This is a genomic window from Alkalibacter saccharofermentans DSM 14828, assembly GCF_900128885.1.
In the GTDB taxonomy this organism is placed as follows: Bacteria; Bacillota; Clostridia; order Eubacteriales; family Alkalibacteraceae; genus Alkalibacter; species Alkalibacter saccharofermentans.
Map to the genome: position 1 here is coordinate 1 of NZ_FQTU01000017.1, position 50,538 is coordinate 50,538.

The window sequence follows — 50,538 nt, forward strand, 5'->3', positions numbered from 1 at the left end:
AAGGTCCCCGGTAGACGACCGGGTTGATAGGCCAGAGGTGTAAGTGCAGAAATGCATTCAGCTGACTGGTACTAATAGACCGAGGACTTGACCAATAGGTTTAGAATGATTGAAACAATACTTTGCTTATGTAGTTTATGCAGTTTTCAAATCTCATTTGAGATTTAATTATTCCGCGGCAATGGCGGAGGGGCTACACCTGTTCCCATACCGAACACAGTAGTTAAGTCCTCCTGCGCAGATGGTACTTGGATGGAGACGTCCTGGGAGAGTATGTCGCTGCGGGATAATTCTTTAAAAGAAAAGGGATAGATCTTAAACCTGTTAATAGGTAATAGATCTATCCCTTTTGTCTTTGACTAAAACTGAGAAGCTGTATGAGCTTATGTTACCAAAGAAGATTTTTTAATTTTCTTATTTCCAACTAGCCAGTGAAACATGTTATAATAGTGTGATAGGAAGTTGTGTGTGCTATGGAAAAGGTTAAGAAAAGACCTTCTCATGAATAAAGGCAAAAGGTGGCTTGGATGAATAGCGTAATGAGAAAAGATAATATATTAAAACTATTAAAAGAAAGTGAAACTCCGATTTCAGGAGCGGATCTTGCAGAAAAACTTGGCGTAAGCCGGCAAATAATAGTACAGGATATAGCACTTATAAGAGCTGAAGGAAGCCAGATAATAGCCACATCAAAGGGATACATGTATCCTAAATATTTAAAAAATGCAATACACAAGACAATTGCTGTCAAACATAGTTCAGAAATGATGGGAGAAGAACTCTATATAATAGTAGATTATGGTGGTAAAGTCCTTGATATAACCGTTGAACATCCAGTTTACGGTGAAATCAAGGCTAATTTGATGCTCTCTACAAAAGAGGACATAGACACATTTGTAGAAGAGTTTGCAAAATCAAAGGCAGAGCCTTTGTCTGTGGTTACAAATGGAGTTCACCTCCATACCATAGAAGTTCCAAGCAATAAAATTTACGAGCTTATTAAACTGGCATTAAAGGAAAAAGGATTCTTGCTTGAAGACTGAGAAGGGAATGATAAGTATCAACAAAAGCAATAAGGTATTATCAATCGTAATAATAGCATTAGGCATCATAGGAGCTCTTTTTGCGCTCTCATCAAGGTTTTATATTGACTATCTGTGGTTTACTGAAACAGGTTATACACAGGTGTTTTTCAAGGAAATTGTCACAAAAGCACAGCTTTCAGTACCTATGTTTGCGATATTAATAGTCATACTTTATTTTTATTTTGAGTTTCTAAAAAAAGTTGCCTCAAAAGGCAAAATTATCCCAATAACTAAAAAGAGACTAGACTTTATTCCACTGGGGGTTTCAGGGGCTCTAGCTTTTGTAATAACGTCACTAGCTACAAATGCATTATGGTATAAGCTTCTTGAGTTCATAAATTCTGAGCCCTTTAATGTGGATGATCCCATATTTGGAAAAGATGTTTCTTTTTATGTATTCAAGCTTCCATTTATGGAAAGTCTTCACGCGGTTTTATCCAGTGTTTTGTTTTTAGTCTTCATATCAACTATAATTTTTACAGCTGGTTATTATCTGTCGAAAAGCACGTCTCAGATTGACGTTGGAGAAGTGAACAAGCCTGATATCAAGGATTTTTTCATTCAGTTGGGTATGATTATGACAAAACAAATAGGCGTGTTCGTTGGGTTGTTTTTTCTATTGGCTGCATTTGGATACTACTTAAACTCCATAGGGCTATTGTTTTCTCCGTCAGCAATTTCCTTTGGAGCAGGGTACACCGATTCAGTGGTCAGATTGAGATTGTACCAAATCCTGATGTACATGTCCATAATCGGAGCAGTAGTCTCATTTGCATCAGGGTTTAAAAGAAAGCTAAAACCCCTTCTAATCGCACCTGTGTTGATATTTGCAGTATCTTTTTTAGGAGGTATCGTTGGGCTTGTTGTAGAAAATTATATCGTAGTTCCAAACCAGTTCGGAAGAGAAGAGCCATACTTAAAAAGGCATATTGAATACACGAGGAAAGCTTATGATATAGATAATGTCAAAGTTCAGGAATTTTCAGCGAAGCAGGAAATTACTATAGAAGATATCGAAGAAAATGAATTAACTATTAAAAATATACCTATAAACGACTATAGGCCTACCCTTGACATGTACAATTCAATTCAGGGATTCAGGATATACTATGAATTTAACGATGTGGATATTGACAGATATATCATAAATGACGAATATACGCAGGTCTTTATATCTGCCAGAGAGATGAACAACGACAAACTAGAAGAAAATGCAAAGACCTGGATAAATCAGCACCTAAAATATACTCATGGATTTGGTGTGGCCATTTCACCTGTGAATAGGGTTAACGAGGTAGGACAGCCGGACCTGGCCGTCAAGGACATACCACCCCAGTCGAGCGCCCCGGAAATTCAAGTTGAAGAACCCAGGATATATTTTGGAGAAAGCACCAATACTTATGCGATAACCAATGCTAAAACAGCGGAATTTGATTACCCTGAAGGAAGCGACAATAAAGAGAACTTCTATGAGGGAACAGCGGGGATAAATTTGAGTTTTATCAATCGGTTGGCATTTGCAGTACAGGAAAGGGATTTAAAAATACTCCTGTCATCAGAAATTACATCACAAAGCAAAATGTTGATAAGAAGAAACATAGTTGAAAGAATAAGTGAGATAGCTCCATTTTTAAGCTACGATGAAGATCCGTACATAGTAGTGTCTGAAGGCAGGCTATATTGGATTATGGATGCCTTTACTGTCAGCAATAGATATCCCTACGCGCAGCCATTTGATAGTAATAACACCTTCAATTATATCAGGAATTCGGTTAAAGTCGTGGTCGATGCATATAACGGAGATGTGGTTTTCTATCAGGTTGAAGATAACGATCCTATTGCTAATGTTTATAAGAATATCTACCCGGGTATATTCAGGCCGATAGATGAGATGCCACAGGATCTTCGAAGTCATGTAAGGTACTCACAGGATATGTTTGATATTCAGGCAGATATCTATAGGACGTATCATATGCAAAACACTAGAGTTTTCTACAACAAAGAAGACCAGTGGGAACTTCCAAGACAGATATACGGATCTGAGAAGGAAGTAGAAAACATTGAGAGCACATATTTAATAATGAAGCTTCCTGAAAGGGAAGAAGAATTTACACTCATGGTTCCATTTACAGCAAGACAAAAGGACAATATGGTTGCTTGGATGGCCGCTATGAACGACGGCGATAGCTATGGAGAAATAATGGTTTATACCTTCCCAAAACAAAGCCTTGTCTACGGGCCTATGCAAATTGAACAAAGAATTGACCAAGACACGATAATTTCACCCCAACTTACCCTCCTGGGGCAACAGGGGTCACAGGTTATTCGGGGGAATATGATGGCAATTCCGGTGGAAGAGGCCATCCTGTATGTTGAACCTGTTTATATCAGAGCTAGAGAAAGTGAACGAAGTCTTCCGGAGGTCAAAAAGATAATCGTTTCTTACAATAATAGGATCATAATGGCTGATAGCCTTCAAGAAGGACTAACTCAGATTTTCGGGGAGTCCGCAGATGAGAATGACGATGAGGATGAAATTCCGGGCACCATCATACCGGGAGATCTGAACAGCCTCATAATAGAGGCGAATAACTTGTTTGAAAGGGCTCAGCAGGCTCAAAAGGAAGGCAATTGGGCTGAGTACGGAGCACTCATCAATCAACTGGAAGACGTGCTAAATCAGCTTAATATCATACAGGAATCAATCAGACAGCCTCAGGAGTGATAGTGACATAACTAAAATTACTATTGAAGGGAGAACTCTATGTTAGATATAAAAAGAATCAGGGACCATAAGGAAGAAGTAAACGAACTTCTAAAAAGAAAAGGTGATTATGATATCACAGAGCTCTTGAAGCTTGACGACAAGAGAAGAAAGATAATAACAGAGGTAGAGGAGAAAAAAGCGGAACAAAACCGGGTTTCAAAGCTGATACCTCAGTATAAAAAGGAAAAAAAGAACGTAACAGAGATCTTAACTGAAATGAAGCATCTTTCAGAAGAGATAAAATTGATGGACGAGAAACTTAAAGGCTTGGAAGAAATGATAAAAAGAACTCTATTGGAGCTTCCAAACCTGCCAAACCCGGATGTTAAAATCGGCAAGGATGACAGTGAAAATGAAGAGATAAAAAAATGGGGAACTCCTAGGGAATTTAAGTTTGAGGCAAAACCTCATTGGGATATCGGCACGGAGCTTAAGCTTTTAGACTTTGAAAGAGCTGCAAAAATAACCGGTGCAAGGTTCAGCATGTTCACAGGAGTTGGTGCCAGGCTGGAAAGAGCAATAATAAATTTCATGCTTTCAGTGCATACTGAAGACGGAGAATACACGGAAGTGTCGACGCCGTTTATGGTCAACCGAGACTCTATGACCGGTACAGGTCAGCTTCCAAAGTTCGAAGATGACGCGTTCAGAGTCATCGAAGACAGAGATCTGTTTTTGATTCCTACAGCAGAAGTTCCGGTAACAAATCTTCACAGGGATGAAATACTTGAAGAATCCCAGCTTCCAATCTATTACACAGCATATTCACCATGCTTCAGAAAAGAAGCAGGTTCAGCAGGCAGAGACACGAGAGGGCTTATTAGAAATCATCAGTTTGATAAGGTAGAGGTAGTCAAGTTTTCCCATCCAGATACTTCCTATGAAGAACATGAAAAGCTGACGTCCGACGCTGAAAGCATTCTACAGCTGCTAAAACTTCCTTACAGGGTAGTGGAACTATGTACTGGAGATATGACCTTTTCATCTGCTAAGACCTATGATATCGAGGTATGGATGCCTAGCTACGGCAGATATGTGGAAATAAGCTCATGCTCAAATTTTGAAGATTACCAGGCACGAAGGGCTAACATAAGGTTTAGAGATGCCCAAACTGGGAAAACTCGTTTTGTGCATACTTTAAACGGCTCAGGATTGGCTGTGGGGAGAACCTTTGCGGCAATACTTGAAAACTACCAAAATGAAGACGGGAGCGTTACCATTCCGGAAGCACTAACAGGCTTCATGGGTGGCATGGAAGTTATAAAATAGTAAAATCTGGTCCCGCTTGAAAGAAATTTTATGCGGGACCAATAATAAGCAAGGATTTTTTAAAATCCTAGTTGACAACAGTTCGCTACGTTGGTATAATAACAATTGTCTCATTCCGAGAGGTACCGAAGTGGTCATAACGGGGCGGTCTTGAAAACCGTTAGGGTGAAAGCCCACGTGGGTTCGAATCCCACCCTCTCGGCCATTTTTTTATTTTTAAACAAAAAGCTATAGCTATGGAGAAGTACTCAAGTGGCTAAAGAGGTGCCCCTGCTAAGGGTATAGGCCGGGTAACCGGTGCGAGGGTTCAAATCCCTCCTTCTCCGCCATACAAAACAAAAAAACCTGCGTTCAGCGGGTTTGTTTTTTTGTGCAGAGAATCAAGGGATTTGAACCCCAAGGGGGCGAGCAGCTAAAATCAAGGTGGTAAATCCACGTTGATAGCTGCGAACTCCGAGATATTTGTTAAAATATCGAAGGAAGCATGATGAATGCGAAGCGTTCAGAGGCATCCCTCCTTCTCCGCCATTAGAATCCCAAAAATCAGCATCAAAACCATTTGGGTTTATGATTAGCCTGATTTTTTCTGCATCATACACGTAGACCTTCGCAACGATCTGCTGTATGATTTTTTTCTGACCATTTTTAGATAAGTTGCTAAGATCGGCTTTTGAACTAAATTCTTCAATCAACTGATCAAGGGTCTTTTGTCTTGGATCAGGGATGCTGTTTAACTCAATCAGCTTAAATTCCAAAATGAGAATGGATAAAATCTAAAGAGTAATTTCTAGTCTTTTAATTTCCTACCACAATTAGGACAAAAGTTATACTTTGCATAATTTTCAGAGCATTTATTATTACTTTGGATTTCTTCCAAAAATCCTGAACTTACTATGCCGGTAGGTAAAGCCACTAAGCCGATGCCTAATACTGCAATAAGCCCACTAACCAATTTACCTGCTACTGTAATAGGATAAACATCACCGTAGCCTACTGTTGTCAAGGTTGCAATGCCCCACCAGAATGAAGCGATGATGTTTGGGAATTGTTCAGGTTGGACTGGGTTTTCTAAATAATACATCAGCGATGATGCTGCAACAAGCAATATGGTCATAACGAACAAAGTTACAATTAAATCCTCTTTTTTATTTTTAAGTACGCGGCCAAGAAGTTGGAGGGACTTTGTATATCTAGATAGTTTGAAGATTCTAAATATACGCACTAAACGCAGTATCCTTAAAAACCTTAAATCCAGCACAATCATTAATGGCAGATAAAAAGGTAGAATTGCAAGTAAGTCAATCATGGCCATAAAAGAAAATATATATTTTAATAAACCTCTTGATAAACTAAGACCAGGATATTTGCATTTAACGGTTGCCATGCGCATTAAATATTCAATTGAAAATATTATTACTGAAATCATCTCGAACCATTGGAACAACCTGCCATGATTTTGATATAGGCTCTCAAAGGATTCAAGTATAACGGCTAATACATTTAAAATTATTAATGTAACAATAAAGGTGCTAAATATTCGGCTTGCTTTTAGTTCGTTTGCATCAATTAATCGATAAAATATTTCAAGCATAGTTATCTTCCTGAAACGCAGAGATATGTTTCTTTACAGTGTGTTGATCTACATTTGCATGATGATAAACATTCGCATTAATTGCGTATTTCTCGGAGCTTCTAACTAAATCTATAAATCTATTTGCCAATTCAGGATCGAACTGTTTACCTAAATTGTTTTCAATCTCCTTTATAACGGCTGAAAGCTCCATACCTTTTCGATAAGGCCTATTTGACATCATGGCATCAAATGCATCTGCAAGAGAGAGCATCCTTGAATAATAAGGGATGTCATCGCCGGTTAACCCATCAGGGTATCCTTTACCATCAAAATGTTCATGATGCGCTCTTATGATCAGAGCGTACTCGCAAAAATCAGGTAGGCTCTTAAGTATGTTATATCCAAGTGCAGTATGTTTTTTGATTATTTCAAACTCTTCATATGTCAGTTTGGTTGTCTTGTTTAATAATTCAGCCGGTAGGTCTATTTTACCTATATCATGCAGCAGAGATATTATCTTAAGTCTATCAACCTCAAAGATATCAAGTCCCAACGCTTCTCCAAATTCAGTCATAAGATTCATCACCCTTGTAGAATGACCATAGGTGTAATGATCCTTTGAATCAATAATACTAAGGACCATTTTTATTGCCAGCTCTTTTTCGAGACTGGTGCCGGTAATATTTCCTATGTTGTCAAACAGATTTTTATAAATATTCGTGCTCGCATTTTCGTAAAGTTTATTTCCAGATACTATTTTTTCTGCTTGAGAATACAGCAGATTAAAGGAATCCACCGTATGGGGATAATGTGCGACACCTGATGATACTTGCAGGTGATCTATCTGAATTCTGTTTTTATGGTCATAAAAGTAGAATTCGTCTATCTTTTTATGTATTTTCTTTTCAAGTCGAATGATATCATCAAAAGCAACTTTAGGAACCATGATGGCAAACTTGCTTCCAGATGCTCTGCAAAAGATGCTTTCCTTTGAGAGGATTTTATTTATTGAATCAGCAATGCGTTTTAAAACAGCGTCCCCGGCTTGATAACCGTATGTTTTATTTATTTCACCAATCGGGAAAATATCAAAAACCAAAATTCCTATAGGGGATTTGCCGGATGCCGCAGATAGCTCATGCAAGTATTTAAACATATATTTATTATTGTGCAACCCAGTGGTCATATCTATAAAAGCCAATGTTTCCATGTCTAAACGTTTCTGGTTTAAATTTTCTACTAGAATGCCAACAATGATTGAGGCTATGATGATGCTTATTTGTGTAAACATAAGGCCAAAATACATTATATGAGGATCTTCAAGGATTCTAAAAAAAGAAGCAGCTACGCCTGCCAAGTTGAAAAGTATCGATATAAACATCCCTCTGTAACCATCGACCAAGGGTAAGCAAAGAGTTAGGACTAATAATGCCGAACCCTTTAAAACGGTAATAATATCATATACAGGTCGATTTGATATTGAATAGATCAATAAAAAAATGCTAATGACAATTAAAATAGTATTCTTTTCATAAGGTTTTTTTAGATGTATCATTTTATTCCTCAAATCTAATAATTTATTAGTTATTATGTTAAATGGCTATGGCTTTGAAAACCACTTCTTTTGGAAGCGATACAAACTTTATAGATTAACATATAAAGGCAAAAAACAGTTGATATAATCCTAAGCATAAGTTTATAGAAAAAGTGAAAGTTACAAAACATGTGAGCTTTGGTGTTGATATATGAATTATAAACAATTTAAAATGCTATGTCCATTAATCATACTATAAATATGGCAGGGATAGTCGTGGGATCTAATAATGCGTTGTTAATGTAAGTTGAAACCAAGGGAATAGGAGTTTTTCTCAGCAGGTTCGTGACTATTGAATATTTCCTCAAAGTCAGACTCGAAATCCAAAAAGGTTTTTACAATATCTGGATCAAAATGTTGACCGGAGCCATCTGAAATCACAACTATTGCTTCCTGATGAGTATAAGCATCCTTGTATGTCCTGACGGATCTTAAGGCATCGTAAACATCTACAATAGCCATGATGCGTGCGGATAACGGGATATCTTCACCAGATAAGCCATGAGGATAACCTGAACCATCCCATTTTTCATGATGATGCAGAACTATGTGAATTCCTAAATTTAAAAAGATGTTATTTGGAAATTTTTCTTGCAACTCAAAAAGAGCTTTGGCACCCAGTGTAGTGTGGGATTTCATTAGTTCAAACTCGTCTTTAGTAAGCTTGCCCGGCTTTAAAAGGATGTTGTCAGGGATACATACTTTTCCAATATCATGAAGTGGACTTGATTGATGGATATTGTATATATAATAGTCATTTATATAGGAATCGTATTTAGGGAGATTTCGTAGCTTTGAGGCCAAAAACCTGCATGAAGCTGCGACCCTCTCGATGTGAACGCCGGTTTCATCGTCTCTAAATTCAGTCAATTTAACCAGAGCATAGATGGTAGCTGTATTTGATTCAATCAAATCGTTGTTTTGCTTCAGGATTTTTTCGAAATGTTTTTTTGAAATATCAGAATGGTATCCTATAGCTCCTGCCACGGTTATGTAGATAAATGAACGTAAAAGCCAATTGGCAGGTTCTTGATTTATATTGAGTAAAACGTCCAGGGGCATGAACGGACCTATGAGCAATGAGCTGAATAATGCGTGGAAAAAACCTTTGCGCTTACCGTTTGTTGAAGAACATATGGCAATTGAGATATACATAAAGTTTGCGTATACTTTTGTTGTGCCTCCGGTCAGATATACAAAGATTGCAATAATAATTGATAAAAGATATGTCAGGTACAAGTAATGTTTTTTGTCCACAGCATGAAGCTTCATAGCGAGGCGGTTAATCATATCCATACTAAGCACTTCCTTTTAATAAGAATGCGATCTTTCCCTTTTAATAGGGAAAGATAAATTGAGACTAACAGTTAAATATTTTTTAATATATTAAATTATAATACAACAGCACTTTGTATATCAAGGTTTTATTTCCATTGTTGAAACTTAAATGTAAAATTAATTTTCAAGCTAGTGTATAATAGAGTGTTTCAGGGTATATAGATTGTGACAAATTGATTTAAATAACTGTATTAGCGAAAAGAGAGTTTAAAATGAGACATATGTGGCAACAATTTAGTGCATTCGTACCATTTTTTTTGATAGCTGTTGGGGCAATTGTTGTATTATCTTTTATGAAAATAAAAAAAGGAGACGAAAGGACAAAAATCATATTTGCAGATGCCTTGTTGCTTTTAACCGTAGCCGGGATATTTTTGGTTACCTTGGTTCCTTTGGGATACAGATCGGGTGCTGAGCGAATGATAAGCCTGGTCCCGTTATCGGAGATTTACGACATGCTTTTTCAAAGGGAATCCATTGAAGTTTTCATATGGAATGTAGGGATTAATTTGATGCTTTTCGTTCCCTTTGGGTTCTTTCTTTCTCTGAGAACGGATTACAAATACAGAGAAGTATCTCCGCTAAGAGTAGCGGCCATCGGTTTGATGCTATCTTTTTTCATAGAAACATTTCAGTTTGTTTTTCCCATGGGGAGAATGGCAGATATTGACGATTTGATAGTCAATACATTGGGAGCGTATTTAGGGTATGTGTTATGGCGCAAGCTTTCTATGATAAGGTGAAGTGTTGCAAATAACAAAACGACATAAATTATACTAGGTTTTGTGACGCATATTACACTAAATGTGGATCGACTTTAACGCTGGATATACTTTTTTTCTCGCGTTATTTTTTTATCCTATCTCAACTGAAGGGGAGGAGCACATGGTTCGGTTTTGGTTGTTGTAAAGGGCGGTGATTTAAATGGAAACAAATAACAATTTAAAGATGCATTTTGTATTTCTAATGCAGCTTTTGGAATTGGTCTTGGTTGTGATTCTTACTATAGCTTCTTTTATGATTGCAGGCAGACTGACATACAATACTTGGTTTCCCTTTGGAGCATACTACGGTTTGATATTTTTTACTTTGGCAACAGCAGTGGAAATTATGCTTTTGGCACATTACAAGTACTTTCATTTTTTGGATATGTCTTTTTCGGGAGTGATGGGAAAGGCAGCGGGAGTTGTGCTTCTCTTGAATTATATACTGATAATAATGCTCTATTTTACAGGTTCTGTTAGGATGTCTGTTTATTATTTCATCGTGGCAGCGGCTGTACAGGTAGTTTCATTGGTGTGGATTAAGACGCTTTCGACAATCCTTAAAAGAAATGCGCTCAAAGGCAAGATATCCTTGATAATAGGAAACCCTAAGGATAAGGATGATCTTCTTAGAGTTTTAAAGGGTCAAAGCATAAACAGGTTGACGTTTGTTCCGGAAAATCATGAATGCGTCAAGACCTGCATAGACAAGGCGGACAATATTTATCTGATGACTCCCGTGGCGAATGAATTCAAGCGGGAGATAATAGCTTACTGCGAAATCAAGAATAAAAGATTGTTGATAGTACCTGAGATACATGAGATAGCAATGAGGGATTCAGAAATGACCCAAATTGGGGATGTTCCCTTGTTTACCATCGAGGGGTTTAGACTAAGCGAAGCTCAGGCAATAGTCAAGCGAATGATAGATATTGTTCTGGCGGTAGTAGGAATATTGCTGACCACCCCCATATTGTTTATAGCAGCATTTTTTATAAAGCTAGAGGATGGAGGGCCGGTGTTTTTCACCCAGGTAAGAAGCGGATTAAAGCAAAAGCAATTTGAAATGATGAAGCTCAGGAGCATGGTAGTAGATGCAGAGAAGCATACGGGAGCAGTTCTTGCAGCAGAAAACGACCCTCGAATTACTCGAGTAGGAAGAATAATAAGGGCGACGCGAATCGACGAGATACCTCAGTTTTTCAACGTGTTGGAAGGAAGCATGAGCATAGTAGGGCCAAGACCTGAAAGACCGGTATTTGTAGAAGCGTTCATCAAGGAGTTTCCTGAGTATGTGCATAGATACGAAGTAAAACCAGGTATTACCGGGTTGGCGCAGGTAATGTCAAACTATGCTACATCGGTTGAAAACAAGCTCAAATTCGACCTGGTATACATTAAAAGATATTCTCCGGGGTTTGATTTTAATATTTTGCTCAAAACCATAAAAGTCGTATTCACAAAGGAACAGTCAGCAGGGGTAAAGGCAGAAGAGCCGGGTAGTGACAACGTGGTGGATATTGAAGAAATGGTAGACTATATAGATAAAAAAAGCTTTAATAAAACCTTCAATATGAAAAAGGCGATGTTTATGTTTGTAAGCTGTGCCGCGGTGGTAGCTATGAGCATTTTATTTAGATATACATCACTGGTGGTTGCTGCTGCAGAGGCGATTGCATATGAAAATCAATATGTCACTCAAACGAGAGATGGGTTTTATATAATTGAAGACTACCAAGTACCGGCAGCAGTGGTGGAGGATAGAGGGTTCTTAACATTGAGTTTTGAATCGGCTTCAAACATGGATATTCATCTAACAAAAAGACTTCAGGGAGTATACATATTGATCACCAAGATACCACCTGAGGATATCATTCAGATAGACGAGTTTTCAAAGGATGGGCTGACTTTAAATGAGATAAGCAGGATCAAATCTATTTTGGAAGCACATTGCAATGAAAAAGAGTTGGAATTATTTAAAAGCTTTATCGACGCATTAGATTGAAATTGCATTTGGAATTAGGAGGGACAGACATGTTGCCACAATGCTCGGTAGTTATTCCCGTTTACAACAGGGAAGACTACATAACACAAACGGTAGAATCGGTTTTAGAGCAAAGCTTCTCGAATTTTGAGATTCTTTTGATAGATGATTGTTCTACGGATGGCAGTTACAATCTATTGAAGGAGCTTGAAAGAAAAGATAATAGAATAAAGGTCTTTAAAAATGAAGTGAATTTAGGGGTAGCCGAAACCAGAAATAAAGGGGTATCCTTATCGAGAGGCAGGTACATCGCTTTACTCGACAGTGATGATATCTGGCTCAAAGACAAACTCAAAAAACAGTTGGACCACATAAATGACAAAGGATGCAGTCTCTCTTACTGTTCCTACGGATTTATCGACAGAAACGGAAATGATATAGGAGGGGTTTTTCAGGTGCCGCCGTATATCGACCTTAGCGGTCTATTAAAAAGAAATGTAATCAGCTGCTCAACGGTACTTGCGGAGAGGGAGCTTTTTGAGAGATATCCCTTCAACAAGGATTATTACCATGAAGACCTTGTAGAATGGATAAACATGCTAAAAGAATGCAAGATATCCTACGGATATACAGGGAAGCTTGCGAAGATAAGGATAATGAAGGGTAGCAAGTCAGGTGACAAAGCAAACGCCGCTAAACAGAGGTGGCTGATTTACAGGGATCATATGGAAATGGGGCTTTTGGCTTCTTCGTTTTATTTTTTCAACTATGCCTTGTTCAGCGCAATAAAATACAGAAGCATCAGAAAGGACCTGAGATAGGCATGACAAAAAAACTGCTTATTGTAAATAACAACTTCGATACGGGAGGAGTACAAAGATCCTTGGCTAATCTGTTGGATTTGATCCATGAGGAATACGATATAACTCTATTCGTATTCAGCGCGACAGGAGATTACAGCAAGCTGATACCGAATGATGTGGAAGTATTAGAGGCAAATCCCATTTTAAATCTCCTAGGGATATCACAAAAGCAGGCGAAAACCAAAGGGATGGCACTTTATCTTTTAAGGGGTGCCCTTGCTTTTTATACAAAATTAATTAACTGCCATTTGCCGATTTTCTTAATGGTGTCAACACAGAAGAAATTAAAGGATTTCGACGTGGCAATATCATTTTTACACAATGACACCGGAAAGCTCCTTTATGGAGGGTGCAATGATTTTGTAACCCGAAGGGTCGAGTCAAAGAAGAAAGTGGCGTTTTTGCACTGCGATTTTTCAGAATACGGTGGGAACACGAGACATAATAGAAAGTCCTACAGAAATTTTGACAAGGTAGCCGCTGTATCGGAAGGGTGTAAAAAAAGCTTCGTAAAAGCTGTATCGGATATGGAAGACAGGACATATTGCGTATACAACTGCCACAATTATACTGAATACGAAAAGATGGCAAAAAAAGACCCGGTAAATTATCCAGGGGATATTCTAAATATAGTGACGGCGGCGAGAATTGACGATGGAAAAGGAATAATCAGAACAGTCAAAGTATTAAAAGAGATCAAATATGAAGGGTACAGGTTTTGTTGGCACGTGCTTGGCGATGGAAATAAAAAAATCCAAGTGGAAGAGCTGGTAAGCTCCCTGGGACTTGAAAACGAAGTTATATTGCATGGGAATCAAAAAAATCCTTACCGGTATATAAAAAACGCAGATTTATTTCTTTTGCCTTCATATCACGAGGCAGCGCCCATGGTATTTGGAGAGTCTAAGTCGCTAGGGGTTCCGGTAATCACCACCGAGACAACCTCTGCCCGAGATATGATCCTTGAAGACAGGGAAGGAACTGTATGTGAAAACAGCAGCGAAGGGATATACAGGGCACTAAAAGCGGTTTTGGATGATCCGTCTAAGTTAAACAGATGGAAATTGTACCTGAGCAACAAATCCTATGACAACAATTTAGCCCTGGAGCAGTTTCGCAAGCTGATGGAGTGACTTATAATGAGAGGTTGATGGAGGATGGATTGGCCGGATAATAAAAAATTTGCTTTTACGATAATAGATGATACGGACAAGGCAACTATGGAAAATATAAAGCCAATATACGATTTCCTATACGAAAAAGGCATGATCACTACAAAAACTGTCTGGACACATCCATCTGATGACGAATTCAAGGCAGATACATTGGTTGAGGATGGCTATAGAATGTTCATAAAGGAGATAGCGGATAAAGGCTTTGAGATTGGCTTTCATGGAGCCGGATCAGGGGATTTCAACAGGGACGATATCTTGAGTTCCTTTAATATGATTAAAGAGCTGGTGGGCTACTATCCAAAAGTCCATATGAACCATGCTTTTAATAAGAACAATATCTACTGGAACGACAAGAGATTTACCTATCCCGTAGGCCTTTTATACAGGGGCGGCAAAAAGCTTTTTAAAATGGAGAGTGCTATGACTCAGGGGGAAATGGAGGATAGCCCGTTTTTCTGGGGGGACATTGCAAAGGAAAACGTAATGTATATAAGAAATCGGGTATTTACCGGGCTTGACACATTGTCTTACGATAGGTACATGCCTTACAAAGAAAAAAGCAAGGAAAAGTATTCAAACTATTGGTTCAGTTCATCTGATGGAATTGATTGCGCTACGGCTCTTAAGCTGTTGTCAAAGAAAAATATAGATAAATTAGAGAAAGGAGGAGGATGTGCTATAGTATACGTCCACTTTGCATACGGGTTTGTAAACGGCGAGGGGAAACTAAACGAGCTATTTAAGGAAAGGATAAATTATCTGTCTAAAAAAAATGGCTGGTTCGTTCCGGCGGGAGAGTTGTTGGACTTTCTTAAAGATAAAAGAGAAGATGATGTATACCTAAACTCTTTAAGCGCACTCGCCCTTGATGCAAGATGGATGGCGGAAAGGATAATTAGAAAAGTATTTTGGGGGGTGTAACATGTATACTTTTGAGATCGTTGATATGAATGATGTCAATGTGGAGGAATACTACGGATTTGAAAGGAAAAGTCCTTTTACAACGATTCCATGGTTAAAGTATCTGGTGGAGGATAATGCAGGGGAGCCTCTGATACTCAGGATAAGCAAAGGAGAGAATCTGATAGGATATTTTACCGGAGTCAAGATAAAAAGGTTTGGCGTAAACATATTAGGCAGCCCTTTTAAAGGTTGGGCTACAGGATACATGGGCTATGACCTGTATGATTACGGCCTGGTCAAAGAGCTTCTTACTCCAACTATCGACTTTATATTTAAAAATTCACCTTGCAAGCATATCGAAATAATGGACAGGCATCTGCTTCCGGAAGACATCGAAGGCTTAAAATATGACATGGAAGTTTTCACAACGGTAGAGATACCAATATACAGGACTGATGAGGAGTTTTTTGAAAACATAACGGGCAAGTGCAGGCAGCTTATAAGACAGTTTGAACGACGGGGAGCGATGATTGAAAAGGCGGAGCCAAATGATGAGCTGGCTCGCGAGATCCACGACCAGCTTTGCGAGGTATTTGCAAAACAAAACTTGGTACCCACCTTTTCCTTGGACAAAATAAATAACTTATTCAATAACCTGAAAGATACGGGCATGCTTCACTGCTACGTGGTTAAAGAGCCTGGAGGAACCATCATCTCATCCATAGTTTTTGTAGGGATGGGCAAGAAGATGTTTTGCTGGTGCACTGAAAGCAGACGAGAGCACTTAAACTACAGGCCCAATGAATATATGATATGGCACTGCCTAAGAGAGTTTAGAGATATGGGCTATGAGATGTTTGATTATGCCGGTGCAGCAGAATATAAGTATAAGTGGAACCCTATAGAGGTAAGCTACGTTAGGGTCATGGCATCTAAGCACCCAGTTCTTTTAGCCGGCAGAAACATGGCTCAAGCTGCATACTGGAAGCTGCTTAAGTTAAGAGGCGTTATGAGAAGATGTTAGAATTCTGATTGAAGGAGAGATTAGAATGAAAGTTGAAGTGCTGTGTGTCACGATGCATCAAAAGGGATTGGATAAATATGAAGAAATGAATATCCAGTCGGATGTGGTCTTTGCCAATCAAGCGGATAGACACAGCTACGAGGAAGCTATCATTGGTGGCAATAGGGTGAAAATGATAACAACTCCTTATAGAGGCGTAGGAAACAACAGAAATATGGCCATATTGCACTCTACAGGAGATATATTGATGTTTGCAGATGATGACGTGATTTATTCCGATGGTTACGCAAAGGGAGTAATAGAGGCATTTGAAAGCGTTACCGATGCTGACATGATGGTGTTTCATTGCACCACAAATTCCGACAGAGGCATGCCTGATATAGACACTGTAAAGAGAGTGAGAATCTGGAACTCAATGAGATATGGAACATTTTGCTTTGTGATAAAAAAAGAGAGCCTTTTAAAATACAATCTGAATTTTACCCAGCTCTTTGGTGGAGGGTGCAGATATTGTGCCGGAGAGGATAACCTTTTCATGAGGGACGCCCTTAAAAGGGGATTAAAGGTGTATGCACATCCCTTTACCATAGCATTTGTTAAACAGGACGAATCCACCTGGTTTAAAGGCTACGACGAGAAGTTTTTTTTCGACAACGGAGCTTGGCTTAATGCAACATTCCCTGTGTTAAAGCATCTTTTAGTATGGTATTTTGTACTGAACTTTTCCAAGAGGACTGATCTTGGCAGAAACAAAATATTAAAGCTTCAATATGCAGGCATCGATGCATTCGAAAAGGGAATTAGCTACAAGGAGTGGGCCGAAGATAACAAAATCTAGATGACGGAGAATAGCCATGATAAAAAGCGATAAAGGGAAAATAGTCTATATCTTAATACTTGCACTGTTAAACGTCGCATTGCTGTCAGTAGGACACGCAGTGGGATCTTCGCTTTTGTTGCTTTTGGCCATTATGTGGTTTGCGATGCTTGCCGTAGTTGCACCTAGGGAATACTACATGCCTATAATGATATTTTATCTCCCTTGGACAGCACTCCTCAAACTGTCTCCCGGCATGAGCTCGGTCCATTCACTGGTGACGCTTTTGGTACTGTTGATAGTGGGAGCCAAATGGTTAAAGAAAAACCCTGATATATCGGGAGGATATTTTGCCATTGTTATCATATTTGCAGCATATACTCTTATCATAAAGTTTCTTAACAGGCTGCCCTTGGAGCCTCAATATATTTTTTTTATGGCAATGATGCTTTTTATACCTATTTATCTTGTGGAATACAAGGAGAAAGTACGTTTTGATGTAAGCGTGCTCTTTTTGGCCTTTGGAAACTTGGCGGCTTGTATTTCCGCGCTTTTACTAATAGATAATTCTAACATACAACCATTTATAGTAATTAATAACGAGATGTCCGTAGGCATCAGGTTTAGTGCATTTTATTCAGATCCAAACTATTTTTCTGCTCAGATGCTGGTTGCGATTTCAGGGCTTATGATTATACTGACTAAGACAAAAAATAAAAAGAACATAATACCTGCAGTGATACTGATAATAGCCTTGATATACTATGCCATGCAGTCAGTTTCAAAGGCTTTCATGCTCTCGGCTTTTGTGGTTTTATCTCTTTGGTTGTTTAATCTTATGACGGGTAAAAGGTCCATTTCATTTAAAATATATCTGGTGGTCGCAATTATGGGAGTGGTGTTTTTTGTTTTAAGTCAAGACTTGTTCATGCAGCAGCTGGAGCTTTACCTTTTGAGATTTGGGCGAGTAGAGGACGCATCATCTCTAACCACCGGACGTGTAGGTTTGTGGGGCGTGTACCTCAACTATCTTATGACTAATACCGACAAGCTGTTGTTTGGAATTGGTCTCTCGGAAGACCAGCTGAGGATCATATTGAATACAAATAATGCCCATATGACCCTAATAGAGATGCTTTATCAAATCGGGCTGTTTGGCGTGATCTTAATGGGGATTTGGTGGAAAAGTCTTTTCAAAGGTTTCATGGATGACAGAAAACTTGTTTATTCGGACTGGATGAACATGGGGATTTTAGCTATTGCGATAGTTATGCCTTGGTTTGGACTGGACGTTTTATACTTTAGAGAATTTTTCTATTTTCCGGCGATATTGCTTTTGATGAAAAAGTATTTGGTTGAAAACGCATAGAATGGAATGAGATAAGCGATGGACAGGGTAAAAATAAAGCAGGGATTAAAAAAAATAAAACGAGAATATCTGTTGAAGGAGATAAACACCGGTGGCTTTCATACTGAAAGGAAGCTGCTCGTTTTCGAATCGGATGACTGGGGCAGCATTAGAATGCCGTCTGGAGAGATATATGAAAAGCTGGTTTCCATTGAGGATCCGGTGGATAAAGATCCTTTTACAAAATTTGATTCTCTTGAAAGTGAAGAAGACGTTAAAGCGCTGTTAAAGGCATTGGAAAATTTCAGGGATAAAAACGGTAGAAATCCTGTGGTTACTGCAAATTTCGCTGTTGCAAATCCGGACTTTAGGAAGATAGAAGAAGGAAAATTTGAAAGTTACTACTACGAGCCCTTTACAAAAACTTATGAGAGATACCCATCCCATAGAGGTTCTTTTATCGAATTGAATAAAGCAGTTCGCAAAGGAGTGATTTTTCCTCAATTTCACTGTAGGGAACACTTAAACGTACCAAGGTGGATGAGAGACTTGAAATCCGGTAAAGATGAAGTTAGAAGAGCCTTTGACTATAATATGATAAGCACTGCCAGCTCCTTTGATAAGGACAACAAGTTTGCCTACATGGATTCCTTTAATTTATCAAATAATGAGGACGCGTCATATATGCCAAGTGTTCTAAAGGAGGGCCTGGAACTTTTTGAAGACATATTCGGGTTTAAATCAAAATCTTTTATAGCCTCTTGCTACGTATGGGATGATGATCTGGAAGAGGAGCTGTTTAAGCTTGGTATAGAGTTTATTCAGGGCGGAAGGGTTCAGCTGGTTCCAAGGCCAGAAAAACAGGGTTCTTTTTACGATGAAAGAAGGCATTGCATTGGGCAAAAAAATAAAAGAGGCCAGATATACCTTGTGAGAAATTGCGACTTTGAGCCGGCGTGGAATCCGGATTACGATTGGGTTGAGAGGTGTATTGAGGAAATCGAGCATGCATTCAAGTATAAAAAGCCTGCGACTGTTAGCACTCACAGGCTCAACTACATGGGGTTTATACATGAAAACAACAGAGAAAAAAACCTGGGGCTCCTGAGCAATCTGTTTGAAAAGGTTTTGGAGAAATGGCCGGATATAGAATTCTTGACAACTGTGGAGCTTGGAGATTTGATTAAAACCAACGGAAACAACTAGGAGGCGGAGTGGATGACAATGAAAAAACTCGATATAGATAGACTGCACCAGATACTCTTAGAAGCTTTAAAGGAAGTTCACCGAATATGCTTAAAATACGATATTAAGTATTATATGGTTGGGGGTTCGCTGATAGGCGCTGTCAGGCATAAGGGATTTGTCCCTTGGGATGCAGACATCGATTTGGCCATGATGAGATCAGACTATGATAAATTCTTGTCTGTGTGCGAATACGAACTGAGCGGCAAGTATTTTTTGCAAAATTACCATACTGATGTTGATTTCAGCCCTCCCATCAGCAGGCTGTGCGTTCAGGGCACTTATGTCTGCGAGCATTTTTTCAGGCACCTTAAATTTAACAAAGGAGCCTACTTAGATGTTTTTTCCCTTGACAACATACCAAATGAATTGGTGTTGAGAGACAAGCAAAAGAAACGGTTGGAGATGATAGACAAGCTGATGATTTATAAGCTTTGTATCGTATATGACAAGGGAATCTTAAACAGCAAGCTTATCGCAAAAAAAATAATACAATTATTTATGATTCCTCTTTCCCTTTCCTTCTTTCAAAGAAACAGGGAAAAGGAGATGACAAAATATAACATTGATGAGGAGACAGAATATGTTTGCCAAACAGCAATCAAATACGGATACGACAGGGGTACTCATCTTCGCAGCACCTTTGGAGACCCTGTACTGATGGAATTTGAAGGAGAAAAATATTATGTGCCTCATGACTGGGACAGTTATCTAAAAACAACTTACGGAGACTACATGAAGCTGCCTCCCATTGAGGAGAGAAAACCGGTTTATGACGTCTATGAACTTTAAAAGGGGTTGGAGGCATTGAGGACAAAAAGGTTCATATACAATTCAGTTACCTTTGCGACCCTCCAGGTTTTTACGATTGCCGGGGGACTGATACTAACGAGGATGTTTCTTACCACTTACGGCTCCGAATTAAACGGCTTGGTAACATCCATCATACAGTTTGTAGCATATTTTAGCTATGTTGAAGCAGGCCTGGGAACGGCTTTGATTTATGCTCTCTACAAGCCATTGGCAAAAGGCAGCTTGAGAGAGGTAGACGGCATAGTCACATTAGCCAGAAGATCCTACCTGAAGGCCAGCGGGGTGTACTTTGCCTTGGTCGTAGGGCTCTCGTTTATATATCCTTTTATAGTAAGCAGCGAGAGCACGGATTTGTTAACGATATCCCTGCTTGTAATTGTCATTGGAGCCTTCGGTGCCTTAGAGTTTTTTACCATGGCAAAGTACCGTGTTCTTTTAGTAGCTGATCAAAAGGAATATGTAATATCCATAGTGCTATCCATTGCTTACATCGTAAACTTTGCTTTGACGGCGTACATGATATCCATAGAAGCTTACGTGGTTTGGGTAAGAACGGTTCCCTTGGTATCATTTATCCTAAGGGCTGTGATGCTTCTTGCATATGTAAAGAGGAACTACCCTTATATAACATATAAAGAGCCGGCAGACAGCAAGTACTTGAAGCGCAGATGGGACGCACTTATAATGCAGCTAAGCGTCAGCATAAATACTTCCGTGCCGGTAGTGCTAATTTCGATATTCGCATCTCTGAAAATTGCAAGCGTCTTTGCAATATACAATCTGGTGTTTTCAGGACTGATAGCAATAACATCCATATTTACAGCGGGAGTTTCCGCTTCATTTGGAAATATTGTGGCAAACAAGGAAATGGACAAGCTAAAGAGGGTGCAGACCCAGTTCGAATTTTTTATTTTTGCCGTCACTGCTTTTTTATATGCCTGCGCTTTAATTCTTATCGACTCTTTTGTAGAGCTGTATACCCAGGGAGTCACAGACATCGATTATGCCAGCAATGTCTACGGATATCTGTTTGTTACCTGGGGAGTATTGTTTAACGTTAGGATTCCATACACGGCGCTTATAAACTCATCGGGTCTTTACAGGGAAACGAGAAGGGTAAACATTTGGCAGATAGTATTGATAATTACAACAGGAGCTGTTTTAGTTCAGTTTTGGGAAATGACAGGAGTTCTTTTGGCCATGATAATATCCGCATCTTACTGGGTTTATGGTCTTATAGATGTAGTGAAAAAAGCAGTACTGGATACAGCCCCTAAAACTACGTATATTAGAGTCGTAAGAATGTTTGTAGTGATAGCTGTTTCTATCCTGCCATTTAGGCTTGGCATGACTATAGACCCGTCAACATACGGAGGGTGGGTGCGTGATGCTTTTGCAGTGGCCGCTTGGTGTGGTATTGTTACCCTGGTGATAAGCTTTATCTTTGATAGAAAGGTGATGCTCGAAATCTTTGTTAGAATCAAGGAACTGGTAAGGCGATAAAGTTTTTCCGCGGTAGACAAGTTGTGTTTTGAATAACTCTTTGAGAGGTATAAGTAAATTAAAGATGGTGTGTCCACAGGAAGGGTGATCGGCTTTGAGTATAAGAAGATTGATAGGAGTTCTAAAAAGCAAGTGGTGGGTCATGGCCTTTGCCTTCTTAGTAGGAGGGGTTCTGGCCGGTTTGATGATTTCGTATACTCCTCCAACATATAAAGCCGAAGTAACCCTTTATTCAATGGATCTGGAAAGAATAAGAGAAGAAGGACAAACATTGGAGTTTTACGACATTCAGCTTAGTCGGGAGGTATTAAACCAGTTTAGGGAGGTAATCCACAGCAGGAGGGTTATCTCAGCTGTAATAGAGGAGCTTGGGCAGTATAATCTGACGGAAAAAGAAATACTCGAAAAAACCGCAATATCAAGCAGCATAGATTCAAATATATTTTATATCAACGCGAAGGACAAAGATCCGGAAAAGGCTGCGATTGTAGCAAATTCCATGGCTAGGACTTTTTCGACGGTTATTAGAAGCATTATCAATACAGAAAACGTCGGCATACTTGATGAGGCAATAGTACCTATCGAACCGGAAAGAAATTATGGGGTGGCATTTATGATCCTAGGCATGATAGCAGGTTCGGTATTGTCATTTAGCGCATTATACGTAATGGAATATTTTAATCCAAAAGTATATTTCGAAGAAGATCTAGTGGAAGGTTTGGGTTTTAGAGTGATGGGAACTATACCAAGACACAATACTGATGAAGGGGATTTTGGCTATGGGGGGAAATAAAGCACTCAGCTCACATAAAATAAACAGAGCAGTAACTAGTGCATACGAGGTGCTAGCGGTAAATTTAAAGCTTGCCAAGGAAGAAGATAGCAGAAAGACCACGAGCTACGTCATGACAAGCTGCAGCCGGGCAGAGGGGAAAACGAGCATAGCATACGGGTTGGCTAAGACTATGGCATCTTCAGGCTTTAAGACTCTGCTTGTGGATGGAGACATGAGAAAGCCTTTAGCTGCGAAAAAAATAAAGAACAAGGGAAATATGGGACTTAGTGATATTCTGTTGGGTAAATGCTCTATGGAAGATGCCTTGCTTGAGACAGATACGGATAATCTGCATTATATTTCATCGGGGTGTGACAATAAAAATCCCATAGCACTTCTTATGGGCAACAGGTTTTCACGGTTTGTCGATGAGACTGAGAGGGTCTATAGTATAGTTATATTTGATTCTCCTGCAATAGAAGACTACTTTGATGCGGCAATAATCGCCTCAAACGTGGATTCGACCATCCTGGTTGTAAAAAAAGCCAAGACGTCACTTAAAAGCCTTGAGGATGTAAAGGACAAACTTGAAAAGATAGGTGCCCACATCGCAGGTGTTGTAATAAACAGCGGCGGAAAGAGCAAAAAAAACCTAAATTTAAGGGACTATGAGAAAGGTTTCGTCTCCGGCAATATGGTATCCGATGAAGGTAAATGTGGACGATGAACCAAAAAACATAAATTGTAAATAATGGGTACACAAACTTAGTTCGAAAGCAATAAATTCAGATAAAACTTAATGTTGACATGGGAAAACAGCTGTGATAACATCATGAAAAATAAAGGTTTTAGAGATATTGGACCTTTTAGTAAGCGACAGTTTGTCTGAACGAAGCATTCCCAGTTAATTTAAAACAAATTAAACTTCAAATGATAATGGCAGACCTTCCGAAAGAAAGGGGCGCAAAGCTATAGGGCCTGTAAAATGGCAGCCAGCTACCAAAAGGGGTTTTTTTGTTTGGAATCCATCAGGCACTCTGTTGAAAAAAGAAAGTAGAGGGAAACAAAGCAATGAAAAAGAACAACAAAAGCTTTATTTTTGTCGGAATCAGTATGATTATACTCTTTGTCATGGTCGGAGCAGCATTTGCGAATCCGGGACAATGGTTAGACACAGACGACAGCGCAGACACTAGTATAAGTCAAAGCGATAACACTATAGCAAACGAAGACAAGCCGGCATCTGAAAAAATCAATGATGCAGAAGAAGAGACGGAAAAACAAGAAGAAGAAAAAGAAGCAGAAAAAAAGGTTGAAGCAAGTGACAAAAAAGATGCAGAAAAATCAGTTGCAAGCACTGAATCTTCAGCTTCCAAATCAACAAGCACTTCATCCACAAGCACGTCAACGGCAAACACATCAACAGCTTCAAAAAGCAGCAGCACAAGTACTCAAAGCACCGCGACTAAAACTGAAACAGCAGCTCCAAAGACTGAATCGACAACAAGTAGTGTCGAAGCAACAAGAGGAGATACCAGCGTCAAACTGGTAGCAGGAGCATATTTTGTAGCGACTAGCGGGAACGATTCAAATCCTGGTACACAGCAACAGCCATTTAGGACCATACAGAAGGCTGCAAATACAGTTAAAGCTGGGGATACAGTCTATATCAGAGGCGGCACCTACAACGAAAAGGTGGACATGCAAACCTCAGGGACAAGCGGCAACTATATTACATTTAGAAACTATCCAGGTGAAAAGCCGGTCGTAGACGGAAAAGGAATCGACTGGGGATACAACTGGAACAGCCTCGTGAACATTAATTCCAAGAGCTACATAAGGCTTGAAGGCCTAAGGGTGATCAATTCCAGATGGGCGGGAATAGGCTCCACCAGGGTAGAGTCTAACTCCAACTATATTCAGGTAATAAACTGCTCTACATCCAATACGAGGGCGTCGGGAATAGCATTTTATACTGCAACAAATATTACAGTTGACGGAAATTCAGTAGAAAAGGCTTGCACGGCATCTGGTTCTCAAGAAGCGATTTCATTTTCAAATGTGAATGGCTTCGTAATCAGAAACAACAGGGTATTTAACATAACCAACAGCGTCCAGGGAGCTGGCGGTGAGGGGATTGACGCAAAGGAAGGGTCTTCAAACGGAAAGATATACAACAATACAGTCCACGACATCGCAAAGATCGGAATATACATAGATTCTTACAGCAAGACCTCAAGCAATATCGAAGTGTACGGAAACAACATATACAACTGTGGACAGGGAATAACCGTAGCGTCTGAAAAGGGCGGAACACTGAGAAACGTAAACATATACAACAATACCATTAGAAACTGCAGAGTTGGATACACTGTTGCAGGCTGGGATTATAATTACAGAAGTCCTATGGACAATATAAAATTTTATAATAACACCATATCTGGTGGGAACATTCGTTTGAACAATCCAGATGCAAAAAGAATCTTTATTACAGGAAACAGATTAACTGGTGGAACCATAGTAATGGACGGAGGAATTGAATCAGAGACCACTATTGAAGGGAACACAATTAATTAATCATTTTTTAAAGCATCATGGGCATTAATTACAAGATTGTCAATAAAAAATGGTAAAGTGTAGTATAATAAGAATATAAATTGTTAAGCAAAGCCCCAAATTGTAGGTTAAGAACATCCGACAATTTTGGGGCTTGTTGCGTATATTTTTATGGAAAGAGGCGCTGATAAAATGAAACGTATAAAAATGCTTGCTGCTATGGTTTTGTTGGTTATACCTGTTTTATTCCTTGGCTGTAATTTGGACGTTGAGGAGGAACAAAACGTTTATTATGTTTCCACTCAAGGGAATGATGAAAGCCCTGGTACTTTTGACGAGCCGTGGAGAACCATCCAAAAAGCATCAGAAAACATGGTGGCAGGAGATACGGTCTACTTAAGGGAAGGGGTTTATAATGAAGCGGTAACAGTGAGCACGTCAGGAGAAGTGGACAATTATATAACTATTTCAAATTATCAGGACGAAACAGTTGTAGTTGACGGTGAAGGAATAGACTGGGGATATAACTGGAGCAGCCTCTTTGACATAAATACTCAAAGCTATTTAAGAATTGAAGGCATAAGGGTAATTAACTCCAGATGGGCGGGGTTTGGATCTACTACAGATGACAAGGGATCAAGTTATGTTGAAATACTAAACTGCTCCACCTACAATACTCAAGCCTCAGGAATAATATTTATGAATGCAGAAAATATAATCATAGAAGGCAATTCAATAGAAAGAGCAAGCATCAACACATCAGGCTCACAAGAGGGAATATCCTTGGATAATGTGGATTACTTCGAAATAAAAAACAATAAAGTATTTAATTTTACCAACGATGTCCCAGGTAGAGGAGGAGAGGCGATAGATGCCAAGAACGGTTCCTCTTATGGAAAGATTTATGGCAACGAGGTCTACAATATACCTAAGATAGGAATATACATAGATTCATATGAAGGGGAGCAGAAAGATATAGAGGTGTATGACAACATAATATACAGCTGCGGACAGGGTATCACCCTGGCAAATGAAAAGGGAGGATATCTAAGGGACGTAGTTGTTAGAAATAACGATATATCCTACTGCAGCTGGGGCTTGGCCATAGGAGGATGGAACGATGGATACAGCCACGAAATGGAAAACATATCTTTTGTGGACAATAAACTCACGGGAATCTCAAGATCTGGGATATACCTAAATAATCCGGACGCAATAAATGTAGTTATAAAAGGCAATCAAATTCAAGGAACGTCTTCATACGTTCCCATTCGACTTAATGGTGGTAATTTAAGTGAGACCGTTATTGATGGTAACTATTTTGATAGAATAAGTGGTGATCACCCTGTTGGAACAAATTATAATATGCTTGAATAAGCTGAACTCGTTAAAATCACGCTAAAAAAGGGTATATATTAAATACGAAAGTCACCTGAAGAAAGCGGATGATTTTAATGAAAAAAAGGAAGCTGCTCATAATCATTGTAATAGTGTTGATATTTGCATTGGGAGCTTCAATCAAGTACATTTACGATTCAACGGATTATCAAAACGTTTTGGTACCGGAAACAGGAGATGAAAATACTGCTCAAGCTCCTAACGATAAGCCAGATGACGAAAAAGCAGAAAATGAAAAAGCACCGAAACAGGAACAGAGCCTGGAAGATGAAGGCAGTTACATTGATGATTTGAATACATCTTCAAATACGATAACACTGATGATGCTGGGCATAGACGAATCAGAGGACAGAAATATAGGCATATACCGCTCAGATGTAATAGTAATAGCAAGGATGGATCTTGATAACAACTGGATAAAAGTGCTCAGCATACCGAGAGATACATACGCGTATCTTCCGATTAGAGATAGGATGGACAAGTTGGGACACGCATATGCTTTTGGCAGCTTAAACGGCTACGGTCCCCAGGCAAGTGCAGAGGCTCTTGAAAATTTCTTGGAGGATATAAAAATAGACTATTACTTTGCCATCAAGATGGATCCAGTTCCGGGAATAGTTGACGACATTGGCGGAGTGAAGGTAGATGTTGATGTAAATATGAGAGATGCCCGCAGAGGGATAGAGATCAACAAAGGAGAACAGGTATTAAACGGAGATGAAGCCATGCTCTACATTCAGTGGAGAAAGACTCCAAGAGGTGATATAGACAGGATATTACGGGTTCAAAACTTCACATCCTCGATGTATAAACAGCTGAGGCAAAACAATCAGATGATAGAGGCAGCCAGGATTATCCTAAACTACAGATCAGGCATAGAGACAAACCTCTCGTCAAGGCACATGATTGCTCTTGCTACTTACTTCAATCAGCTTCCGGAAGGCGCTGTGACTTACTATACGGTTTCTGGGAGATCTCAGATGATAAATGGAACAAGCTACTGGATAGCAAATGAAAATGACGATGAGATAGACGAGTTTTTGGACCAAAAAAAAGGCGCCGGCAGCTAAAAACCGGCGCCCTTGACTTAAACTGTATCAAGGCTTCTTCTAACCATTGGAACCCTAAGAGCCAGAACGCTTCCCAAGAAGCAAGAGAGAATATCTCCAGGCAAAGGCAGTAAGAATGCGTGCAAAAATAGCACTGATGGATTGACGTTTAGGCCTAAAACAAAACTTGCAAGTAAGTAGTAGTAAACAAATCCTAAAACGTATACTATTAGTAAGCCTGTGATGCTTGCTTTTATATATCCTAATAGGTTTCTGTTTTCTTCTTTCCGGGTCATCTTACCTGCCACATATGCTGCCAGGATAAAGGCAAGCAGATAACCGAAGGTAGGCTGGAATATATAACCGATGCCTCCGCCGTTTGCAAATACGGGAAGACCAATAAGACCCAGAATCACATAAATGGTTACGGATAAAGCCCCGTATATTGGTCCAAGCATCATCCCTGCCAGGTTGGTAAACATGAACTGCAGGGTAAAAGGTATCATGGGTACAGGAACTCTAGTTAGGGCTCCAACTATTATAAGTGCTGAAAAGATGGCGCAGTATATCATGGTTCTTGCGTTTAGTCTGTTTGTCTCCAATTAGGTTCACTCCTTTTTGATTTAAGATAATTATAGACTATCAAAACATTGGTGTCAACCTAAAAACTAGAAGAGGTTAACGAGTGTCCTTTGAAGTATAAATCGATTGACATGAGCCTAAAGGTTTTTTATAATAGAGCTTAATTGAATACTTGGCGTTGAAAAGGAATATTAGATGAAAAACTAAATTTACAGAGAGCGGATGTTGCTGGAAAATCCGTATTTTAGATTGTCGAACCCGCCTTGGAGCCGCATGGAAACATGCCGCAGCTTTGCGTTATAAAGATGAGCAGAACACATTTAAGTGTTAATTAAGGTGGTACCGCGGATAATCTTCCGTCCTTTGTTGGATGGGAGTTTTTTTATTTTATTGAAGGAGGATTTATAAAATGGGCAAGAAACAAAAAGTTGAAGCCATTACGCCTATGGATCAGGATTTTGCGCAGTGGTATACAGATGTAATTTCAAAAACAGAGCTGGTAGATTATTCACCAGTAAAAGGGTTCATGGTAATAAGGCCTTATGGATATGCTATATGGGAAAATATTCAAAAGGAATATGATAAGAGGTTTAAGGAGACAGGGCATAAAAACATGTATTTTCCTCTTCTTATTCCAGAGAGTCTTTTAAAGAAGGAAGCAGAGCACGTAGAAGGATTTGCCCCTGAAGTTGCCTGGGTTACCCACGGTGGGGACAAAGAGCTTGGAGAAAGACTTTGCATAAGACCAACATCAGAGACGATTATATGCAGCATGTACTCCAAGTGGTTGAATACTTACAGACAGCTGCCGTACTTATTCAATCAATGGTGCAGCGTGGTAAGGTGGGAAAAGACTACCAGACCTTTCCTAAGAACATCTGAGTTTTTATGGCAGGAAGGGCACACTCTTCACGAGACATACGATGAAGCACAGGAAGAAACTATGCAGATGCTTGAGATATACAGAGACGTTGCTGAAAAACACCTTGCTATTCCTATGGTAGTAGGCAAAAAAAGCGAAAAGGAAAAATTTGCGGGAGCTTATGCGACATACACCATGGAAGCCTTGATGCACGATGGACAGGCACTTCAGTCAGGAACCAGCCACAATCTTGGCCAGCATTTTACCAAGGCATTCGACATAACTTATCTTGATAGGGACAATAACCAAGCTTATCCATATCATACTTCATGGGGTATTTCTACAAGGCTTATCGGTGCGCTTATCATGGTTCACGGAGACGACAACGGTCTTGTGATGCCGCCTAAAATCGCGCCTACACAGATAGTGGTCATTCCGATTGCTCAGCATAAGGAAGGCGTGCTTGACAAAGCATGGGAAGTATTTGATGGACTTAAAGAGAGCTTCAGGGCTGAGATAGACGACATGGATGGTTATTCACCTGGCTGGAAGTTCAATCAATGGGAGATGAAAGGTGTACCCATCAGGCTTGAGATTGGACCAAAGGACATCGAAAATGGACAATGCGTCCTTGCAAGGAGAGATACTGGAGAAAAGATCCAAGTTGCGCTTGAAGATGTAAGTTCAGAAGTAGAAAGACTGCTGGATGAGATCCAAGACAACCTGTTCCAAAAGGCACTTAATATGAGAGAAGAAAAGACCACAACGGCAGTAGATATGGAGGAGTTCAAGAAAAACATCGCCGAAACTCCGGGATTTGTTAAGGCCATGTGGTGTGGGAGCCGCGAGTGCGAGGATAATATCAAAGAAGCTACAGGAGCGACACTTAGATGCGTGCCTTTTGATCAAGAGACCATTGGAGAAGGAAAATGTGTATGCTGTGGCGAAAAGGCTGACCAAATGGCGTACTTTGCAAGGGCTTACTAAGATGGAGACGCTTAAAAATAGAATCCTTGAGGATGGAGTCGTCTTGGGCAATGACATCCTCAAGGTAGATTCCTTTTTGAATCACCAGATAGACGTGGAGCTTTTCAACGAGATAGGAAAGGCTTTTAAAGAACACTTTAAAGACAAGAAGATTGATAAGATTCTTACAATAGAAGCATCGGGAATAGGACTTGCATGCCTAGTGGCTCAGCACTTTAATTGCGTGCCGGTAGTCTTTGCCAAAAAAACAGAATCTTTAAACTTAGATAAAGATATCTATTATAGTGAAGTATATTCATTTACCAAGAAAAAAAGCTACAAGGTGATGGTATCGAAAAAATACTTAAAAGCAGGAGAAAATGTCCTGGTAATAGACGATTTTCTAGCCAATGGAAAAGCGATGCTCGGCCTTGAAGATATCTTGAACCAGGCAGGAGCGAAACTTGCAGGTGTGGGGATAGTCATCGAAAAGGGCTTCCAAGGTGGAGGAGACGATATTAGAGGCAGAGGAATAGACCTAAAGTCCCTTGCTATTGTAGATTCCATGGAAGATGGCAGGATAAAGTTTAGAGAATAAAAAACTAAAGTTTTTCTTCTAATCAAAACAATTTATGGTATAATACATAATGATGTGCCCGTAGCTCAGCTGGATAGAGTGTCTGACTACGAATCAGAAGGTCGGGGGTTCGAATCCCTTCGGGCACGCCATTAGCAAGGGTTTCAGGACTTTCGGGTCCTGTTTTTTTATGCAATTAGCCACTTTTTAGCCACGGAAGAATATGGAATTAACTATTTAGCCACTATTTGACGAATAAAGGGCCTATAGTCGGCGGGCTCAATTTTGCGCTCGGCTGTTCTTAATGTGGTACTTTTGCCACGTTGTTTTCAGGCTATGTCATTTAGCTATGAAGGTCTTTCTGGTTTCAATGGGAATGTTTGTACAATGATAGCTGAATGTCGAAAATTCGACATTGAACGGATTCAATACCTCTGGTTAATCTGTTTTGCGCTATCTTTTGCCTCTTGATATATCGTGAGAGCCTCATATTTGCCTATATTCAAGCTTTACTAGTCGTGTTTGTTCGTTTGGAACATAAAGCTTGATTATATTCTCAATTGTCCTTGATTATATCCAAAAAGACATTTTCACTTAATATTTGAATTTCATGACCACTCAAATATAAGCTTTCAGCCTTTTTAAGTTTTATACTTTTGTCATCTTTTATTTTGGAATAATCAAAATTACCAAGAATCAAATAATTCGTTTGCTTGTTCACATTGTTTTGTGCAATCCCACCCATGTTTACAACTATTTGCGCAGCTTCTTTTCTCGTGAAATTTTCAAGAGATCCAGTGAAGCAAAAATATTTATCATAACAAATATGATCAGAGCTGATTTGATCAGGGGATAAAGGCTCAAGTGTTGCAAGATTTATTTTTGAATTTGACTTACGTGGCTTACAGGAAGTTTTTCTTAAGTCGATACCTTCACTTTCAATTTTGCGCACCGTTTTTATAAAGCACTCATTTGTAACATGGCAATCGTTTAGGGCTCTGTGAATGGTTCTTGGGTCAACTTCAAGATATTTCATAACAGTATCTAGTCGATGGTTTTCAAATTCAGGATAGATTTTTCGTACCAGTCGCAGATTGTCGATGAAGTCGTTGTCAAATTCTTTAATGTGTTTACTATTATCATAAACAAAATTGATATCGAAATTGACATTGTGTCCTACGACAATATCATCACCGATAAAGTTTAAAAACTCAGGGATCATCGCTTCGATTATTGGTTGGCCTTTTAACATTTCGTTTGTGATTCCTGTTTTTTGGGTAATAAACTCATCAATTGGAAATGTGGGTTCAATTAATGCTTGAAATTCATCGACCACCTGGAAGTCACGAACTTTAACGGCAGCTAACTCAATAATTTCATCATATCGTGGATCTAGCCCGGTTGTCTCGATATCAATAACTGTATAATTTGGGATTATGTTCATCAGGGAAGATCCCTTGCATCTTTCACTCATTTGATTCATCTCCTTTAATTTTAGTTTTATATATTTTTAATTATAACAAAAAAACAAAGGAATATAAGAAAATATTTACTTTTATATTAAATAATTATTTGTATCAATAAAAACACATAAGCCCTTGATGTTCATAGGTATTAACACTTGGGTGGCATTAAAAAAAGCCCTTAAAACGCAAATGTGGGCTTAGTTTTTTTGTTCAATCTGTGATTATATTGTGAAGATCTCTTTTAAAACGCTTATGGCATGATGAACGATTTTTCCCTAACCACTGGCCAATATCATTCCAGGTATTGCATCTGATAAACCGTCCAAAGGCTAGTAGGTAGAAGTCATAATCAATCAAGCCTTTATCTCGGCACTTGTCAAGGTAAGTCAGTATCTCCTTGTATGCCTTGGCGTACTCGTTTATCTCATCATTCAGCATCTTGGATATATCGGCGCACTTAGTGGCTGTATCTCCCGTTTTATCGCTCCTGAACCCTCCCTGTACGTTGTCTAAGCGTGGTCTGCTTGATATAAGGGTTCTAGCTCTTATCTCTTCCAGTTGGTCCTTAAGGTTTTCTATTCGCTCTCTTCTTTTAGGAAGTTGCTCTAATTCTTGCAATGTCATATAATCACCTCACTAAAAAGATACATGCCCAAAGATTTACCCCTGGGCACGTTCAAAATTTCTCGGTCTATCTGTTTCTTCTGTCATAGTCTCCACGACTTCTCACGAACTCCATAAACGCATCTTCTTCCGGGTCACTCTCTAGACCTTTTGGCAATATGTCTAAAAGTTTATTAATTAACGCTTGGTAGTTCTTGATCATGGTATTATATAAATCAGCTTCAGCAAATCGTTTGATTCCAAACTGGTTGGCTCCGTTCTGGTACTTCTCGTTGCCCCTTCTCGGCTTATTGTTTCGGCTAGGTCTTGAAGTGTTACGGCCATGAATGCAGCATTTTCTATTAAACGATGTACTGTGTTTAACTTGTCCTTTGGTATGTCCTTAAATATCCTTTTAAGCCTCTGATGCTCTTTTTTTTATGAGCTGTTCCTTTGTTTGAACGGTCAATTTATCACCTCGAATCATGTAATATTTAAAATATAAACTGTCGGATTGTTTGTCCTGGTAAAAATGGATTGATAACTTTAAATGTCGTTAAAAGCTTGTTTATCCTTAAATGAATTAATTAAAGCTTCTAAATCCTTGGATTTATCGCTACTGGTAATGAAATTTTTACTACACCCTTATGCGAGTGCTCGGTCAGTAACAGACATTTACCCCCGCCGGTCCTGAATTTTTCTATGTTTTTTTTACGACCCAGGGGGCTACCTCCTTAAGGAAAATAGGTGGTTCTCATTTCCCTGGGGAATATACAGATCTATTATCCAATGCCTTCGGCATCTATTTTTTCTATTCGGAAGGCTTCAAGTCCCTTGTCGCTTTCGGCTCCAATGAATTTGAGTAAGTCGCCTTTTTCTATTTGATTAAAAGTGTCTGGATCTATCAAATTACTAGCATGAAAGTAGCAAGATTTTGCGCTGCCCATGTCTGCAACAAATCCATAACCTCTGTCATAGAAAACTTTTATTACGATACCTTTTTTACTTAAGTTTGTCATTTGAGGTTCATCTCCTTATTGGTTTCATTGATGTTTTCTATTGGCAATGCCTTTAAGATCTTATCCGTTTCGGCTAATATCTCGTTTGCATCACGGACGTATTCTTTTGCTATGTCGATAAAGTTGAGAATTATATCGTAGTCAATCAACCAATTAACCGATTCTTTCTGTCGCTCTCTCGTATGGCCTTCATGTTTTATGTCTTTGGTCCAATCAAGAATTAAATTTAAATCGGGATTGTTTGAATACCCATATTCTGCAATCCAGTGAGACAGCATAAAATCGGCTTTCTCTAGTTTTAATATACCTTGCTCTAGTGAATTTCTTGCTTCAAATTTTATTTTAGTTTCCATTTTTTCTACTCCTTTTTTTAAAATATTTTTTAGAAATTTATATAACGAGGTGGCAATAATATGACTCCACAAGATTTCGGTCAACTACTTCTTTGCCCTTTTTTAAGAAGTAAGAAATGTCAGGGTATTTGTTTTTCCAGTCATAACATCACCCGAACAGAGCTTCAATGCTCATATAGGGGAAGAAGTTCCCTTGTATCTTTATGGCTTCTGTGAAGGTCACGGTCTGATTTTTTATCTTGGCTTCGATTTCCTCACTTGTCGCGCCTAAAAAAGTCGCTAAATCGCTTGATGTTACGTGATTTGTTTTCATTTCCTGTATCAAGTTTTTCATTTTTCTAATCTCCTTATTTTCTGTTTTGGTAAAGTTAGCATATTAATTTATGTTTTGAAGTGCTGTGAGAAGCCCATAATCGCCCATATTAGGGTATTAATTGATAAATAGGATAAAGTATTAAGCGAACATGTGTTCTTAGCTTAAATCGGCATTTAAACGCTTGAAAGCTTTTGAGTGCTTCCAGGTGCTATTCAATTACCTTGGTGATTATAAACTTGCTTAGTTCATTGCCTGATTCTTTGAACATGAAAGTTAATTCTAGTTTGTTATCGTCTGTCTGCTCGCTGAATAGTTCAACACCATCAAGATTCATGCCGCCACTTATCCAGTTTGGTATAAATCCTAACGGTACGCCGTTGTTTATTTTCTTTAGGCTTTCAATCAGTTCTTCGGCTTCATCATCGGTATAGCCTTTTTCAATCAAGAGCGCATCAGCCGATTCGTAAAGCTGCTCGATCACTGCTTCAAGATAACCAATTTCTTTTTCTGCTTCTTCGGTGCTTCCTGTGATTGTTTTGAATGCGTCCATGGCTTTTAGTGATTCGATTTGATAAATTAATTCCTTTTCTGTTTCTGTTAGTTGTTTTTTCATTTTTCTAATCTCCCTTGTTTTTTATTTTTATCTCAAACTATCCCTGAAATCTGATAGTGAAATAAACCTTAGATATTCACCTTGATAGACATTTAAGAACCTTCCTGTCGCTCCATCTCTTTGCTTATCGAGAATTATTTCTACCAATTCGCTTCTTGCTTTTTTAATGCTTTTAAACTCTGATGTTGTTGTTTCGTTAGCTTTTGTCCATTCTGCTTTTTCGCTGTCTGTAGGTTTGTGGATGTAGATCACGTTGTTAGAATTTTGATATATCGCCTTAGACTCTCTCATAACCCTTTCGCCCTTTGGTCGATGATCGCCCATCTCGTCATTCAACTGTGACAACTGAATAATTGGAATCTTGAATTCTTGAGTCATTATCTTTATTTCTCGTGAAATGGTGGCCACTTCTCTTTCTCTGCTGGCTTCGTTGGTCTCCGCTGTTAAGAGTTGAAGATAATCAATTATTACTAAGTCGGGTTTTAGTGCTCTTATTCTTTTTTTGATGCCTGTAACCGTGCTGACCTGATCATTGATGAACAGGTTTTTCTTTTTTTTCATGTCTTCAAGAAGTTCGCTTGTTAAGCCCCATTCGTCACTTGACATTTTTGTGCCTGCCCTAAATTTGCTTGCATCAAGTCTTGCCCTGGGAGATAACATTCTAGCAAGTATCTGAGTGTCGCTCATTTCCCGGCTGATGAAAAGTGCCTTCTTGCCCCTTGTTTCAAAGTTTCCGGCAACCTGCAATGCGAGGGCTGTTTTCCCTATGCCACTTTTAGCAGCTATAGTCGTTAATTCGCTAGGGTGCAATCCGTTTGTAAGTCTATCAAGGCCATATATGCCGTAGAAGTAGTTTTGTCTTTCTTCGGGTGTCTCATGGCTCTTTAGGCGTTTTTCAAAGCGTTCTGCCACACTTGAGATATCATCGCTGTAATCTTCGTTGATTGTCACTGTGTCTATTTTGTGTGCTAGTGCCGTGTTGATTAAATCAACGTCTTCATCAGTTGTGGCTAATTTGTTTAGGGCTTCCCTTAAAAGCTCGATGGTGGTTCTGCGAGTATGAATTTTTTTAAGTGTCTTGATGTTGCCTTCGATGTTTACTGGCATGGTACTTGAAATCAATTCCCCAATGTATGCCGGTAATATGCTGTTGCCGTTTGCTTTTGCTTTCCTGGTAACTGTTGCAAAGTCAGGTTTTATTCCTTCTTTGCGTAGATCTTTGATAGCCTTTGCTATTGTTAGGGTATCTTTGTCTGTAAACCACTTTAAATCAAAATCTAGATTCGGTTGAGTGGTTAAGAGTGCTCCCAGTATGTTTTCCTCAATCGTTTTATCGCTTAAATCCAACCGCCATTCCTCCTAACCGTATTTTTTATTAATTTCTTGGAATTCTTTTATAATTTCGTCCTCTTCTTCTCTTTCTGTTGGCTGATAGTTGTCATCTAGGTAATCAACGTAACCGACATTGAAGAACGTATCTCCTTGCTTGATATATTGTGTGTCTCTGCCCTTGGTCTCATCTGTGTATCTCTTTATAGCTCTTTCTAGTTCTTCGTAGCTAAACTCTTTTATCAACTTAGGTATCTTAGCCATTGCTTTAGCTTTGCCTTTTTTCTTGGGGTAGATGCTCCATAATTGCTCCGCCATTTGCGCATAATCTTTATTGTTAAGATTGTTAAGATTGTTAAGATTGTTGTTTGTGCCAAAGGTGTTGTCGGACTTGTTGCCAATCCTGATGCTATCCTTGATGACGGTGCCTTCTTGATAAACTTGTTCAATGTCCCACCCTATCAAGGTTATAACTGAAAATTTGTTGTTGGAATTGATGCTAATGATGTTATTGAACTTAAGTTGATTAAATAGGTCGTTTGTTGTTGATGATTTAAAGCCTAATTCTTTAGATGCTGAGTGCCTTCCGGTGACAAACTGGCCGGGTTTGAGATTGACAATCTGTCTGCCCACAACTTGGTCAACTTCCTTATGGGTAGCTTTCAGCAAACACCAGGTGTACATTTTCCACAACTTATCTGATTTGAATATCTGATTGTCCATCATCTTTCTGTGCAAACACACCCAACCCGTACTTTTCTCCATTCTGTCACCTCCTTGCAAATAGCTCCTCGATATAATCTAAATGCCATTCATTTAACACATATGCTGCACCTACTGTAATGAATAAAAAACCCAATCCGTCTATCATAACCCTTTGCCTGCCTTTGTTCTCTCGTCAATCCAGGCATCCATCATGTCTCTGTTAAGTTTTGTGACAGTTCCGATTTTAATTATCGGCATGGTTGGGTCTACTCTCGCAAGCTCTCGTAAGCGTTGGGTACCTATCCCAAAAGCTTGGGAAGCTTCTTTGATGCTAAGAAGTTTCTTTTCTTTCATCTCGTTTTACCTCTTTTCTTAGTTTTATTTATAATTTCTTTAACTGCTTCATATGGGGTTGGATCAGTATAAAGTGATACACTAACTTTAAGGTCAAACATTTCTTCTCTGTGCTTCTTTTTCTTATTTGTCCTCTGTCGTTCACGTGACATAATCACACCCCCTGGGCATAGTTTAGCCCCTGATTGCTCCGGATAGCCTTTCGACTCACGGAGACTTTACTCTGTTTCGTTGAAGAATAAATCTTTTATGTCTGCATCTAGTTCTTTGGCAATTTTGATCATTAGATCTCTAGATGGGTTAGCTGCGTTCTTTTCTATTTTTGATAAATACTGTTGAGAAATTCCAATGCTCTGTGATAAATCCATTTGTTTGATGCCTCTTTCAACTCGTTTTGCTTTGATTGTGTACTTGCCCATAATCTCACCCTCCCTCCAAACAAACTCTAGTTTATATTTGAAGTATACATTACAAACTACAGTTATGTCAAGAAAAACAATAAGCTGTAGTTTAAAAAATGATTGCGATATATAAACTGTGTGGTATTATTAGATTGAGGTGATATATTTGATCAAGGAAAGATTGAAAGAATTAAGGGAAAATAGAAAGATTTCTCAAGCAGAGTTGGGAAAGGAAGTTGGAGTTTCTGGCGCGTATATCCAGCAGTTGGAAAAGGGCGTTAAAAAAAATCCATCTCTTGAAGTTGTTTTAAAACTAGCATCCTTCTTCCAAGACGATTTTTATTACCTGATTGGGGCTAAGCAAAATATCGACACCTTCATGCTTGATATAAATGCGATAAACGATTATGCGCATAGGTATGATATTGATTACAATAAATTTCTAAACCTAACGACTGAAAACGACGTGTATGAATCGGAACCGAATATCAAAAGGCTAAGGATGTCTTTAGGCATGAGTGCGGAAGAGTTTGCCGATGCCATAGAAATTAAGCCAGAAGATTTGTATTTTTACGAACTGGGAGCATTGGCGCCGTTACATGTTTACATCAAGATGGCGATTATATTGAACGTTCCACTCATTGAAGTCATCGAACATACAAGTTATATGCGCATAATCGGTGGATATTCAATTTTCTTTTTCGATTCCTTGGAAGGATTTCAAAGTGAGTTCAAAGGTAAGCTCGACAAAGAAACGTATGAAGAAGTATTGAGGTTTATGAAAAAACACGAATCCCTTCTTCAGCAAAGGAGAAAAAACATTAACCATCAAGAAATCAATCAAGCCATGCACGATTTGAAGAGTATATATGTATACCTGGGGTGTGTGGAAGAAGTCAGCAGCGAAGTTCTTTTAGAAATAATTCAAGGAGAAGACACAAAACATTTGTTAGCATATCTTTACGACAAATACAGATACAAGAAAGATTTTTCAGAAATTAAATCTGTTAGATGGGTTCCATTTCACGCTAAAGAGGAAAAAGAGGATAATAATAACTAACCCGGAGGTGATACCATGGCCAGAGCACCAAAAACAAACAGCCGCATAAACAACAACGACTATTACCGCACAAGGCTTAAGATTGGCACAGACGAACAGGGCAAATTATTATATAAAAACTTCTATGGCAAGACTAAGGGAGAAGCAGAAGCAAAGAAGAAACAGTATGCTAAGGAGCTTGAAGAGGGCATAAACCCTGATTTGGGCGCCCAATCCCTTGATAGAGCCTTGTATAACTGGCTATGGAACATCGAGAAGCTTTCGGGGCTTAAAAGCTCTACATTCGAGCGTTACGAGGGTATATACAGAAATCATATAAAAGGCACACAGATAGCCGTTCAGCCTGTGAAGCTGATAAAAAAGTTAACCCTACAGAAGCAATACAATGACATGATCGCACAGGGAAAGACCATATCACAGGTTGAAAATATTCATAAGGTATTAAGAAAGTTCTTCAAGTTTGCACTGTCAGAGGACTATATATCAAAAGATCCAACGGTAGGGGTAAAGCTGCCAAAGACAAATGAAGCTGATTACGATTCGGAAGATAGAGACATAGAAGTATTCACAAAAGAAGAAATAAAGACCATACACGCTAATCTTGAAGATGAGAAGCTGCGCTATGTCGCTTTGTTTTCACTGTTTACCGGTTTAAGGCTAGGGGAGATACTGGCACTTGAAAAGACCGATGTAAAAGACGGGTATGTTTATGTAAACAAGTCATTAAGCGTTGTAAAGACTTTTAGTGATGAAAAGAACTATCACTATGGGGTAAAGGTAATCAAGACAAAAACAAAAAGTTCAGTAAGAGAAGTGCCTATTCCCAATCCGATGCAAACAGAGCTTTCAAGGCTTAGCATACTGGTTAAGAAGGAAAAGCTTAAGCTTGGTTCTGCTTATGAAGAAAACAACCTTCTTTTCCCATCACTAACCGGGACATATATAGACAAGCGCAATTTTACCAGATCATGGACCAGGTTTTTAATAAGGGTAGGGGTAGAGCACAAGAAGTTTCACGCATTAAGGCATACATTCGCCACCAGGCTTATTGAAAACGGGGTACCTATAACCACAGTATCAAAGTTGTTGGGTCATAGCTCCATACAGACTACAGAGATATATACCCACGTGCTGAAAGAGGAAAAGGAAAAGGGCATAATGACGTTAAACGATATGCTGAAATAGACGGGTCCAAAAATGGATTCGCCACCAAAAGTATAATTAAGTGCTGGATATATGCTTAAGTGATTCCGCTTAGGCATATTTTAATTTGATATGGTTTGAATGACATTGCTAAAAGCCTTCAGAGGCTCAAAACAAAGAGAAAATAAAAAAGTAATATAAATAGGCTTAAAATGAATAAGTAGGCTTAAAACGCATATATAAGCCTTAAATCAATAAATCGCACATTTCACCATTTTAGTGATTTTTGTCGCCACTGAAATTAGCCACTTAATCGCCACTTGTGTACGAAATAATGCAAAACTATTTAACACGTTATAAAACTAAAAGCCTTGATAACAGTACGTTTTGAAGAAATAAAGAAAGCTATAAAACGATTGAACTAGAATCAGAAGGTCGGGGGTTCGAATCCCTTCGGGCACGCCATTATAAAACGCCTTAGTCGTCAGACTAGGGCGTTTTATAATATGTATAAATAAAGGTTTTCGAACCTGCCGGTTTCATAAACCTCGTAGGGGGCCAAAATAACAAAATTATATTTAAAACACAAATACAATTTTGTTATACTATTACTAAGTATTTGTAAATGAGAAATATCAAGAATATAGTCAAGCACCAATATTAAGCTTGACTCAGATTCTGGTTTTGGGGTGGAATTATGGGATATGAAGCTTGGTATAATGAAATTAATTCGACAAAAATTAATAGACAACACGGACAAGTTAAAATATACAAACTCATTCTTTTGATTTGCATGCTTTCCAGAGGAAAAAGCAAATGGTTCATGCCGGTTAAAGCTGAAGAGGTAGCATTGGATTTCTATAGATATCTAACAGACAATACGGAAATTCGAGATTTATCATTTGGAGATTCGGGTAAGAGAAAGTACTTTGATTTTTTTGATAAAAAATATATTATACATCTGATTGAATCAAATCCCATGAAATATTGGGGTGGCAGCAGTTTGTACGGACATGCCAGATTTGATGGTGAATATTTTTGGATTGATATTGATATAAAATCCAAAGATTGCACGATTGTATATGAGATGACAAAAGAATTATGTATCAGACGTATAGAGTATGAAACGGGGATTCCATTCGACAGCCGGGTAGATTTGCAAGATGAGTATAAATACCTGGTCAGTGAGACTGAAAAACTGGGAATTAAAGAAACAGAAAAAGAGTTCATCATAAAGGGGAGGATAGGTCAAGAGAAATTTAGAAACAGGCTATTAGAAAGATATGACAGGTGTATGCTGTGTGGAGTTAGAAATTACTCATTGCTCATTGCAAGCCATATAAAGCCTTGGAAGGACAGCCTTGATTTTGAGAAAATTGATACAGATAATGGATTTATTTTGTGCCCTAATCACGATAAGCTATTTGACAAAGGATTATTAACTTTTAAAGACTCAGGAACGAGCATGATTTCTAAAAAGCTACATGGAGATATTGATAAGTTGAACGTCGATAGAAGAATCATTTATGAACTTTCTGATGGCAACAAGAGATATTTAGACTGGCATAGGAATATTGTGTTTGAAAGAGAGTGAGATAAAAACGCTCATTATGTGTATCTCATTTTTTTTAGATTTTATTAATTATGTTAATTGTAGCATCTAAGAGATTTAATACTACGCTCAAACTGATAGAATTGAAAATATTGGGTATAAATCAAATGTGAGGATAGTATTCTATTAAGGGAGGTATTGTGATGAGTTTAAAAGACGGCGTAAAGAAAATTTTTGGTTCAGCAAAAGACAAAAGTGAAAAAATAGTTGATAAGACAGAGGACAAGGTTGACAAGGTAAAAGATAAGGCGGATGATAAATTTGAAAAAGCAAAGGATCGGGCGGAGGATTCTTTGAAAAAAACCAAGAACAAGCTTAAGGGCATTAAAGAAAAATCTAAAGATAAAATTGAAGAGTTGTCTGAAAAAGGCGAAAAAATTAAGGGCGAGATAGACGACAAGGTAGAAAAAGTCAAAGATAAAGCTGATGAGTTGAAAGAAGAAACAGCTGAAAAAACTGAAAAAGCAAAGGATAAAGCTAAAGAACTTAAAAAAAAAGCTGAAGGTAAAGTTGAAGAAGCAAGAGAGAATTTGAAAGCAGCAGTTGATGATGTAGATGATGAAAAAGAGAAATAAAAAGCGATAATAAGTTCAAGCCGGTCAAATTGATCGGTTTGTTTTTTTGATTTAAAAAAATATGATAAAAATATTTTACAGAGTCATCACAATATGTGGTATAACCATGACCAATAAATATATATTGAAAAATGGGAAAGTCGAGGTATTTTGAAATATAAAAGACAGGATAATCCAGCACAAACTCAATAACAAATAAAATTTGATAGAGAGCGCATGAAAAAGGGTAAATATTCTTTGATTATAATTTTGTTAAATATATATTGGTTTTTAAAGGGGTAATGTCATGGAAAAATATTTGGAGCTATTTATAGAAGAACCTTCGATAAGAAAACTTGTTGTTGCAGTAATCGGAGCTTTTATAATCATAGTAATAAAAAATCTTATTAGAGCTCGATTGGGCAAGTATATTAAAGACAGAAGCAGTTCGTATAAAACAAAGAAAGCCGTTAATGTTGTGGGTTACTTTGCGGTCGTGGTATTTATAATGATTCTTTATAGTGATAGCCTAGGAGGAGTGACGGTAGTTTTGGGGATTGCAGGCGCCGGTATAGCATTTGCGCTCCAGGAGATTATTGTAAGCATTGCCGGTTGGGTCACTATCTTGACTAGTGATATTTATAAAACCGGCGATAGAGTTCTGTTGGGAGGTATAAAGGGCGATGTTATTGATGTTGGAATTTTGCGTACGACCATTATGGAGATAGCCAGCTGGGTAGATGGAGACCTTTATAATGGGAGGATAGTAAGAATAGGCAATAGTTTTGTATTCAAAGAGCCAGTTTATAATTATTCTTCTGATTTCCCTTTTTTATGGGATCAAATCAAAATTCCTATTAAATACGGCAGCGATTATAAGCTGGCAAGGAAAATTTTATATGATGTAGCTCAAGAAGTTGTCGGGAACTATTCAGATGAGGCAAAATCTTATTGGGATGTCATGGTAAAAAAATATTTAATAGAAGATGCAACTACACAGCCTATGGTGACTATGATAGCCAATGACAACTGGGTAGAATTTACATTGAGGTTTGTAGTTGATTACAAAAGGCGAGTTGTGGTTAAAGATCTCTTATTCACAAGAATATTGGAAAAAATCGAAAATGAATCAAAGAACATAGAAATGGCATCGGCGACATTTGAATTAGTAGAGATGCCTACCATTGAGGTAAAAACAAAACTCTAATTAAAAAATCCAAATAGAGATATAGAAACATCATTCAATAAAAAAGAATACCTCAAAATCCAACTACAATGTGAAGTGATCTAATAAGATAGCTCAGCATTGTAGTTTTATTATGTTCAGCTTTTGCGGGTAAAAGATAAATATAATCAAATAGTATAAAACTGTCTTGGGATAGGGTACAAGTGGGTGTCTCAAAAAGCGTGCAACCATTTGGACTTATCAAGGATACCGTTTACAAGCTATAATCTAAGACAAGAGGTGAAACAAATTGTTGGATTACAAAGATTACTACATGCTCAACCTACTATCACATACTTATCAAACCTTGAGCGTTGACGATTTGTCAAAGCTGATAGGGGTTTCGAGAAGAAGCATTTACTATTCATTAAATAAAATTAATGAATATTTGACTGCCAATGATTTGCCAGCAATTGAAAACCTGCGAGATGAAGGAGTGATATTGCCGGAAGAAACAAAAGATTTTTTCAAAAATGATATTCAAGATGCGCTGGATGGTGTTTATGTTTACACACAAAAAGAAAGAATCGCAATAGAGATAATGCTGATCCTTACAAAAACAAGGTTTTTGAGCATAAGCGATTTTGAAGAGTTATTCATGGTAAGCAGAAATACGATAATTTCAGATGTTAAAGAACTGCGTAAAATGATAGCAACTTTTAACTTGACATTAGAGTACGAACAGGGTTTGGGTTACTTTATAAATGGGACACAAATACGTATTCGAAGTGTTCTTCTGTATACATATTCATCGTACAACTACCTTTTTAAAATTAATCGATTTGATGTGTATGATGATCAGGAAGTTAAAAAAATACTTTGCCTATTAAATAGAGTAGAGGAGAAAAACTCAGTTTCATACGTCGCAGCAACGAAAGAAATTTTAGCAAAGTTGCTTGCCACTATAAAAAAACACAATTTTGAGAAGATGACATTTAACAAAAGCGACATAAAAACATTAGAAGAGAGTTCGGAGTTTCAAGGGGTAAACCATTACTTTAAATCCATATTTCCCATCGAAGAACAAAGATATATAACCCTTCAACTTATGGGACTTAGGGTTAATACACACCATGATTTTGAAAGCAGTGATGATGAGTATATCGACGAAATAGTAAACTTTATCATAAAAAGGTTTAAAGAGCTAACTCTAATCGATATAAAAGAAGAGAAGATATTGTATGAAGGACTTTATTTTCATATGAAAAGCGCATTGATCAGATATAAATACGGCATAATTTATGACAATGAGTTAAAGGAAGATCTCAAGGAAGAATACCAGGCGATTTATAGAATAAGCGAAATAATCTGCAAGGAACTAGAAGAAATTGTTGGCAACCCAGTTAATGAAGATGACATAGCGTATATGGCAATGCATTTTGGAGGACATCTAAAAAGAGAAAAAAACGAACTATCATTTCCAAAAATCTTGCTGGTTTGTCTAAACGGTATAGCAACTTCGAAACTGCTAAGAAAAGAAGTTGAGCATCTCCTAGAAAATATCGAAATAATTGATGCTGTCAGATTAGATGAAATTAAAGACTATGCAGATGATGTTGACTATATAATAACTACAGTGCCAATCGACATAAAAGATTATGCTCAAAAAACCCTTATGGTTTCTCCAATACTTACCGCACTAGATAGAGATAGACTGTTTAAAATTTTTAATAAGAACCAAAGAGGCTTTAACCTAGAGACGATGAAGCAGACCGTATACAAAAAGATAGAAAAAGAGTTTGACGAAGATATCGCAAGAAAAATAATTGCAATAGTAGACAAGGAATTAAATAAACATGTGGATTCTTTAAATATTTCCAAAAGGAAGGTACAACCGATGCTAAACGAATTAATAACTGAAGACAAAATCATAATTAAAGATAAAGTAGACAACTACCAAGAAGCTATTTATGAAAGCGCAAAGCCATTGTTGGAAGGAGGTTATATTGAAGATAGGTATTTAAAAAAAGTAATTCAAAACATTAAAGACTTAGGTCCATACATAGTAATAGCACCCAATGTAGCTATATCTCATGCAAGACCAGAAGATGGTGTAATCGAACTTGGGATGAGTATTTTAATTTTGGATGAAGCAGTAAGCTTTTCAAATGAAAAAGAACGGAATGCAAAGCTTATAGTGACGTTGGCGGCACCAGATGATGAATCCCACTTAAAAGCTCTAGGTCAACTCAGCGAACTTCTTATGAACTCAATGGATGATATGCTTGCAAGTAAATCAAAAGAAGATGTACTGAATTTAATAAAAAGATATTCAAAATGAGGAGGAGAAAGTTATGAAAAAAATAGCAGCTATATGTGGCTCAGGATTGGGAAGCAGCTTTATGGTGGAAATGAATATTCAAACAGCTTTAAAGGATTTGGGGTTTAACGACATCGAGGTAGAACACATGGACCTAGGCAGTGCATGGCCAGGCGTAGCAGACTTGATCGTTTGTGGTAAAGATTTAGAAGATAGCTGTAAACGCTTTGGAGAAGTGTTAGCACTTGACAATATCTTAGACAAGGATGAGCTAAAGGGAAAACTTGAGGCTTGGTTAAATGGGTAAGGTACTGTTTAGATAAAACAATTAAAGGAGACGATATTTATGGAAATGCTTATTCAATTTATAACGGACTTTTTAGGAACCCCTGCAATACTGGTAGGTGTAATAATTCTTGTAGGTCTGTTAGCACAAAAGAAAGGTGTTAGTGATGTTGTTCGTGGCACTATCAAAGGGGTACTAGGCTTTCTGATTCTAGGTGCAGGCGCGGGTGTTATTGTTGGGGCTATCGTACCATTCGGTTCACTATTTGGAGAAGCCTTTAATATGCAGGGGGTTGTACCAAACAATGAAGCGATAGTTGCTGAAGCGCTAGGTACGTATGGTTCAGCAACGGCAATCATTATGGTTGTAGGAATGATTGCAAATATTATAATCGCACGATTCACAAAGCTGAAGTATATATTTTTAACTGGACATCATACACTATATATGGCTGCAATGATAGCTATAGTATTGGTTGTTGCAGGATTTGAAGGAATTTTACTCTACTTGTTTGGGGGCATGGCATTAGGACTTACCATGGCGTTTTTCCCAGCTATCGCACAGCCTACGATGCGCAAGATTACAGGAAATGATGATATCGCTTTTGGACATTTTTCTACATTGACTTACGTACTGAGTGCAAAGATAGGGAAACTGGTAGGCAAGGGTTCAAAATCTACCGAAGAGACATCCTTCCCTAAAGGACTTGCCTTCTTGCGTGATAGCTCAATATCGATAGCGCTTACCATGATGGCAATGTATTTAATAGTTGTTATTATTGCAGGTCCTGCTTATACGGAGACACTCTCCGGTGGACAAAACTTCATTATTTACGCATTGTTGCAAGCGATAACATTTGCAGCAGGGGTATACATAGTTCTTCAGGGAGTTAGATTAGTAATAGCTGAAATCGTTCCAGCATTTAAAGGATTCAGTGAGAAGTTAGTGCCAAATGCCAAGCCGGCGCTAGATTGTCCGGTAGTGTTTCCTTTTGCGCCAAATGCGGTTTTGATAGGTTTTCTGTCATCATTTCTAGGAGGAGTCGTTGGTATGTTGATTCTTGTGCTTCTGAGAGACACAGCATTGAGTCCCATGGTGATCTTACCGGGCGTAGTGCCACATTTCTTTGTTGGCGCAACAGCAGGGGTTTTTGGAAATGCAACAGGCGGTAGACGAGGTGCAATCTTCGGTTCGTTTGTTAATGGATTGGTTATTACTTTCTTGCCGCTGTTTCTTCTTCCGGTACTTGGAGACCTAGGGTATGCAAATACGACTTTCTCAGATGCTGATTTCATAGGCGTTGGAATCCTTATCGGATGGGTAGCTACATTCAAAAAGGCATGGTTGGTAGGAGCTGTAATCACTACGCTGTTTGCTATACCTTTTGTACATGCAATGCTTAATAAGGACAAGCTGCAGGCAGTTGAAAAAAACTAGATAATCATTTTAAGGCATTCCAATATGGAGTGCCTTTTATATGTGTTGTCATCGTAAATATTTAATGAGATAATGATTCTAGGATATGTAGAAGAGTAAAGGCGATTTTTAATGAGAACAGCTTAGAACTTTAGGAGGAGAAGTCATGACTGAAAATGAATTGGTAGAAGTCTTAAAAGTACGGTTTGAAAAAAACATGAATCGTCATAAGGAAGTTAAATGGAAAGAGATTCAAAAAAAGCTTGAAGAAAGTCCAGAGAAGCTTGCATCTTTAAAAGAGATGGAATTAACCGGTGGAGAACCTGATGTTGTAGGTTATGATAAGTCAACGGGGGAATACGTTTTTGTCGATTGCTCAAAAGAAAGCCCAAAAGGAAGACGAAGCATTTGCTACGACCCAGAGGCTTTAGAGTCAAGAAAAAAAAACAAACCTATAAACAGTGCTTTAGGAATGGCAAAAGATATGGGAATCGAGATTTTAACAGAAGAAGAGTACAGAGGCTTGCAAAAGCTGGGAACCTTCGACACCAAGACTTCCAGCTGGATAAAAACTCCTGAAAATATTCGAAAGCTTGGTGGAGCAATGTTTTGTGATCGTCGATACGATACCGTATTTGTCTACCACAATGGAGCTGAGTCTTATTATGGAGCTAGAGGGTTCCGTGGATCGCTAAGAATTTAAGCAAAAATAGATAAAATTAACCCAACCACCTAAAAGTTATTATATAAAACGTTTAGGTGGTTTCAAATATCTATTATGAACAATAAAAGTAAGAGATCGTACTACGCTTTTCAACTTGGTCATAGGCAGTAATTGTTATCCGGTTAGCACAGGAATGATATGAAAAAGCCAAACGGTGAAAACAGGGTCTCGAAAAGTCTTGAGGAAGATGAATACATGCGCTATGGAAAAGAACATGCTCCTTAACAGATATGCCAAAGCATATGTGGATGCACTTAAGAGGTATTGATTGAATGTAAATAAAAGTTGACGAGCCCATTAGACATAGCTTTAAGCTATGTCTAATGGGTGTTTTTTTGTATTATTAATGATTCCCAGTTTGCTTTATACTAATAATCAAATAACTCTTAATGTTGAAATGTCAGGGGGAAGTTCAATGAAACATAGAATAGAAACAAAGTGCATCCACGAAGGTTGGAAGCCAAAAAAAGGAGAAGCAAGGCAGCTTCCTATTTATCAGAGCACTACATTTAAATACGATACAAGTGAGCAAATGGGAAAGCTATTTGACCTAGAGGCAGAAGGGTATTTTTACACCAGGCTGCAAAATCCTACAAACGACGCAGTGGCGGCAAAAATTTGCGAATTGGAAGGTGGAGTGGCTGCTATGCTTACTTCGTCAGGCCAAGCTGCAAATTTTTATGCAATCTTCAATATCTGTGAAGCAGGAGATCACTTTATATCTTCATCTGCAATATACGGAGGCACCTATAACCTTTTTGCGGTGACTATGAAAAAGATGGGCATAGAATGCACTTTTGTAGATCAAAATTTACCTGAAAGTGAACTGACAAAATACTTTAAACCAAATACTAAAGCAGTTTTTGGGGAGACAATTACAAACCCGACGGTTACCGTGTTTGATTTTGAAAAGTTTGCCAGACTGGCTCATTTCTACGGAGTTCCGCTTATAGTAGACAACACATTTGCTACTCCGATTAACTGCAGGCCGTTTGAATGGGGAGCTGATATTGTTACTCACTCAACAACGAAGTACATGGATGGACATGGAGCAAGCGTTGGAGGGTGCATCGTAGATAGTGGAAATTTTGACTGGAATGCTCATGGAGATAAATTTTCTGGTCTGACGTCTCCAGATGACTCCTATCATGGCATAACTTATACAAATAAATTTGGAAAAGGGGCGTATATAACGAAAGCTACGGCTCAATTGATGAGAGACTTTGGTTCATCACAGTCTCCACAGAATGCTTTTTATATTAATTTGGGCTTGGAAACGCTACATCTAAGAATAAGACAGCACTGCGAAAATGCGCTGGCTGTGGCAAGGTTTTTAAATAGAAGCGATAAGATCGCATGGGTAAATTATCCTGGATTAGAAGACAGCGTGGATAATGCACTGGCTAATAAGTACCTATCAAATGGTTCTTGTGGAGTATTGGCATTTGGAATAAAAGGGGGAAGAGAAAAGTCCATAGACTTCATGGATAATCTTAACCTTGCGTCCATAGTTACTCATGTAGCAGACAGCAAGACATGTCTTTTGCACCCGGCAAGTCATACCCACCGACAGTTGACTGACAGACAGCTTGAAGAAGCAGGTGTTGCGCCAGATCTTATTCGACTTTCTGTTGGTTTAGAAAATGCAAATGATATAATTGAGGATATTGGCCAGGCATTAGCACAAATATGATAATAATACGTACCGAAATAAACCACCTAAAAGTTATTATGTGCCAGGCTTTTAGGTGGTTTTAATGTTATAATACAGTTTGTTCCTTAAACAAAATGCATACAAATAACAATACAGGAAGGTGATTGAAATAGAAACTGTTAACAGCCAGTTTGTTTTGTCCATGCTTATTATAATTCTAGGGTATGGAATGAAGCAGATTGGATTATTAAAAGAAAAAGATAAAGAAACTCTATCAAGAATCGTATTTAATATAACGCTTCCGTGTTTATGGTAATCTAGAACTGCAATAAATGGCAACCAAAAATACAAAAAGTAATTGCCAGTACAAACCTTAAATAATACCCTATTAAGTGACTAAACTTGTAGGGAGGAAAGGAAGTGCTGACAATTACTCAAATCAATTATATCCGAGAATTATACTTTTTAGAAGGAAAAACTTATGCACAGATAAGTGGAATGACCGGCAAGAACTATCGCACAGTGAAAAGATACATAGAGATGGATGACTTCAATGAGCAAAAGCATAAGGCAAGTAGACCCAATAAGACTGATGAATTAAGGCCAATAATACGA

Annotated in this window: 47 protein-coding genes, 3 tRNA genes, 2 rRNA genes, 1 pseudogene, 1 riboswitch and 1 other annotated feature; of the genes and pseudogenes, 37 read left to right on the top strand and 16 right to left on the bottom strand. The window is 38.4% G+C overall.

Annotation, left to right across the window (positions count from 1 at the left end; genetic code table 11):
* From BUB93_RS09985 to BUB93_RS10015, 7 genes are all read left to right on the top strand, one after another.
* Window positions 1-95, top strand: a 23S ribosomal RNA gene (locus BUB93_RS09985); the annotation flags it as partial.
* Window positions 96-171: 76 nt separating this feature from the next.
* Window positions 172-288 (top strand): 5S ribosomal RNA (gene rrf, locus BUB93_RS09990).
* A 239-nt stretch (window positions 289-527) separates the two neighbouring features.
* A complete protein-coding gene (locus tag BUB93_RS09995; RefSeq protein ID WP_073271630.1) occupies window positions 528-1,043 on the top strand; it encodes a transcription repressor NadR in 516 nt (171 codons plus the stop codon).
* Window positions 1,033-3,810 carry a UPF0182 family membrane protein gene (locus tag BUB93_RS10000; RefSeq protein ID WP_242945500.1) on the top strand — a complete coding sequence of 926 codons (2,778 nt, stop codon included), beginning with the start codon at window positions 1,033-1,035 and terminating at the stop codon, window positions 3,808-3,810. The genes BUB93_RS09995 and BUB93_RS10000 overlap by 11 nt, the downstream gene beginning before the upstream one ends.
* A 39-nt stretch (window positions 3,811-3,849) precedes the next feature.
* Window positions 3,850-5,121 carry a serine--tRNA ligase gene (serS, locus tag BUB93_RS10005; protein WP_073271633.1) on the top strand — a complete coding sequence of 424 codons (1,272 nt, stop codon included), beginning with the start codon at window positions 3,850-3,852 and terminating at the stop codon, window positions 5,119-5,121.
* Between the two features lie 116 nt (window positions 5,122-5,237).
* Window positions 5,238-5,326: transfer RNA gene (locus tag BUB93_RS10010), tRNA-Ser, on the top strand.
* A gap of 33 nt (window positions 5,327-5,359) precedes the next feature.
* A tRNA-Ser gene (locus BUB93_RS10015) sits at window positions 5,360-5,450 on the top strand.
* A 51-nt stretch (window positions 5,451-5,501) separates the two neighbouring features.
* On the opposite strand, the gene BUB93_RS10020 is transcribed toward BUB93_RS10015, so the two are convergent.
* From BUB93_RS10020 to BUB93_RS10035, 4 genes are all read right to left on the bottom strand, one after another.
* Entirely contained in the window at window positions 5,502-5,876 is a 375-nt protein-coding gene (locus tag BUB93_RS10020; RefSeq protein ID WP_073271635.1) for a hypothetical protein, read from the bottom strand.
* Between the two features lie 32 nt (window positions 5,877-5,908).
* Window positions 5,909-6,712 carry an ion transporter gene (locus tag BUB93_RS10025; protein WP_073271638.1) on the bottom strand — a complete coding sequence of 268 codons (804 nt, stop codon included), beginning with the start codon at window positions 6,710-6,712 and terminating at the stop codon, window positions 5,909-5,911.
* The gene (locus tag BUB93_RS10030) at window positions 6,705-8,075 is read right to left on the bottom strand and encodes a bifunctional diguanylate cyclase/phosphohydrolase (protein ID WP_159432078.1); all 1,371 of its coding nucleotides are present in this window, start codon (window positions 8,073-8,075) and stop codon (window positions 6,705-6,707) included. The genes BUB93_RS10025 and BUB93_RS10030 overlap by 8 nt, the downstream gene beginning before the upstream one ends.
* 450 nt (window positions 8,076-8,525) lie before the next feature.
* Window positions 8,526-9,584, bottom strand: a complete 1,059-nt coding sequence (locus tag BUB93_RS10035) for an HD-GYP domain-containing protein (protein ID WP_073271644.1) — start codon at window positions 9,582-9,584, stop codon at window positions 8,526-8,528.
* Window positions 9,585-9,838: 254 nt separating this feature from the next.
* Between BUB93_RS10035 and BUB93_RS10040 the strand changes: the two genes are divergently transcribed.
* The 16 genes from BUB93_RS10040 to BUB93_RS10115 all read left to right on the top strand — a co-directional run bounded on the left by BUB93_RS10040 (window position 9,839) and on the right by BUB93_RS10115 (window position 27,864).
* On the top strand, window positions 9,839-10,369 hold the full coding sequence (locus tag BUB93_RS10040) for a VanZ family protein (protein ID WP_073271647.1): 531 nt from the start codon (window positions 9,839-9,841) through the stop codon (window positions 10,367-10,369).
* 181 nt (window positions 10,370-10,550) lie between these two features.
* A complete protein-coding gene (locus BUB93_RS10045) occupies window positions 10,551-12,395 on the top strand; it encodes a sugar transferase (RefSeq protein ID WP_073271650.1) in 1,845 nt (614 codons plus the stop codon).
* 29 nt (window positions 12,396-12,424) lie between these two features.
* Window positions 12,425-13,195, top strand: coding sequence for a glycosyltransferase family 2 protein (locus BUB93_RS10050; RefSeq protein WP_073271654.1), 771 nt, complete (start codon window positions 12,425-12,427; stop codon window positions 13,193-13,195).
* 2 nt (window positions 13,196-13,197) lie between these two features.
* Window positions 13,198-14,370, top strand: coding sequence for a glycosyltransferase (locus BUB93_RS10055; protein ID WP_073271657.1), 1,173 nt, complete (start codon window positions 13,198-13,200; stop codon window positions 14,368-14,370).
* 24 nt (window positions 14,371-14,394) lie between these two features.
* Window positions 14,395-15,333 (top strand): hypothetical protein, encoded by a 939-nt coding sequence (locus BUB93_RS10060; protein WP_073271660.1) that lies wholly within the window; start codon window positions 14,395-14,397, stop codon window positions 15,331-15,333.
* A gap of 1 nt (window position 15,334) precedes the next feature.
* Entirely contained in the window at window positions 15,335-16,339 is a 1,005-nt protein-coding gene (locus BUB93_RS10065; protein WP_073271663.1) for a GNAT family N-acetyltransferase, read from the top strand.
* A gap of 25 nt (window positions 16,340-16,364) precedes the next feature.
* A complete protein-coding gene (locus BUB93_RS10070) occupies window positions 16,365-17,177 on the top strand; it encodes a glycosyltransferase family 2 protein (RefSeq protein ID WP_073271665.1) in 813 nt (270 codons plus the stop codon).
* A gap of 16 nt (window positions 17,178-17,193) precedes the next feature.
* Window positions 17,194-18,525 (top strand): O-antigen ligase family protein, encoded by a 1,332-nt coding sequence (locus BUB93_RS10075; RefSeq protein ID WP_073271668.1) that lies wholly within the window; start codon window positions 17,194-17,196, stop codon window positions 18,523-18,525.
* An 18-nt stretch (window positions 18,526-18,543) separates the two neighbouring features.
* Window positions 18,544-19,710 (top strand): hypothetical protein, encoded by a 1,167-nt coding sequence (locus BUB93_RS10080; protein WP_084117232.1) that lies wholly within the window; start codon window positions 18,544-18,546, stop codon window positions 19,708-19,710.
* A gap of 12 nt (window positions 19,711-19,722) precedes the next feature.
* Window positions 19,723-20,541, top strand: coding sequence for a LicD family protein (locus tag BUB93_RS10085; RefSeq protein WP_073271673.1), 819 nt, complete (start codon window positions 19,723-19,725; stop codon window positions 20,539-20,541).
* A 15-nt stretch (window positions 20,542-20,556) separates the two neighbouring features.
* Window positions 20,557-22,065 carry a lipopolysaccharide biosynthesis protein gene (locus BUB93_RS10090; RefSeq protein ID WP_073271677.1) on the top strand — a complete coding sequence of 503 codons (1,509 nt, stop codon included), beginning with the start codon at window positions 20,557-20,559 and terminating at the stop codon, window positions 22,063-22,065.
* Window positions 22,066-22,159: 94 nt separating this feature from the next.
* On the top strand, window positions 22,160-22,858 hold the full coding sequence (locus BUB93_RS10095) for a YveK family protein (RefSeq protein ID WP_073271680.1): 699 nt from the start codon (window positions 22,160-22,162) through the stop codon (window positions 22,856-22,858).
* The gene (locus BUB93_RS10100; RefSeq protein ID WP_073271683.1) at window positions 22,845-23,567 is read left to right on the top strand and encodes a CpsD/CapB family tyrosine-protein kinase; all 723 of its coding nucleotides are present in this window, start codon (window positions 22,845-22,847) and stop codon (window positions 23,565-23,567) included. Before BUB93_RS10095 ends, BUB93_RS10100 begins: the two co-directional genes overlap by 14 nt.
* A 201-nt stretch (window positions 23,568-23,768) precedes the next feature.
* Window positions 23,769-23,844: riboswitch (cyclic di-GMP riboswitch) on the top strand.
* Window positions 23,845-23,911: 67 nt separating this feature from the next.
* On the top strand, window positions 23,912-25,417 hold the full coding sequence (locus BUB93_RS10105) for a right-handed parallel beta-helix repeat-containing protein (RefSeq protein ID WP_073271686.1): 1,506 nt from the start codon (window positions 23,912-23,914) through the stop codon (window positions 25,415-25,417).
* 171 nt (window positions 25,418-25,588) lie between these two features.
* Window positions 25,589-26,773, top strand: a complete 1,185-nt coding sequence (locus tag BUB93_RS10110) for a right-handed parallel beta-helix repeat-containing protein (protein WP_073271689.1) — start codon at window positions 25,589-25,591, stop codon at window positions 26,771-26,773.
* 77 nt (window positions 26,774-26,850) lie between these two features.
* Window positions 26,851-27,864 (top strand): LCP family protein, encoded by a 1,014-nt coding sequence (locus BUB93_RS10115; protein WP_073271691.1) that lies wholly within the window; start codon window positions 26,851-26,853, stop codon window positions 27,862-27,864.
* Between the two features lie 17 nt (window positions 27,865-27,881).
* Here the strand turns inward: BUB93_RS10115 and BUB93_RS10120 are convergent, their stop codons facing one another.
* On the bottom strand, window positions 27,882-28,445 hold the full coding sequence (locus BUB93_RS10120; protein WP_242945501.1) for a biotin transporter BioY: 564 nt from the start codon (window positions 28,443-28,445) through the stop codon (window positions 27,882-27,884).
* A 149-nt stretch (window positions 28,446-28,594) separates the two neighbouring features.
* Window positions 28,595-28,792: a binding site (T-box leader), on the top strand.
* A gap of 42 nt (window positions 28,793-28,834) precedes the next feature.
* Between BUB93_RS10120 and proS the strand changes: the two genes are divergently transcribed.
* The 3 genes from proS (at window position 28,835) to BUB93_RS10135 (ending at window position 30,982) form a co-directional block, all read left to right on the top strand.
* Window positions 28,835-30,274 (top strand): proline--tRNA ligase, encoded by a 1,440-nt coding sequence (gene proS, locus BUB93_RS10125; RefSeq protein ID WP_073271694.1) that lies wholly within the window; start codon window positions 28,835-28,837, stop codon window positions 30,272-30,274.
* 1 nt (window position 30,275) lies between these two features.
* The gene (locus BUB93_RS10130) at window positions 30,276-30,851 is read left to right on the top strand and encodes a xanthine phosphoribosyltransferase (RefSeq protein ID WP_073271697.1); all 576 of its coding nucleotides are present in this window, start codon (window positions 30,276-30,278) and stop codon (window positions 30,849-30,851) included.
* A 54-nt stretch (window positions 30,852-30,905) separates the two neighbouring features.
* Window positions 30,906-30,982, top strand: a tRNA-Arg gene (locus tag BUB93_RS10135).
* A gap of 404 nt (window positions 30,983-31,386) precedes the next feature.
* On the opposite strand, the gene BUB93_RS10140 is transcribed toward BUB93_RS10135, so the two are convergent.
* The 11 genes from BUB93_RS10140 to BUB93_RS10190 form a co-directional block, all read right to left on the bottom strand.
* Window positions 31,387-32,304, bottom strand: coding sequence for a BRCT domain-containing protein (locus tag BUB93_RS10140; RefSeq protein ID WP_159432079.1), 918 nt, complete (start codon window positions 32,302-32,304; stop codon window positions 31,387-31,389).
* Window positions 32,305-32,506: 202 nt separating this feature from the next.
* On the bottom strand, window positions 32,507-32,920 hold the full coding sequence (locus BUB93_RS10145; protein ID WP_073271704.1) for a hypothetical protein: 414 nt from the start codon (window positions 32,918-32,920) through the stop codon (window positions 32,507-32,509).
* Window positions 32,921-33,681: 761 nt separating this feature from the next.
* On the bottom strand, window positions 33,682-33,918 hold the full coding sequence (locus BUB93_RS10155; protein ID WP_073271708.1) for a cold-shock protein: 237 nt from the start codon (window positions 33,916-33,918) through the stop codon (window positions 33,682-33,684).
* The gene (locus BUB93_RS10160) at window positions 33,915-34,271 is read right to left on the bottom strand and encodes a hypothetical protein (protein WP_073271711.1); all 357 of its coding nucleotides are present in this window, start codon (window positions 34,269-34,271) and stop codon (window positions 33,915-33,917) included. Before BUB93_RS10160 ends, BUB93_RS10155 begins: the two co-directional genes overlap by 4 nt.
* Window positions 34,272-34,419: 148 nt before the next feature.
* A complete protein-coding gene (locus BUB93_RS10165; protein WP_073271714.1) occupies window positions 34,420-34,605 on the bottom strand; it encodes a hypothetical protein in 186 nt (61 codons plus the stop codon).
* 190 nt (window positions 34,606-34,795) lie between these two features.
* Window positions 34,796-35,200 carry a hypothetical protein gene (locus tag BUB93_RS10170; protein ID WP_073271717.1) on the bottom strand — a complete coding sequence of 135 codons (405 nt, stop codon included), beginning with the start codon at window positions 35,198-35,200 and terminating at the stop codon, window positions 34,796-34,798.
* A 27-nt stretch (window positions 35,201-35,227) separates the two neighbouring features.
* Window positions 35,228-36,547, bottom strand: coding sequence for a replicative DNA helicase (locus tag BUB93_RS10175; RefSeq protein WP_073271720.1), 1,320 nt, complete (start codon window positions 36,545-36,547; stop codon window positions 35,228-35,230).
* 12 nt (window positions 36,548-36,559) lie between these two features.
* Window positions 36,560-37,294 carry a hypothetical protein gene (locus tag BUB93_RS10180; protein ID WP_073271723.1) on the bottom strand — a complete coding sequence of 245 codons (735 nt, stop codon included), beginning with the start codon at window positions 37,292-37,294 and terminating at the stop codon, window positions 36,560-36,562.
* Between the two features lie 102 nt (window positions 37,295-37,396).
* Window positions 37,397-37,588, bottom strand: coding sequence for a MerR family transcriptional regulator (locus BUB93_RS10185; protein WP_073271726.1), 192 nt, complete (start codon window positions 37,586-37,588; stop codon window positions 37,397-37,399).
* The gene (locus BUB93_RS11395; protein WP_159432080.1) at window positions 37,585-37,740 is read right to left on the bottom strand and encodes a hypothetical protein; all 156 of its coding nucleotides are present in this window, start codon (window positions 37,738-37,740) and stop codon (window positions 37,585-37,587) included. Before BUB93_RS11395 ends, BUB93_RS10185 begins: the two co-directional genes overlap by 4 nt.
* A 66-nt stretch (window positions 37,741-37,806) precedes the next feature.
* Window positions 37,807-38,007 carry a helix-turn-helix transcriptional regulator gene (locus BUB93_RS10190; protein WP_073271728.1) on the bottom strand — a complete coding sequence of 67 codons (201 nt, stop codon included), beginning with the start codon at window positions 38,005-38,007 and terminating at the stop codon, window positions 37,807-37,809.
* Between the two features lie 148 nt (window positions 38,008-38,155).
* Here BUB93_RS10190 and BUB93_RS10195 point away from each other — a divergent pair, with 148 nt between their 5' ends.
* From BUB93_RS10195 to BUB93_RS10245, 11 genes and pseudogenes are all read left to right on the top strand, one after another.
* Window positions 38,156-39,049 (top strand): helix-turn-helix domain-containing protein, encoded by an 894-nt coding sequence (locus BUB93_RS10195; RefSeq protein WP_073271731.1) that lies wholly within the window; start codon window positions 38,156-38,158, stop codon window positions 39,047-39,049.
* Window positions 39,050-39,064: 15 nt separating this feature from the next.
* On the top strand, window positions 39,065-40,234 hold the full coding sequence (locus BUB93_RS10200; RefSeq protein ID WP_073271735.1) for a tyrosine-type recombinase/integrase: 1,170 nt from the start codon (window positions 39,065-39,067) through the stop codon (window positions 40,232-40,234).
* Window positions 40,235-40,889: 655 nt separating this feature from the next.
* Window positions 40,890-41,786 carry an HNH endonuclease gene (locus tag BUB93_RS10205; protein WP_073271739.1) on the top strand — a complete coding sequence of 299 codons (897 nt, stop codon included), beginning with the start codon at window positions 40,890-40,892 and terminating at the stop codon, window positions 41,784-41,786.
* Window positions 41,787-41,947: 161 nt separating this feature from the next.
* The gene (locus BUB93_RS10210) at window positions 41,948-42,379 is read left to right on the top strand and encodes a hypothetical protein (protein ID WP_073271743.1); all 432 of its coding nucleotides are present in this window, start codon (window positions 41,948-41,950) and stop codon (window positions 42,377-42,379) included.
* A 286-nt stretch (window positions 42,380-42,665) separates the two neighbouring features.
* Window positions 42,666-43,565 carry a mechanosensitive ion channel family protein gene (locus BUB93_RS10215; RefSeq protein WP_073271746.1) on the top strand — a complete coding sequence of 300 codons (900 nt, stop codon included), beginning with the start codon at window positions 42,666-42,668 and terminating at the stop codon, window positions 43,563-43,565.
* Window positions 43,566-43,833: 268 nt separating this feature from the next.
* Window positions 43,834-45,864 (top strand): BglG family transcription antiterminator, encoded by a 2,031-nt coding sequence (locus BUB93_RS10220; RefSeq protein WP_073271750.1) that lies wholly within the window; start codon window positions 43,834-43,836, stop codon window positions 45,862-45,864.
* Between the two features lie 13 nt (window positions 45,865-45,877).
* Window positions 45,878-46,150 carry a PTS sugar transporter subunit IIB gene (locus BUB93_RS10225; RefSeq protein WP_073271753.1) on the top strand — a complete coding sequence of 91 codons (273 nt, stop codon included), beginning with the start codon at window positions 45,878-45,880 and terminating at the stop codon, window positions 46,148-46,150.
* Between the two features lie 39 nt (window positions 46,151-46,189).
* Window positions 46,190-47,566, top strand: a complete 1,377-nt coding sequence (locus BUB93_RS10230; protein ID WP_073271756.1) for a PTS ascorbate transporter subunit IIC — start codon at window positions 46,190-46,192, stop codon at window positions 47,564-47,566.
* 145 nt (window positions 47,567-47,711) lie between these two features.
* Window positions 47,712-48,248, top strand: coding sequence for a DUF4256 domain-containing protein (locus tag BUB93_RS10235; RefSeq protein ID WP_073271759.1), 537 nt, complete (start codon window positions 47,712-47,714; stop codon window positions 48,246-48,248).
* Window positions 48,249-48,684: 436 nt separating this feature from the next.
* On the top strand, window positions 48,685-49,962 hold the full coding sequence (locus BUB93_RS10240) for an O-acetylhomoserine aminocarboxypropyltransferase/cysteine synthase family protein (protein WP_073271762.1): 1,278 nt from the start codon (window positions 48,685-48,687) through the stop codon (window positions 49,960-49,962).
* A 381-nt stretch (window positions 49,963-50,343) separates the two neighbouring features.
* A pseudogene (locus BUB93_RS10245) lies at window positions 50,344-50,538 on the top strand (sigma-70 region 4 domain-containing protein); the annotation flags it as partial.

Bases quoted from the DNA above. Each gene is read 5' to 3' on its own strand.
- BUB93_RS09995 (WP_073271630.1), top strand. From the start codon at position 528: ATGAATAGCGTAATGAGAAAAGATAATATATTAAAACTATTAAAAGAA.
- serS (WP_073271633.1), top strand. From the start codon at position 3,850: ATGTTAGATATAAAAAGAATCAGGGACCATAAGGAAGAAGTAAACGAA.
- BUB93_RS10025 (WP_073271638.1), bottom strand. From the start codon at position 6,712: ATGCTTGAAATATTTTATCGATTAATTGATGCAAACGAACTAAAAGCA.
- BUB93_RS10030 (WP_159432078.1), bottom strand. From the start codon at position 8,075: ATGTTTATATCGATACTTTTCAACTTGGCAGGCGTAGCTGCTTCTTTT.
- BUB93_RS10035 (WP_073271644.1), bottom strand. From the start codon at position 9,584: ATGGATATGATTAACCGCCTCGCTATGAAGCTTCATGCTGTGGACAAA.
- BUB93_RS10040 (WP_073271647.1), top strand. From the start codon at position 9,839: ATGAGACATATGTGGCAACAATTTAGTGCATTCGTACCATTTTTTTTG.
- BUB93_RS10045 (WP_073271650.1), top strand. From the start codon at position 10,551: ATGGAAACAAATAACAATTTAAAGATGCATTTTGTATTTCTAATGCAG.
- BUB93_RS10050 (WP_073271654.1), top strand. From the start codon at position 12,425: ATGTTGCCACAATGCTCGGTAGTTATTCCCGTTTACAACAGGGAAGAC.
- BUB93_RS10055 (WP_073271657.1), top strand. From the start codon at position 13,198: ATGACAAAAAAACTGCTTATTGTAAATAACAACTTCGATACGGGAGGA.
- BUB93_RS10060 (WP_073271660.1), top strand. From the start codon at position 14,395: ATGGATTGGCCGGATAATAAAAAATTTGCTTTTACGATAATAGATGAT.
- BUB93_RS10065 (WP_073271663.1), top strand. From the start codon at position 15,335: ATGTATACTTTTGAGATCGTTGATATGAATGATGTCAATGTGGAGGAA.
- BUB93_RS10070 (WP_073271665.1), top strand. From the start codon at position 16,365: ATGAAAGTTGAAGTGCTGTGTGTCACGATGCATCAAAAGGGATTGGAT.
- BUB93_RS10075 (WP_073271668.1), top strand. From the start codon at position 17,194: ATGATAAAAAGCGATAAAGGGAAAATAGTCTATATCTTAATACTTGCA.
- BUB93_RS10080 (WP_084117232.1), top strand. From the start codon at position 18,544: ATGGACAGGGTAAAAATAAAGCAGGGATTAAAAAAAATAAAACGAGAA.
- BUB93_RS10085 (WP_073271673.1), top strand. From the start codon at position 19,723: ATGACAATGAAAAAACTCGATATAGATAGACTGCACCAGATACTCTTA.
- BUB93_RS10100 (WP_073271683.1), top strand. From the start codon at position 22,845: ATGGGGGGAAATAAAGCACTCAGCTCACATAAAATAAACAGAGCAGTA.
- BUB93_RS10105 (WP_073271686.1), top strand. From the start codon at position 23,912: ATGAAAAAGAACAACAAAAGCTTTATTTTTGTCGGAATCAGTATGATT.
- BUB93_RS10110 (WP_073271689.1), top strand. From the start codon at position 25,589: ATGAAACGTATAAAAATGCTTGCTGCTATGGTTTTGTTGGTTATACCT.
- BUB93_RS10115 (WP_073271691.1), top strand. From the start codon at position 26,851: ATGAAAAAAAGGAAGCTGCTCATAATCATTGTAATAGTGTTGATATTT.
- proS (WP_073271694.1), top strand. From the start codon at position 28,835: ATGGGCAAGAAACAAAAAGTTGAAGCCATTACGCCTATGGATCAGGAT.
- BUB93_RS10130 (WP_073271697.1), top strand. From the start codon at position 30,276: ATGGAGACGCTTAAAAATAGAATCCTTGAGGATGGAGTCGTCTTGGGC.
- BUB93_RS10140 (WP_159432079.1), bottom strand. From the start codon at position 32,304: ATGAGTGAAAGATGCAAGGGATCTTCCCTGATGAACATAATCCCAAAT.
- BUB93_RS10145 (WP_073271704.1), bottom strand. From the start codon at position 32,920: ATGACATTGCAAGAATTAGAGCAACTTCCTAAAAGAAGAGAGCGAATA.
- BUB93_RS10155 (WP_073271708.1), bottom strand. From the start codon at position 33,918: ATGACAAACTTAAGTAAAAAAGGTATCGTAATAAAAGTTTTCTATGAC.
- BUB93_RS10160 (WP_073271711.1), bottom strand. From the start codon at position 34,271: ATGGAAACTAAAATAAAATTTGAAGCAAGAAATTCACTAGAGCAAGGT.
- BUB93_RS10165 (WP_073271714.1), bottom strand. From the start codon at position 34,605: ATGAAAAACTTGATACAGGAAATGAAAACAAATCACGTAACATCAAGC.
- BUB93_RS10170 (WP_073271717.1), bottom strand. From the start codon at position 35,200: ATGAAAAAACAACTAACAGAAACAGAAAAGGAATTAATTTATCAAATC.
- BUB93_RS10180 (WP_073271723.1), bottom strand. From the start codon at position 37,294: ATGGAGAAAAGTACGGGTTGGGTGTGTTTGCACAGAAAGATGATGGAC.
- BUB93_RS10185 (WP_073271726.1), bottom strand. From the start codon at position 37,588: ATGAAAGAAAAGAAACTTCTTAGCATCAAAGAAGCTTCCCAAGCTTTT.
- BUB93_RS11395 (WP_159432080.1), bottom strand. From the start codon at position 37,740: ATGTCACGTGAACGACAGAGGACAAATAAGAAAAAGAAGCACAGAGAA.
- BUB93_RS10190 (WP_073271728.1), bottom strand. From the start codon at position 38,007: ATGGGCAAGTACACAATCAAAGCAAAACGAGTTGAAAGAGGCATCAAA.
- BUB93_RS10200 (WP_073271735.1), top strand. From the start codon at position 39,065: ATGGCCAGAGCACCAAAAACAAACAGCCGCATAAACAACAACGACTAT.
- BUB93_RS10205 (WP_073271739.1), top strand. From the start codon at position 40,890: ATGGGATATGAAGCTTGGTATAATGAAATTAATTCGACAAAAATTAAT.
- BUB93_RS10210 (WP_073271743.1), top strand. From the start codon at position 41,948: ATGAGTTTAAAAGACGGCGTAAAGAAAATTTTTGGTTCAGCAAAAGAC.
- BUB93_RS10215 (WP_073271746.1), top strand. From the start codon at position 42,666: ATGGAAAAATATTTGGAGCTATTTATAGAAGAACCTTCGATAAGAAAA.
- BUB93_RS10225 (WP_073271753.1), top strand. From the start codon at position 45,878: ATGAAAAAAATAGCAGCTATATGTGGCTCAGGATTGGGAAGCAGCTTT.
- BUB93_RS10230 (WP_073271756.1), top strand. From the start codon at position 46,190: ATGGAAATGCTTATTCAATTTATAACGGACTTTTTAGGAACCCCTGCA.
- BUB93_RS10235 (WP_073271759.1), top strand. From the start codon at position 47,712: ATGACTGAAAATGAATTGGTAGAAGTCTTAAAAGTACGGTTTGAAAAA.
- BUB93_RS10240 (WP_073271762.1), top strand. From the start codon at position 48,685: ATGAAACATAGAATAGAAACAAAGTGCATCCACGAAGGTTGGAAGCCA.